This is a genomic window from Streptomyces sp. NPDC005262, from assembly GCF_042872425.1.
GTDB lineage: Bacteria > Actinomycetota > Actinomycetes > Streptomycetales > Streptomycetaceae > Streptomyces.
The window spans coordinates 914443-970744 of record NZ_JBIAKK010000001.1; the positions used below are offsets into that span (position 1 = coordinate 914443).

55 protein-coding genes, 3 tRNA genes and 1 pseudogene (2 of these 59 running past the window's edge) are annotated in these 56302 nt (G+C 70.2%); 25 read left to right on the top strand and 34 right to left on the bottom strand.

From position 1 onward, the window contains the following. On the top strand, nt 1-209 hold the 3' portion of the coding sequence (locus ACFYP5_RS04085) for an adenosine deaminase (protein WP_389030147.1). The gene continues 814 nt to the left of window position 1, outside the view; the window shows 209 of its 1023 coding nt (coding positions 815-1023); its start codon lies beyond the left edge, outside the window; its stop codon occupies nt 207-209. A gap of 55 nt (nt 210-264) precedes the next feature. Here the strand turns inward: ACFYP5_RS04085 and ACFYP5_RS04090 are convergent, their stop codons facing one another. Further along, nucleotides 265-876 carry a TetR/AcrR family transcriptional regulator gene (locus ACFYP5_RS04090; protein ID WP_389030149.1) on the bottom strand — a complete coding sequence of 204 codons (612 nt, stop codon included), beginning with the start codon at nt 874-876 and terminating at the stop codon, nt 265-267. 86 nt (nt 877-962) lie between these two features. Between ACFYP5_RS04090 and ACFYP5_RS04095 the strand changes: the two genes are divergently transcribed. After that, nucleotides 963-1598 carry an NAD(P)-dependent oxidoreductase gene (locus ACFYP5_RS04095; protein WP_389030151.1) on the top strand — a complete coding sequence of 212 codons (636 nt, stop codon included), beginning with the start codon at nt 963-965 and terminating at the stop codon, nt 1596-1598. Between the two features lie 53 nt (nt 1599-1651). On the opposite strand, the gene ACFYP5_RS04100 is transcribed toward ACFYP5_RS04095, so the two are convergent. From ACFYP5_RS04100 to ACFYP5_RS04135, 8 genes are all read right to left on the bottom strand, one after another. Beyond that, entirely contained in the window at nt 1652-2707 is a 1056-nt protein-coding gene (locus tag ACFYP5_RS04100; protein WP_389030154.1) for a UDP-N-acetylmuramate dehydrogenase, read from the bottom strand. 72 nt (nt 2708-2779) lie between these two features. Then, nucleotides 2780-4240: an MFS transporter gene (locus tag ACFYP5_RS04105; protein ID WP_389030156.1), complete on the bottom strand. Its 1461-nt coding sequence runs from the start codon at nt 4238-4240 to the stop codon at nt 2780-2782. Between the two features lie 75 nt (nt 4241-4315). Continuing rightward, entirely contained in the window at nt 4316-4864 is a 549-nt protein-coding gene (locus ACFYP5_RS04110; protein WP_389030760.1) for a TetR/AcrR family transcriptional regulator, read from the bottom strand. A gap of 142 nt (nt 4865-5006) precedes the next feature. Then, nucleotides 5007-5435, bottom strand: a complete 429-nt coding sequence (locus ACFYP5_RS04115; protein WP_389030159.1) for a MaoC family dehydratase — start codon at nt 5433-5435, stop codon at nt 5007-5009. Next, entirely contained in the window at nt 5435-5887 is a 453-nt protein-coding gene (locus ACFYP5_RS04120) for a MaoC family dehydratase N-terminal domain-containing protein (protein WP_389030162.1), read from the bottom strand. Before ACFYP5_RS04120 ends, ACFYP5_RS04115 begins: the two co-directional genes overlap by 1 nt. A gap of 118 nt (nt 5888-6005) precedes the next feature. Continuing rightward, nucleotides 6006-6170 (bottom strand): 50S ribosomal protein L33, encoded by a 165-nt coding sequence (gene rpmG, locus ACFYP5_RS04125; protein WP_003956487.1) that lies wholly within the window; start codon nt 6168-6170, stop codon nt 6006-6008. 89 nt (nt 6171-6259) lie between these two features. Further along, a tRNA-Met gene (locus tag ACFYP5_RS04130) sits at nt 6260-6332 on the bottom strand. A gap of 47 nt (nt 6333-6379) precedes the next feature. Further along, nucleotides 6380-6452 (bottom strand) — tRNA-Thr (locus tag ACFYP5_RS04135). Nucleotides 6453-6785: 333 nt separating this feature from the next. Here ACFYP5_RS04135 and ACFYP5_RS04140 point away from each other — a divergent pair. The 3 genes from ACFYP5_RS04140 to ACFYP5_RS04150 all read left to right on the top strand — a co-directional run bounded on the left by ACFYP5_RS04140 (nt 6786) and on the right by ACFYP5_RS04150 (nt 9390). Further along, on the top strand, nt 6786-8063 hold the full coding sequence (locus tag ACFYP5_RS04140) for an amidohydrolase family protein (RefSeq protein WP_389030165.1): 1278 nt from the start codon (nt 6786-6788) through the stop codon (nt 8061-8063). Nucleotides 8064-8097: 34 nt separating this feature from the next. Beyond that, the gene (locus ACFYP5_RS04145) at nt 8098-8754 is read left to right on the top strand and encodes an SDR family oxidoreductase (RefSeq protein ID WP_389030167.1); all 657 of its coding nucleotides are present in this window, start codon (nt 8098-8100) and stop codon (nt 8752-8754) included. Between the two features lie 363 nt (nt 8755-9117). After that, complete coding sequence (locus ACFYP5_RS04150) at nt 9118-9390, top strand: aldo/keto reductase (protein ID WP_389030763.1); 273 nt, start codon at nt 9118-9120, stop codon at nt 9388-9390. Nucleotides 9391-10623: 1233 nt separating this feature from the next. On the opposite strand, the gene ACFYP5_RS04155 is transcribed toward ACFYP5_RS04150, so the two are convergent. Then, a complete protein-coding gene (locus ACFYP5_RS04155; RefSeq protein ID WP_389030170.1) occupies nt 10624-11019 on the bottom strand; it encodes a hypothetical protein in 396 nt (131 codons plus the stop codon). Nucleotides 11020-12911: 1892 nt separating this feature from the next. On the opposite strand from ACFYP5_RS04155, the gene ACFYP5_RS04160 reads away from it, so the two are divergent. Together ACFYP5_RS04160 and ACFYP5_RS04165 are read left to right on the top strand one after the other, a co-directional pair. Then, nucleotides 12912-13511, top strand: a complete 600-nt coding sequence (locus ACFYP5_RS04160; protein WP_389030173.1) for a hypothetical protein — start codon at nt 12912-12914, stop codon at nt 13509-13511. Between the two features lie 72 nt (nt 13512-13583). Then, nucleotides 13584-14276: pseudogene (locus ACFYP5_RS04165) on the top strand (site-specific integrase); the annotation flags it as partial. Between the two features lie 180 nt (nt 14277-14456). Here the strand turns inward: ACFYP5_RS04165 and ACFYP5_RS04170 are convergent. After that, nucleotides 14457-14538 (bottom strand) — tRNA-Tyr (locus ACFYP5_RS04170). Nucleotides 14539-14706: 168 nt separating this feature from the next. Between ACFYP5_RS04170 and ACFYP5_RS04175 the strand changes: the two genes are divergently transcribed. The 3 genes from ACFYP5_RS04175 (at nt 14707) to ACFYP5_RS04185 (ending at nt 16700) form a co-directional block, all read left to right on the top strand. Then, the gene (locus tag ACFYP5_RS04175) at nt 14707-15195 is read left to right on the top strand and encodes a YajQ family cyclic di-GMP-binding protein (RefSeq protein WP_030926258.1); all 489 of its coding nucleotides are present in this window, start codon (nt 14707-14709) and stop codon (nt 15193-15195) included. 263 nt (nt 15196-15458) lie between these two features. Next, nucleotides 15459-15968 (top strand): methylated-DNA--[protein]-cysteine S-methyltransferase, encoded by a 510-nt coding sequence (locus tag ACFYP5_RS04180; protein ID WP_389030175.1) that lies wholly within the window; start codon nt 15459-15461, stop codon nt 15966-15968. Nucleotides 15969-16043: 75 nt separating this feature from the next. Next, nucleotides 16044-16700: an alpha-ketoglutarate-dependent dioxygenase AlkB family protein gene (locus ACFYP5_RS04185; protein WP_389030178.1), complete on the top strand. Its 657-nt coding sequence runs from the start codon at nt 16044-16046 to the stop codon at nt 16698-16700. Nucleotides 16701-16717: 17 nt separating this feature from the next. Here ACFYP5_RS04185 and ACFYP5_RS04190 read toward each other — a convergent pair whose 3' ends face one another. From ACFYP5_RS04190 to ACFYP5_RS04260, 15 genes are all read right to left on the bottom strand, one after another. Next, nucleotides 16718-16990 (bottom strand): GlsB/YeaQ/YmgE family stress response membrane protein, encoded by a 273-nt coding sequence (locus ACFYP5_RS04190; protein WP_389030181.1) that lies wholly within the window; start codon nt 16988-16990, stop codon nt 16718-16720. Nucleotides 16991-17089: 99 nt separating this feature from the next. Beyond that, nucleotides 17090-17428 carry a hypothetical protein gene (locus tag ACFYP5_RS04195; RefSeq protein WP_389030184.1) on the bottom strand — a complete coding sequence of 113 codons (339 nt, stop codon included), beginning with the start codon at nt 17426-17428 and terminating at the stop codon, nt 17090-17092. Nucleotides 17429-17529: 101 nt separating this feature from the next. Beyond that, on the bottom strand, nt 17530-17922 hold the full coding sequence (locus tag ACFYP5_RS04200) for a YccF domain-containing protein (RefSeq protein WP_389030187.1): 393 nt from the start codon (nt 17920-17922) through the stop codon (nt 17530-17532). Then, the gene (gene htpX / locus ACFYP5_RS04205) at nt 17919-18782 is read right to left on the bottom strand and encodes a zinc metalloprotease HtpX (protein WP_389030190.1); all 864 of its coding nucleotides are present in this window, start codon (nt 18780-18782) and stop codon (nt 17919-17921) included. The genes ACFYP5_RS04200 and htpX overlap by 4 nt, the downstream gene beginning before the upstream one ends. Nucleotides 18783-19004: 222 nt before the next feature. Then, nucleotides 19005-19466: an MscL family protein gene (locus ACFYP5_RS04210; protein WP_389030194.1), complete on the bottom strand. Its 462-nt coding sequence runs from the start codon at nt 19464-19466 to the stop codon at nt 19005-19007. 115 nt (nt 19467-19581) lie between these two features. Next, nucleotides 19582-21156, bottom strand: coding sequence for an NADH-quinone oxidoreductase subunit N (locus ACFYP5_RS04215; RefSeq protein WP_389030197.1), 1575 nt, complete (start codon nt 21154-21156; stop codon nt 19582-19584). Further along, a complete protein-coding gene (locus ACFYP5_RS04220) occupies nt 21153-22703 on the bottom strand; it encodes a NuoM family protein (protein WP_389030199.1) in 1551 nt (516 codons plus the stop codon). Before ACFYP5_RS04220 ends, ACFYP5_RS04215 begins: the two co-directional genes overlap by 4 nt. Before the next feature lie 27 nt (nt 22704-22730). Next, a complete protein-coding gene (locus tag ACFYP5_RS04225; RefSeq protein ID WP_389030202.1) occupies nt 22731-24731 on the bottom strand; it encodes an NADH-quinone oxidoreductase subunit L in 2001 nt (666 codons plus the stop codon). After that, entirely contained in the window at nt 24728-25123 is a 396-nt protein-coding gene (nuoK, locus tag ACFYP5_RS04230; RefSeq protein ID WP_389030204.1) for an NADH-quinone oxidoreductase subunit NuoK, read from the bottom strand. Before nuoK ends, ACFYP5_RS04225 begins: the two co-directional genes overlap by 4 nt. Continuing rightward, nucleotides 25123-25683, bottom strand: a complete 561-nt coding sequence (locus ACFYP5_RS04235) for an NADH-quinone oxidoreductase subunit J (RefSeq protein ID WP_389030207.1) — start codon at nt 25681-25683, stop codon at nt 25123-25125. Before ACFYP5_RS04235 ends, nuoK begins: the two co-directional genes overlap by 1 nt. Continuing rightward, nucleotides 25680-26282, bottom strand: a complete 603-nt coding sequence (locus ACFYP5_RS04240; protein ID WP_389030210.1) for a NuoI/complex I 23 kDa subunit family protein — start codon at nt 26280-26282, stop codon at nt 25680-25682. The genes ACFYP5_RS04235 and ACFYP5_RS04240 overlap by 4 nt, the downstream gene beginning before the upstream one ends. After that, the gene (locus ACFYP5_RS04245; RefSeq protein ID WP_313938693.1) at nt 26282-27250 is read right to left on the bottom strand and encodes a complex I subunit 1 family protein; all 969 of its coding nucleotides are present in this window, start codon (nt 27248-27250) and stop codon (nt 26282-26284) included. Before ACFYP5_RS04245 ends, ACFYP5_RS04240 begins: the two co-directional genes overlap by 1 nt. Then, nucleotides 27247-28482: an NADH-quinone oxidoreductase subunit C gene (locus ACFYP5_RS04250; RefSeq protein WP_389030212.1), complete on the bottom strand. Its 1236-nt coding sequence runs from the start codon at nt 28480-28482 to the stop codon at nt 27247-27249. The genes ACFYP5_RS04245 and ACFYP5_RS04250 overlap by 4 nt, the downstream gene beginning before the upstream one ends. Next, entirely contained in the window at nt 28479-29111 is a 633-nt protein-coding gene (locus tag ACFYP5_RS04255; protein WP_389030215.1) for an NADH-quinone oxidoreductase subunit B, read from the bottom strand. The genes ACFYP5_RS04250 and ACFYP5_RS04255 overlap by 4 nt, the downstream gene beginning before the upstream one ends. Next, the gene (locus ACFYP5_RS04260) at nt 29102-29503 is read right to left on the bottom strand and encodes an NADH-quinone oxidoreductase subunit A (RefSeq protein ID WP_267008001.1); all 402 of its coding nucleotides are present in this window, start codon (nt 29501-29503) and stop codon (nt 29102-29104) included. Before ACFYP5_RS04260 ends, ACFYP5_RS04255 begins: the two co-directional genes overlap by 10 nt. 179 nt (nt 29504-29682) lie before the next feature. On the opposite strand from ACFYP5_RS04260, the gene ACFYP5_RS04265 reads away from it, so the two are divergent. The 6 genes from ACFYP5_RS04265 (at nt 29683) to ACFYP5_RS04290 (ending at nt 38742) form a co-directional block, all read left to right on the top strand. Beyond that, nucleotides 29683-30906: a sensor histidine kinase gene (locus ACFYP5_RS04265; RefSeq protein ID WP_389030218.1), complete on the top strand. Its 1224-nt coding sequence runs from the start codon at nt 29683-29685 to the stop codon at nt 30904-30906. A gap of 157 nt (nt 30907-31063) precedes the next feature. Then, nucleotides 31064-32419: a sensor histidine kinase gene (locus ACFYP5_RS04270; protein WP_389030220.1), complete on the top strand. Its 1356-nt coding sequence runs from the start codon at nt 31064-31066 to the stop codon at nt 32417-32419. A 270-nt stretch (nt 32420-32689) separates the two neighbouring features. After that, the gene (locus tag ACFYP5_RS04275) at nt 32690-33349 is read left to right on the top strand and encodes a LuxR C-terminal-related transcriptional regulator (RefSeq protein WP_389030223.1); all 660 of its coding nucleotides are present in this window, start codon (nt 32690-32692) and stop codon (nt 33347-33349) included. Between the two features lie 256 nt (nt 33350-33605). Further along, nucleotides 33606-35579: a 2-oxoacid:acceptor oxidoreductase subunit alpha gene (locus ACFYP5_RS04280; RefSeq protein WP_389030225.1), complete on the top strand. Its 1974-nt coding sequence runs from the start codon at nt 33606-33608 to the stop codon at nt 35577-35579. Further along, nucleotides 35572-36651, top strand: coding sequence for a 2-oxoacid:ferredoxin oxidoreductase subunit beta (locus ACFYP5_RS04285; protein WP_389030228.1), 1080 nt, complete (start codon nt 35572-35574; stop codon nt 36649-36651). The genes ACFYP5_RS04280 and ACFYP5_RS04285 overlap by 8 nt, the downstream gene beginning before the upstream one ends. 135 nt (nt 36652-36786) lie before the next feature. After that, complete coding sequence (locus tag ACFYP5_RS04290) at nt 36787-38742, top strand: APC family permease (protein ID WP_389030231.1); 1956 nt, start codon at nt 36787-36789, stop codon at nt 38740-38742. Nucleotides 38743-38781: 39 nt separating this feature from the next. Here ACFYP5_RS04290 and ACFYP5_RS04295 read toward each other — a convergent pair whose 3' ends face one another. Continuing rightward, nucleotides 38782-39171, bottom strand: coding sequence for a winged helix-turn-helix transcriptional regulator (locus ACFYP5_RS04295; protein ID WP_389030234.1), 390 nt, complete (start codon nt 39169-39171; stop codon nt 38782-38784). Between the two features lie 110 nt (nt 39172-39281). Here ACFYP5_RS04295 and ACFYP5_RS04300 point away from each other — a divergent pair, with 110 nt between their 5' ends. The 3 genes from ACFYP5_RS04300 (at nt 39282) to ACFYP5_RS04310 (ending at nt 42994) form a co-directional block, all read left to right on the top strand. Then, nucleotides 39282-40142 carry an SDR family oxidoreductase gene (locus ACFYP5_RS04300; protein WP_389030237.1) on the top strand — a complete coding sequence of 287 codons (861 nt, stop codon included), beginning with the start codon at nt 39282-39284 and terminating at the stop codon, nt 40140-40142. Between the two features lie 136 nt (nt 40143-40278). Further along, the gene (gene rarD, locus ACFYP5_RS04305; RefSeq protein WP_389030240.1) at nt 40279-41280 is read left to right on the top strand and encodes an EamA family transporter RarD; all 1002 of its coding nucleotides are present in this window, start codon (nt 40279-40281) and stop codon (nt 41278-41280) included. Nucleotides 41281-41437: 157 nt separating this feature from the next. Further along, nucleotides 41438-42994 (top strand): FAD-dependent monooxygenase, encoded by a 1557-nt coding sequence (locus tag ACFYP5_RS04310; RefSeq protein ID WP_389030243.1) that lies wholly within the window; start codon nt 41438-41440, stop codon nt 42992-42994. 1 nt (nt 42995) lies between these two features. Here ACFYP5_RS04310 and ACFYP5_RS04315 read toward each other — a convergent pair whose 3' ends face one another. Further along, on the bottom strand, nt 42996-43598 hold the full coding sequence (locus tag ACFYP5_RS04315; RefSeq protein WP_389030245.1) for a hypothetical protein: 603 nt from the start codon (nt 43596-43598) through the stop codon (nt 42996-42998). Nucleotides 43599-44036: 438 nt separating this feature from the next. On the opposite strand from ACFYP5_RS04315, the gene ACFYP5_RS04320 reads away from it, so the two are divergent. The 3 genes from ACFYP5_RS04320 to ACFYP5_RS04330 all read left to right on the top strand — a co-directional run bounded on the left by ACFYP5_RS04320 (nt 44037) and on the right by ACFYP5_RS04330 (nt 46130). Continuing rightward, on the top strand, nt 44037-44486 hold the full coding sequence (locus ACFYP5_RS04320) for a VOC family protein (protein WP_389030248.1): 450 nt from the start codon (nt 44037-44039) through the stop codon (nt 44484-44486). A gap of 138 nt (nt 44487-44624) precedes the next feature. Then, a complete protein-coding gene (locus ACFYP5_RS04325; RefSeq protein WP_389030251.1) occupies nt 44625-45431 on the top strand; it encodes an HAD family hydrolase in 807 nt (268 codons plus the stop codon). Between the two features lie 150 nt (nt 45432-45581). Beyond that, the gene (locus ACFYP5_RS04330) at nt 45582-46130 is read left to right on the top strand and encodes a flavodoxin family protein (protein ID WP_389030766.1); all 549 of its coding nucleotides are present in this window, start codon (nt 45582-45584) and stop codon (nt 46128-46130) included. Nucleotides 46131-46142: 12 nt separating this feature from the next. Here ACFYP5_RS04330 and ACFYP5_RS04335 read toward each other — a convergent pair whose 3' ends face one another. From ACFYP5_RS04335 to ACFYP5_RS04355, 5 genes are all read right to left on the bottom strand, one after another. Then, entirely contained in the window at nt 46143-46733 is a 591-nt protein-coding gene (locus tag ACFYP5_RS04335; RefSeq protein ID WP_389030254.1) for a TetR/AcrR family transcriptional regulator, read from the bottom strand. A gap of 197 nt (nt 46734-46930) precedes the next feature. Continuing rightward, nucleotides 46931-47818 carry an ABC transporter permease gene (locus ACFYP5_RS04340; protein ID WP_389030257.1) on the bottom strand — a complete coding sequence of 296 codons (888 nt, stop codon included), beginning with the start codon at nt 47816-47818 and terminating at the stop codon, nt 46931-46933. Beyond that, a complete protein-coding gene (locus ACFYP5_RS04345) occupies nt 47805-48791 on the bottom strand; it encodes an ATP-binding cassette domain-containing protein (protein WP_389030260.1) in 987 nt (328 codons plus the stop codon). The genes ACFYP5_RS04340 and ACFYP5_RS04345 overlap by 14 nt, the downstream gene beginning before the upstream one ends. Before the next feature lie 116 nt (nt 48792-48907). Then, nucleotides 48908-50173, bottom strand: a complete 1266-nt coding sequence (locus ACFYP5_RS04350) for an outer membrane lipoprotein carrier protein LolA (protein WP_389030262.1) — start codon at nt 50171-50173, stop codon at nt 48908-48910. A 229-nt stretch (nt 50174-50402) separates the two neighbouring features. Next, nucleotides 50403-51413 carry a polyprenyl synthetase family protein gene (locus ACFYP5_RS04355; protein WP_389030264.1) on the bottom strand — a complete coding sequence of 337 codons (1011 nt, stop codon included), beginning with the start codon at nt 51411-51413 and terminating at the stop codon, nt 50403-50405. A gap of 434 nt (nt 51414-51847) precedes the next feature. On the opposite strand from ACFYP5_RS04355, the gene ACFYP5_RS04360 reads away from it, so the two are divergent. The 3 genes from ACFYP5_RS04360 to ACFYP5_RS04370 all read left to right on the top strand — a co-directional run bounded on the left by ACFYP5_RS04360 (nt 51848) and on the right by ACFYP5_RS04370 (nt 55894). Further along, nucleotides 51848-53842: a CocE/NonD family hydrolase gene (locus ACFYP5_RS04360; RefSeq protein ID WP_389030267.1), complete on the top strand. Its 1995-nt coding sequence runs from the start codon at nt 51848-51850 to the stop codon at nt 53840-53842. 136 nt (nt 53843-53978) lie between these two features. Beyond that, the gene (fahA, locus tag ACFYP5_RS04365) at nt 53979-55208 is read left to right on the top strand and encodes a fumarylacetoacetase (RefSeq protein WP_389030270.1); all 1230 of its coding nucleotides are present in this window, start codon (nt 53979-53981) and stop codon (nt 55206-55208) included. Next, complete coding sequence (locus ACFYP5_RS04370) at nt 55205-55894, top strand: GPP34 family phosphoprotein (RefSeq protein WP_389030273.1); 690 nt, start codon at nt 55205-55207, stop codon at nt 55892-55894. The genes fahA and ACFYP5_RS04370 overlap by 4 nt, the downstream gene beginning before the upstream one ends. Before the next feature lie 114 nt (nt 55895-56008). On the opposite strand, the gene recQ is transcribed toward ACFYP5_RS04370, so the two are convergent. Then, nucleotides 56009-56302 carry the end of a DNA helicase RecQ gene (recQ, locus tag ACFYP5_RS04375; protein ID WP_389030276.1) on the bottom strand. It continues 1716 nt past the right edge of the window, so 294 of the gene's 2010 nt are visible here — the last part of the coding sequence; its start codon lies beyond the right edge, outside the window — the gene reads right to left on this strand; it ends in the stop codon at nt 56009-56011.

Here is a 56302-nt window from a genome sequence, read left to right on the forward strand (position 1 = left end):
TGCCGATGGCGCTCGGCGCGGACGATCCGCTGCTCTTCGGGTCCCGCCTCGCCGCGCAGTACGAGCTCGTACGGCGCCACCACGCGTTCACCGACGAGGAGCTGGCGGAGCTGGCACGGCAGTCGGTGCGGGGGTCGGCGGCGCCCCCCGACGTGCGGGCACGGCTGCTGGCGGGGGTCGACGACTGGCTGGCCAAGCCGGCCGACTAGCCGCCTCTTCCTGCGGGCGCCCCCGTGGGTGCCCGGGCCGGCCCGGTGCGTGGGCTCAGGCCTGTGTGCCGATCCCGTGCAGCACTGTCCGCGCGACGGACGCCGCGAACTCGTCCAGAGACTGCGGCGGCCGGCCCTCCTCCGTCGCGTCGTACGCGAACGCGCGCTGGGCACAGGCGCCGAGCAGCAGCGACGCCGCCGCGTAGGTGTCGGCGCCGGACCGCACGCGGCCGGCCGCCTGTTCGCTGCGGAGATAGCCGGCGACGCCCCGGATGGGCACGTGCGGGCCGGTGCCGAGCTCGCGCATGGCCGCGTCGTGGCGACTCTTGAGCCGCGGCTCGGCATAGAGCGAGGCGGCGATCGGGAAGCTCTGGGCGTAGAAGAGCGCTGCCTCGCGGGCGATGTCGGTGAGATTCTGCTCGACGGTCCGCTCCCCCGCCCCCGGGTCGGCGGTCAGCCGCCGCAGCAGCGGGTTGAGCTTGGGCAGCCGTTCCTTGAGCACGGCCACGAACAGTTCTTCCTTGCTGGGGAAGTGCTTGTAGAGCGCCGCCTCCGAGCAGCCCGCGGCCCGGGCGATCTCCTTGGTGGTGGCCCGGGCCAGGCCGATGGTGAGCATCAGCTGGTGGGCGGCGTCGACGATGCGGACGCGGGCCGGCTTCTGCTCCATGGGCACTCCAATGAGGCTTGACGCGTGGTGAGTATCCGCTCACTCTAGGGGTGAGTGAATACTTACCCACCCGGGGAGGGTGCGCAATGAGACTCACGGTGTTCGGCGCGACAGGCGGCATCGGCCAGGAGATCGTCCGCCAGGCCGTGGCAGCGGGCCACGACGTCACGGCGGTGGTCCGCGATCCGGCGCGGCTGCCGGTTCCGCTCTCCGACGTCACGGTCCACACCGCGGCGCGGCTCGACGATCCGGAAGGGCTGCGCGAGGCGGTCGCCGGGCGGGACGCGGTGCTCTCGGGGCTCGGCTCACGCGGCCGGAAGGCCGACGGGATCGCCGAACGGCTCACCGGCTCGGTGATCCGGGCGATGGAGGCCGAGGGGACGCGGCGGCTGCTCGTGGTGAGCGCGGCCCCGGTCGCGCCGAAGCCCGCGGACGACCCGCTGCTGGACCGGATGATGCTGAAGGCGATCGGCGCGATCCTCAAGGAGGTCTACGCCGACCTGACGCTGATGGAGGATGCGCTGGCCCGCAGCGTCACGGCCTGGACGTCGGTACGGCCGCCGAAGCTCACCAACGGTCCGCTGACGGGAACGTACCGGACGGTCTACGGCAGCAACCCGCGCAGCGGCAGGTCCATCTCGCGGGCCGATGTGGCACACGCGATGCTGGCGCTGATCGACGATCCGGCGGCGGTCGAGCAGGGCGTGGGCGTGGCGTACTGACGCCCCTGTCCCGAACACCTCAGCGGCCCTCGAAAGGCCCGGAAGACGGGGACTCAGAGGCTGACGCCGACCGTCACCGGCTCATTGACGAGCGTGACGCCGAAGACGTCCTGGACCCCCGCCACCACCTCGCGGGCCAGCGCGAGCAGATCCTCGGTGGTCGCCCCGCCGCGGTTGGTGAGGGCGAGCGTGTGCTTGGTGGAGATACGGGCCGGGCCGGCGCCGTACCCCTTGGTGAAGCCGGCCCTGTCGATGAGCCAGGCCGCCGACGTCTTGGTGTGTCCCCCGTCCGCGGGGAAGGCGGGGGGCGTCACCTCGGGGCCGAGCCGGTCCTTCGCGCGGGCGAGGAACGCCGCGTACTGCGCGGCGTCCAGGATCGGGTTGGTGAAGAAGGAGCCCGCCGACCAGGTGTCGTGGTCCTCGGGGTCGAGCACCATGCCCTTGCCGGCGCGGAGCCGCAGGACGGTCTCGCGGGCAGCCGCCGCAGGCACCCGTTCGCCCTGCTCCACGCCCATGGCGCGGGCCGTCTCGGGGTACTTCAGGGGCGCGGAGAGGCCACCCGCGTCTTCCAGCTCGAACCGGACACGCAGCACCACGAAGCGGTCGGGTTCGGCCTTGAAGCGACTGTGCCGGTACGAGAATGCGCACTCGCCGTTCGGGATCGTGACCGTCTCGCGTGTGTACCGGTCGTAGGCGACGACCTCCGTGATGGTCGACGCCACCTCCTGACCGTACGCACCGACGTTCTGGATCGGCGTCGCGCCCGCGGAGCCGGGGATGCCGGCCAGGCATTCGATACCGGCCAGACCGGCCTCGACGGTCCGGGCGACGGCGTCCGTCCAGACCTCTCCGGCGGCCAGCTCCAGCGCCGTGCCGACCAGCTCGAACCCCTTGGTCGCGATGCGCAGGGCGGTGCCGTCGAAGCCCTTGTCGCCGATGACCAGGTTGCTGCCGCCGCCGATGACGAGGAGCGGCGTGCCGCTGTCATCGGCCTCGCGCACGGCTGCGACCACCTCGGCGTCGGTAGTCGCCGTGAGGAGGCGGGCCGCGGGGCCGCCGAGCCGGAAGGTGGTCAGGGGGGCGAGGGGGGCGTCATGGAGTTCCTGCACGGGGACAAGAGTACGGTCCGTGGCCCCGCCGCTCGGGCGGGGCCACGGACCGCGTAGGTACCGGGCCATGGATCAGGCGGCGACCGGAGCCCGCCCCTCGGCCGACTCCGCACCGGCCTTCGGAGCCGGCTCCGGGTCCGCCCCGGGGGCCGTTGCGGTGCGGCGGCCCGGGATCAGCAGGGCGGCGGCCGCGGCGAGCGCCACCACCCCGGCGCCGATCCAGACCGCCGGAACAGTCCCGTCCGTGAAGGACTGCGCGGAGCCGTAACCGCCCTGCGCCGAGAAGACCGAGCCCAGCACCGCGACACCGAGGGCGCCACCGACCTCACGCAGCGAGTTGTTGGCGCCGGAGGCGATGCCCTGCTCGGCGGGGCGGACGCTGGACATCACCAGGCTGGCGGCCGGCGCGAAGTAGAGCGCCATTCCGATACCGCCGATCATCAGGGCGGGCAGCTGCGCGGTGTACGGGGCGTCGGGGGCGATGATCACGGCGAAGAGGGCCAGTCCGACGGCCTGGAGCGCGAGACCTGTGACGACGACCGGACGGCCGCCGAACCGGTCGGAGAGATATCCGGCGATCGGGGCGACCAGCATCGGCATGCCCGTCCAGGGCAGCATGCGCAGCCCGGCCTCGCTCGGCGAGTAGCCCAGTACGCCCTGGAAGTACTGGCTGAGCAGGAAGATCGAGCCGAACATCCCGAGGAACATCAGCAGGCCGGCCATGTTGATCCCGAAGAAGCCGCGGTTGCGGAAGAGCCGCATGGGCAGCATCGGGTTCTTCGCGTGAAAGCCGTGGTGGATGAATCCGCCGATCAGCGCGGTACCGGCGATCAGCCCGGTGAGAACCGTGGCGCTGGTCCAGCCGTCGGCGTTGGCGTTGACCAGCCCGTAGACGATGCCGAAGAGGCCGCCGCTGACCAGGAGGGTGCCGGGAACGTCGAGCCGGGCGTTCGGGGCGTACGACTCCGCCAGACGCAGCCGGGCCAGCGGCAGGAGAACCAGGCCGATCGGCACGTTCAGCCAGAAGATCCACTGCCAGGAGAGGTGCTCGGTGAGGCTGCCGCCGATCAGCGGCCCGCTGGCGACGGCCAGTCCGGTGACGGCGCTGAAGATGCCGAGCGCCATGCCGCGGCGGGCGGCCGGCACGGCGGCCGTGAGCAGGGTGAGCGTCAGCGGCATCATGATCGCCGCACCGACCCCCTGGACGGCCCGGAAGGCGATCAGCTCGTTGATCCCGGACGACAGGGCCGCGGCGGCGGAGGCGCCGGTGAAGACGGTGAGCCCGGCGAGGAAGAGCCGTCGCCGGCCGAACCGGTCACCGAGGGCCGCACCGAACATCAGCAGAACGGCGAAGGTCAGGGTGTACGCGTTCACCGTCCATTCGAGCTCCGCCAGTTCGCCGCCGAGGCTCTCGCGGATGGAGGGCAGGGCGGTGGTGACGACGAGATTGTCGAGCGCCGCCATGAAGCCGGCGACGCTTGTGATGACGAGGGCCCAGACCGCTCCTGAGCGGCCTGCGGTGTGCTGGTTCACTGCTCCCCCTGAGGGTTAGTTATTGATGACTAACTTTGATGGGCAGAAAACCGGGCCGAACCCGGGTCGCACTGTTCAGGCGGTCGGCCGAGCCGAGGGATAGAAGCCGGCCCAGACCCGGTGGTCGGGCGGGAAGCCGAGCGAGGCCAGGGTGTTGACGAGCATGCCGTAAGCGAGGAACGTCGTGGTCCCGCCGATATCGGCGCCGAGCGCGAGGTGGACCTCGTCCCACATCCGCAGCCAGCCGGCCCGCGCCGACTCGCCGAACTCGTGATCCCCGGCGGCCTCGGCCGCGGCGATCGCCGCGTACATCTGCATCTGCATCAGTAGCTTGTCGGGGTCGTCGACGATGAGGCGCTGATACGCCGCCGCCATGGCCTGTAGCGCCTCCTCGCCCTCCAGGCCCTCCCCGGCCTCGGCGAAGACCTTCCGGGTGTCCGCCAGGCAGCGGTCGGAGGCGGCGAGGAACATGGCCTGCTTGCTCGGGAAGAGGCGGAAGAGATACGGCTGCGAGACACCGACCCGCTTGGCGATCACCTCCGTGGAGGTGCCGTCGTACCCGCCGCGGGCGAACTCGGTGATCGCCGCGAGGATGACGCTCTCGCGCCGCTCGTCTGCACTCATCCTGGCCATGCAGCTAAGTTAGTACTCAATCACTAACTTGGTCAAGCGGTAGGTGTGAGACCAGGAAAGCCGCACAGGAGCCCACGCGTAAGGGGCACCCACCATGGGCGGGTGCCCCTTACGCACGGATCGGCTCAGCGGCTCAGGCGAGCCGCACAACGGCGCGGGACATGCCCAGCACCTTCTTGTCCTCACTCATCGCAGTCAGGTCCACCCGCACCTGGTTGTCGTCCAGCAGGGCCGCCACCTTGGCACCGACCTCGACCAGCGCACCCTTGTCGTCGTTCGGCACGACGACCGGCTTGGTGAACCGCACCCCGTACTCCACGACCGCACCCGGGTCCCCGACCCAGTCCGTGACCACCCGGATCGCCTCGGCCATGGTGAACATGCCGTGCGCGATCACATCCGGCAGCCCGACCTCACGCGCGAACTTCTCGTTCCAGTGGATCGGGTTGAAGTCACCGGAGGCACCCGCGTACTGCACCAGCATCGCGCGGGTCACCGGGAACGACTGCGCGGGCAGCTCCGTACCGACCTCGACCGACTTGTACGCAACCTTCGCCGTCATCACGCCTCCTCGGCGGCGCGCGCCACCAGCTTCGTCCACGCGGTCACGACAGGCTCGCCGGCCTCGTCGTGGACCTCACCACGGATGTCGAGGATGTCGTTGCCCGCCAGGGACTTGATGCCCTCGATCGTCGAGGTGACCGTCAGCCGGTCCCCCGCCCGCACCGGACGCACATACGCGAACTTCTGGTCACCGTGCACGACCCGGCTGTAGTCCAGGCCCAGCTGCGGGTCCTGCACCACCTGCCCCGCAGCCTTGAAAGTGATCGAGAAGACAAAGGTGGGCGGCGCGATCACATCGGAATGCCCGAGCGCACGAGCAGCGTCAGGATCCAGATACGCCGGATTGGAGTCGCCCACCGCCTCGGCGAACTCACGGATCTTCTCCCGGCCGACCTCGTACGGCGCGGTGGGCGGATAGGTCCGCCCCACGAAGGACTGGTCGAGCGCCATGGGCTCGCTACCTCCTGGTGGAAAGACGAATGGGCCGAAGAGCGGCCCCGCACGGAACAGCCCTGTACAACGACACGAGGCCGCCCCCAGTGGGGACGGCCTCGTGTACGAGCCTGATTCAGCGGGTTTCGCGGTGCGCAGTGTGCGAGTTGCAGCGCGGGCAGTGCTTCTTCATCTCAAGACGGTCCGGGTTGTTACGCCGGTTCTTCTTGGTGATGTAGTTCCGCTCCTTGCACTCCACGCAGGCCAGCGTGATCTTCGGGCGGACGTCGGTGGCAGCCACGTGAGTGCTCCTTGGACGGACGGATGGACGGATGAACGCAAAAAAGAGTAGCCGATCGAAGGACCGACCCCACAATCGGCTACCGTAAGTAGCGGTGACCGGACTTGAACCGGTGACACAGCGATTATGAGCCGCTTGCTCTACCGACTGAGCTACACCGCTTTGATGCCGGGTCCCCCCGCCGTGAGGCGGGGTTCCCCGATCACCAGAGCCCCAATACGGAATCGAACCGTAGACCTTCTCCTTACCATGGAGACGCTCTACCGACTGAGCTATTGGGGCGAGCGATGAAGACATTACACGGTCCCTCGCCGATCGCCCAAATCCGTTTCGGAGCCCCCCACCGAGACGTAGATCGCCACCGCCCCGATCCCTTTGATCGGCCACTCGTCCCCAGCCGGTCGAACCCCGGACCGGCCACCTGATCAGCGACTTGATCCATCCCCGGCCACCCCCGGTCCGGCCACCGCACCGACCGTCCCGGCCCCCCACACCTGCCCCGTACGCCGCACCAGGCCACACCGGTACGACTATTTCGCCCCTGCTCGAACCGGGACGAACACGCCCCTAGGCTCGACTCACTCTGCGTGATCTTGCCACCCATTCAGGAGCACGATGCCCGACAGCCAGCCACGGCAGCCGGACGACCCCGCCGCCGACTCGGCCAGCACCACCGAAACCACTCCGCTGGTGCTGTGCGGCGCCCGTCTCATCGACGGCCGCATCGTGGACGTACGGCTCGGCGGCGGCCGCATCGAAGCCGTCGGCACCACAGGCAGCCTGACCGCACCCGGCGCCCGCGTGGACCTCCGCGGCTACCTGCTGCTCCCCGCCCCCGCCGAGCCCCACGCCCACAGCGACACCGCCCTCACCGCCGACAGCGCGGGCCCCCACAGCCCCGGACCCGCCTCGCACCACCCCGAGGACATCCAGCGCCGCGCCACCGAAGCCGCCCTCCTGCAACTCGGCCACGGCGCCACCGCACTGCGCTCGCACGTACGGATCGGCGACGCAACCGGGCTCGCCCCGCTCGAAGCGATGCTGCAGGCCCGCCACTCACTGCGCGGACTCACCGACCTCACCCCGGTCGCCGTACCCCGCCTGCTCACCGGAACCGCGGGCGCCGACAGCCTCGCGATGCTCCGGGACGCGGTGAAGATGGGCGCAGGCGTGGTCGGCGGCTGCCCCGACCTCGACCCCGACCCGGCCGGATACGCCGAAGCCGTCCTGGACATCGCCGCCGAACACGGCTGCCCCGTCGACCTGCATACGGACGGTGACGATCCCGCCCGCCTCACCCGCCTCGCCGCCATGGCAGCCGGACTGCGGCCCGGAGTCTCGATCGGCCCGTGCGCCGGCCTCTCCCACCTCCCCCCGCAGACCACGATCCGCGCCGCCGATCAGCTCGCCGCCGCCGGAGTGACCGTCATCTGCCTCCCTCAGGGCGGCTGCTGCGGGGCGGAACGCCGAGGCACGGCACCGGTACGGCTCCTGCGCGCGGCCGGGGTACACGTCGCGGCCGGCAGCGGGGCACTGCGCGACGTCGCCAATCCGGTCGGCCGAGGTGACCCGCTGGAGGCCGCCTACCTGCTCGCCTCACAGAGCGGACTACGGGCCGAGGACGCGTACGGCATGGTGTCCGCCGCCGCCAGAAGGGCCATGGGGCTGCCCGAAGTCCGCGTCGAAGCGGGCTTCCCCGCCGAACTCCTGGCCGTACGCGGCGAACAACTCCCGGGCGTGCTCTCCCTCGCGTACAGCCGGATCGTCGTGCACCGCGGACGAGTAGTGGCACGTACGAGCGCAGTACGCGAGTACTGCGACTCGGAGACCGTCGTGGCCCTCGACCTGCCACGCCAAGGACGACCGGATTCCGGACCGGGCGGCGGGCCTTGAGCGAGGCGGCGCGCTGCGGCGTACGGTCGTGACCATGCGCATTGTCATCGCAGGTGGACATGGTCAGATCGCGCTGCGGCTGGAGCGGCTGCTCGCTGCGCGCGGAGATGAAGCGGCAGGCATCATCCGCAATCCGGAACAGAGCGGGGACCTCCGGGCGGCCGGCGCCGAACCGGTGGTCCTGGACCTCGAATCGGCCACCGTGGACCGGACGGCGGAGGTCCTGCGCGGCGCCGACGCAGCGGTCTTCGCAGCCGGCGCCGGCCCCAACAGCGGTACGGAACGCAAGGACACGGTGGACCGCGGCGCGGCGGTGCTCTTCGCGGACGCCGCGGAACGGGCCGGCGTACGGCGCTACATCGTGGTGTCGGCCATGGGTGCCGATCCGGACCACCCGGGCAACGAGGTCTTCGACGCATACCTGAGAGCCAAGGGCGCCGCCGACGCGTATGTACGTTCCAGGACAGCGCTCGACTGGACGATCCTGCGCCCCGGAATGCTGACGAACGACGCCGGTACCGGCCAGGTTCAGCTGTCCGTCTCGACGGGACGCGCACCGGTGCCGCGCGACGACGTGGCGGCGGCGCTGCTGGAGCTGCTCGACACCCCGGCGACGGCCGGCCTGACACTGGAACTGGTCTCGGGGAGTGTGCCGGTGACGGTGGCGGTGAAGGACGTCGCGGGGAACTGAGCGACCGGCTGCGCAGCTCCGGGTTCCCGGAATCCGTTCGACGGTGAACACGCGGTCACCGTCGAACGCCCTCCGTCCTCCCCTCGCCAACTCTTGATCGCGCGGGTGTTCTCGGGCGACGCGGCCGGACGGTCGGAGTCGTGCAGCGACCCTGTTCCGTACGGCCACCTGACGCGTCGTGTGACCTCCATGAAGCCACCGGCCAACAGCTGACCGCACGCCGACCGGCGCAACGCACGGGTCGGCTGAGCAGTCCCGTCGCCCAGGCCGGGCAGACGACGAACGGTGCCGCCCACTCGGCCCGGGCGGCGGTAGCAGCCCTCACCGCGGACACCACTCCCACCGGCGCCGAACCGCCAGCGCCTGGCCTGGTGGCAGCCGGAGAACTTCGACACGAACCTCGCCATCGTCGACGAGCTCACCACGTTCGCCGACAGCAAGGGCGCTCTCCTGTCGCAACTGGCGCTGGCGTGGCTACTCGCGAAGAAGGACTACCTCGTCCCCATCCCGGGCTCGCGCAACCCCGGCCACGTCGCGCAGAACATCGCCGCGGCCGGCCTGACGCTGACCACCGAGGACCTCGCCCGCATCGCCGAAATCGTCCCCGAAGGCGGCCTCGGCGGACGATTGAGCTGACACCAGCACGTGCCCGTTGCCTGCCCACGCCTCTGGTACGGGCAGACAACTCCCGCGATAGAAGCCAACGCCGTGGATCGTCCAGATCCGCCGGGCAGCGTCCAGCGACAGCAGCTTTGCAGTCCGGGCCCGGCGTGCCCGCGGACCGGGCGCCCGGGCCCCATCGCCGTTCGCGGCAGGCCCTAGGCACCCAGACCGAAGATGGGCAGACCACACGGGCCGCGGCAGGCAGGGCAGCTGAACGGGAGCAATCCGCACGCGCTCTGCGCCCCCTTACCCGAAGGGGCATACAGCACCGTCACCAACCGGTCGCATGCAGGGATCTGTCGACCCGTCCACCGATCACGGACATGCCACCGTACCGACGGAATGCGCGCGGCAGGCGTGCCACGCCATCGCGGTTCTGTTCCGGGCGTACGCGAAGGTGCTCGCTGGAACCTGACCCACGGCCATCTCGATGCCGCCCGGGTCCACCTGACCGGCCTGCCGAACATCGGCCATTCGGCGGCGCTTGTCCCGTCCGGTCAAGGAAGGATTGATCTCCTCCGGTCGGTCTCGGCCGGCGACGGCTCGGCGGCAGCGTTTACCCGTTCTGGCCGTCCCTCCCCCTCCTGCCCTGATGACCAGGCCTACCGTTATGGCCGTCTTCCCCGTATCGCCCGGGCTTGCCGTCCCTGCCTGGCGGGCCGGACGGGCCGCGCGGACCGGGGGGGCCGGACGGACCGGAGGCACTGGGCTCGACCAGGTGCGCCTGGAGGTCCATGTGCTCTGTCTGCAGATCGTCGATCTGCATTTGGTGGGCGACGAGTGCAGCCGACTGCGCGACAAGCACGAAGATCAGTACGGCGCCGAGCACAAGGGGCCGCCACGATCTACCTGGCGCTTCGTTTACGCTACTCACAGCATCCCTCGCAGTGCGTGACGGTGAAAGTGAAAATGCCGAAGATCCGGCGGAGGCGGACCTCCTCATCAAGTACCTGCCGCGGCGACCTCACAGGCCCAGTTCGTCCGCCCCTGCACGGAGCCGCTGAAGCACGCCATTGAGGCGAAGCGCGACCTCACGGTTCACCGGCACAAGACAAAAGCCACGGAGTCGAACGCAGGGCGGCGCGCCAGCCTTTTGCCAACCACCGGATCGACTACCTCACCAGCGCCCCGGTGCCACAGCTCGTCGTGTATTGCCGTCCGCAACTGCGAGTACCCCCGTCCGGTGACGGCAGGGTCGAACATCTTCTAGTGCCTGACGGAGGAACCGCCCGGGAGGGCTCTGTCGTCGGCCTCCCCACGGCGCCCCTGGGACTCAGTCGGCGCTGGCTCGGCTGCGGCGGCTTGACCGTCCGTCCCGTCCTTGCCCGGCGAGCCGTCCCGCCCCTCCCTCCCGTCCCGCCCGTCCCGCCCGTCCTGCCCGTCCTTCCCGTCCTTGCCTGGTGGGCCGGCGGGGCCGGAGGGACCAGGAGGGCCGGACGGACCGGAGGCACTGGGCTCGACGAGGTGTTCCTGGAGGTCGATGTGCTGCACTTGCAGATCATCGATCTGCCCTTGCTGGGCGACGATCACAGCCGACTCCGCGACGAGTACGACGATCAGGGCCGCCCCGAGCACATGGGGGCGCCACGGTTTACGCAGCATTTCAGTTACCCTGCTCACGTGATGCCTCACTATGCGTGACGGCGAAAGTGTAAACGACGAAGATCTGGAGGAGGCGGACCCCCTCATCGAGTGTCTGCCCCGTGGCGGCCTCGAAGGCCCACACACACTGGTCAAGGCCGGGACCGCGCGAATCAGGGTGAGCCAAGGTGAACGCGCAAGGGGTGCCCCTTACCGACAGACACCCTTCCGGCCAGCACGCACATACGCTGAACCGCTGCGGTGGTTGCGGGATTTGAACCCACGGTGACTCACCACGACGGCTTGCTTCACAGTCCGCGCCCAGGTGCCGTGCCCGCAGACCAAGCACTTCCTCAGTCGCTGGATGTAGCACCCCACTCCCACCCCACAGAGCCCGACCGGGAGTTGCGGAGCGCTGCCTCAGGACGCGCTCGACCGTGGCCGGTGTCATTCGTGCCAGGAACGAGCCCGCCGCCGTCATGAGTGGGCGGGACACCGTCGCCCAGGCATGCAGAAACCCCCGCCGATCTGCTGTGTTAGCAGGTCAGCGGGGGATTCTCGTTCTGTAGCGGCGCCAGGGTTCGAACCTGGGTAGGCTGAGCCGGCAGATTTACAGAGGGCTCCCCTTGACCCATTTCACCTGCAGCTTCTCCGTCGCGAGACACCCCTGGGGCACACCTGGGGGAGGGCCCCAAGAACACCGCGGGAGACCCTCGCCCGTTTCGAGCGCTGGTCGGCCGTTCGACCAAGGCCGCTCACATTTCACTTGGCGACTAACTTGGTTGGCGACGCTTTGCTGACACGCCACCTTCCGCCCACCCCTCGGGTCGGCTGCGTCGAGCGCGCCAGCTCCACACTGTGTGCCCGACGAGAGCGACAGCGGAAATGATCGCAGCAACGCGAATCGTGTTCCAGGTTATGGAGAACGTCATCCCTTGCGAGTCAGCCTCTGTACTCAAGCGCTGAGTGGCCTCGAAGAAGGCGATCAATGGAACGAGCAGGCGGAAGAGAAGGCCACCAACTCCGGGCGTTCGCGCTACGTTGCCCACGAGTCCCACAGGCGCACCGAACACGAAAGCCGCTATACCCCACACGAGAATTTGCCCCTGGCTGGAGGCGCCGGGTTCCATTCCGGCCGGAACGGAGGCGACAGGTTCCATTCCGGCCGGAATGGTGGGGTTCATATCCTTAAAAAGGTAGTACGTGACTACGCCGATAGCCAACCCCAAAGACGACAGCGACGCCGACTCGATCTTGGATCGGCGGAAATAGCCCACCGAGAATGCGAAACAGGCCCACGGCCAACCACTAGAAAAAACAGTGCTCACGGCGACGCAAACGGGATCATCCCATTTCCCAGCCACGGGGCCCACTAGGCCAAGTAGCAAACCCGCCCCGAGAGACAAGGCGACCGGCGCAACGCGAGTGCGCAGGAAGCGCATGTCCTCTCCTCCCCGTTCAGTGGGTAATCAGAGTTGGAGATGGCGCCACTCTGAGGCTGCGCGGGCAACCGAACGGCCCCCGAGCGGTGCACCAACCTACCGCAACTTCCGGGGAGCTACCGCTTGGTGTGGGGATCAGAACCTGCAGCCTCCAACCGTGGTCGGTGGCTGATACTTAACGCTCGACTCAGGGCACGTCGTTCCTATGGCAGTGGACTTAGGCTTTTAGGTTAGCTCCGAAGACCCCGCCGAAGCAGTGAGCCACCTCTTGGACCTCACCGCATTTCCCTACGGGGGCTATATTTCGCTCACGATGCGAGAGGATTTGCCAGGCTGTTCCGTCGGAAGAAACCACTCGGAGGGTTGACTGCACAATCGCGGGAGCGAAGGTGCACGTAAAGGGATTCACTGTTCGTTTTCATGGTATAGTCCTAATGAATTTACAGGACGCCGCAAAAAAAGGGGAATGGCGTGAATACCGAGAAGGTTACGGCTCGACGTCTTACGGCCGACGAGGTTTTCGAATTGGGCCTCCAGGACGGCATCTTCGTCTCGGCGGAGATGGATGGCCTTCCTCTCGACTCCTACGCCCCGGCTTTCCTTACGAGGCCGGGTAAGAATTTCGAGGGAGGGTCCTTCACCGCGAGGACGATCTTCGGTGAGGAAATTCATATTCTCCCGGACAACGTCGAAGAGCGCGGGATCTGGATTGCCGACAAGGCAGGGGAACAAATCGAGGTTCTCCAGAGTGCGGGCGTCCTCCTGAACCTCGCCCTCTTCGTGCCCGACGGGAACAAGGAATCACTGGAGTCGCTCTACTCCGCCGCACGGGAAGCATTCGGCGCGGGGATCGTTCAGCGCTGGAGCGAGGAGACCGTCGCGGTGCCGGACGTCAAGGTCGACCTGTACGAGGAGCCGGCCCGGGGGCGGAAGAACACGAACAGCCAAAACCGCGACCGCCGTGCCCTGGACATCTACCCGACCCGAGTGCGGTTCCTGGAGCCCAGCGAGGGCTGGAGGTTCATTGTCGAACCGCACAAGGAGATCGTCGATGACACACCGACGATCTGACCTGATGGCCGGTTAGCCTCGATCTTTCGCGGGAGCCCGTCAGCTTGCTGACGGGCTCTTCTTCGCTTGTTGTCTGCCGAGGAAGTCGACCCCGAGAGCGTCGCCAACCCCCGCCAGGCGCGCTCACTGCTCAAGGGTATTCGGGAACAGGGGCCGCGTGGCGCGCACTTGGAGGTGTTCTTCGGGTGCCTGTACTACGCGGCCATGCGGCCGGCCGAGGCAACAGCCCTTCGTCGCGAGCAATGCCACCTGCCGGAAACGGGATGGGGCACGCTGACGCTGCGCCAGGGGGCCACTCGAGCTGGGCGGAACTGGACTGACGACGGGCAGGCGCACGAGATGCGTCACCTCAAGGCTCGGGCGGTCAAGGACTCTCGGCCCGTACCGATCCCGCCACATTTCGTACGGCTGCTGCGCCAGCACATCGCCACTCACGGAGTCGCTCCGGACGGTCGGCTGTTCCGGACGAGTCGTGGGGGGCTGCTCCAGGGGACTGGATACGGCGAGGTCTGGGCGCGAGCCCGCAAGGACGTGCTGACCGAGCAGGAGGCCGCGTCTCTGCTCGCGCGCCGCCCTTATGGTCTGCGCCATGCCGGGGTCTCGTTCTGGCTCAGTTCCGAAGTGGATCCGATGGAGTGCGCGCGGCGGGTGTGGCACACCATCGCCGTTCTGTTCCGGGTGTACGCGAAGGTGCTGGCGCAGACGCAGGAGCGTGCCAACCATCGGATCGATGCGGCACTGCGTGAGTGGAATGAACCGGAGTGAGGGCCGTCTGTTCCCCCGAGGGGACAGGTGGGGGGACACGGCCGGTTCAGAGGCGGGATACCGGCGGTATGAGGTGAGACAAGTCGCCCATTTCAGGCCCCTCCCCCAGCCGTGTCCCAAGCATGCAGAAACCCCCGCTGATCTGCTGTGTTAGCAGGTCAGCGGGGGCTTCCCGCTCTGTGGCGGCGCCAGGGTTCGAACCTGGGTAGGCTGAGCCGGCAGATTTACAGTCTGCTCCCTTTGGCCACTCGGGCACACCGCCTCGAACGACGCATCAGAACTCCGTTTGACTGGGGCTCCTTGGCGACGACGTAAACGATACCTGATGACCGGGGGTGCTCCGCCACCTGATTGATCAGTGCTCGCGGCGGTCGGCGATGGCTAGGCTTTGCCCTGTACCCACCGCATACGACGCAAGGAGCCACACGTCATGGCCGACTCCAGTTTCGACATCGTCTCGAAGGTCGAGCGGCAGGAGGTCGACAACGCCCTCAACCAGGCCGCCAAGGAGATCTCGCAGCGCTACGACTTCAAGGGCACGGGCGCCTCGATCTCCTGGTCCGGCGAGAAGATCCTGATGGAGGCGAACGGCGAGGAGCGCGTGAAGGCGATCCTCGACATCTTCCAGTCCAAGCTGATCAAGCGGGGCATCTCACTGAAGTCGCTGGACGCGGGCGAGCCGCAGCTGTCCGGCAAGGAATACAAGATCTTCGCCACGATCGAGGAAGGCATCTCCCAGGAGAACGCCAAGAAGGTGGCGAAGATCATTCGCGATGAGGGCCCGAAGGGCGTCAAGGCGCAGGTCCAGGGCGACGAGCTGCGGGTCAGCTCGAAGAGCCGGGACGACCTGCAAGCCGTGCAGGCGCTTTTGAAGGGGCAGGACTTCGACTTCGCCGTGCAGTTCGTGAACTACCGGTAGGTCTTTCGGCCGCCCGCCCGGTCGGGCGCGGCGCGGCGCGGGGTCGGGGCATGGTCAGGCCGGGGTGGCAGGTGCCGGCCGGCCTCGCACCTCCGGGTGCGATGACCGAATACCGCCGGTCGTAGGGGGCGGGCGGGCGCAGACTTGTCCGTGCGGAACGGTGAATCGGGCGATTCACGCGATTCGGGTGGCTCGGCAATTCGCCGCACTGTACGGAGTCGCTCTGTCGGAGTCGCCCGGTACGGATGAAGAGAGGGACCGGCATGACCATGTACGCGACCGTCGACAGCCCGCTGGGCGAACTGCTGCTGGTCGGCGAGGAAGCAGCTGCCGAGGCGGGCGGTGTGGCGCTCGCGTCGCTCTCCATGCCCGGCCAGAAGGGTGCCGTGGTCCTCCAGGGCGGCTGGATCCACGCGCCGGAGGCCTTCGCCGGGATCGCAGCTCAGCTGCGGGCGTACTTCGAGGGCCGGCTGACTCACTTCGACATCGCGTATGTGGAGGGGCAGGGCACGGAGTTCCAGCGCCGGGTCTGGAGTGCGCTGGACACCGTCCCGTACGGGGAGACGGTGTCGTACGGACAGATTGCCGAGCGGGTCGGCACTCCCGGGGCGGGCGTGCGGGCCGTGGGGACGGCGATCGGGCGCAATCCTCTGCTGGTCGTACGCCCGTGTCATCGGGTGATCGGTGCGGACGGGGCACTGCGGGGTTACGCAGGCGGTCTGGAGCGCAAGGAGCGGCTGCTGGGACTGGAAGGTGCCCTGGTGGTGCGCTGAGGGGGCGTGCTGCATGGGTGTGCGCTGGGCGGCTGAATGCCGAACGGCGCTGAGTACCGGATGGCGGTGTGCTGAATGGCGGGTCTCTTCCCCAGGCCGCGGACCGTTGTGGCGCCGGGGGCGGTGCATGTGCCGGAGTGGCTGTCGGTGGAGCGGCAGCGGGAGCTGGTCGAGGCGTGCCGGGGGTGGGCGCGGGGGCCTGTGCCGCTGCGGCACACGGTGTTGCCGGGCGGCGGGGTGATGTCCGTGCAGTCGGTCTGCGTGGGCTGGCACTGGCAGCCGTACCGCTATTCGCGTACCGCGGATGATGTGAACGGCGCCCAGGTGGCCGAATTCCCGGACTGGTTGGCAGAGTTGGGGCGGGCAGCGCTGGTCGAGGCGTACGGGCAGGAGTACTCGGCCGAGGTGTACGCACCGGATACCGCACTGATCAACTTCTATGACGGTGCGGCAAGGATGGGCATGCACCAGGACAAGGAGGAGCGGTCGGTCGCTCCGGTCGTCTCGCTCAGCATCGGCGATACGTGCGTCTTCCGATTCGGCAACACGGGGGACCGTGGACGGCCTTACACGGATGTGGAATTGGCTTCCGGTGACCTGTTCGTCTTCGGCGGACCGTCACGCTTCGCGTTTCACGGCGTGCCGAAGGTCCGCCCCGGAACGGCTGATCCTGCGACGGGTATGAGCGGTGGCCGGCTCAATGTGACCTTGCGCGAGACCGGGTTGGGCTGACCGGGCGCGGGCGGGCGTCAGTGACGCTCTCGTGAGTTCCCGAAGAGCAGCCGGTAGACGATGAGCAGCACCAGTGAGCCGCCGATGGCGGAGACCCACGTCGTGGTGTCGTAGAAGTCGTTGGATATCGGGCGGTCGAGGAAGTGCGACGATATCCAGCCGCCGATGAAGGCGCCGATGATTCCGATGATGGTGGTGCCGATCAGCCCGCCGGGGTCGCGGCCGGGGAGCAGGAACTTGGCAATGGCTCCGGCCAGCAGTCCGAGAATGATCCAACCGATGATGCTCATGTTGCCGAACCTACCCTTCGCCTGGTTGTGAAACCCAAGACGTTTCACGGGCCTGCGTGGTTGCCGGTCGAGCAGAAAGAGCGGCAGGTCACAGCGGGCTCAGGTGCGGGCGTTGTAGTCCGGCCAGGGTTGCGGTTCCGGTGCGTCGTCGTCGGTCTCCTCTCCGTACCAGCCGGTTCCGTCCAGCAGGGCGACGAGGAACTGCTGCCCGGAGAGGGCGGGTCCACCGATGAGCCGCGGCAGCCCGTGGCCCGGGCCGCCGGCGGCGATGCGGTTGCGGAGGGCGGAGGGCAGTGGCGTCGGGGAGAAGCCGGAGGCCGCTGCCGCACCGGCGACGCCTTCGGTGGCGGGGACTGCGGGGAGCGGGCGCTTCTCCCGTCGCGGGGCGGTGTGCGCCGGCTTCTCGCCGGCTGTCGGCAACTGCTCGGTGGCGTTCATGGGTTCATGGTGGACGACGGCACTGACAGTGGGCCGTCGACGGGTCGACGAGGTGGTCCTCGGCGGCTGAGCCGCCTCGCTGTCCGGTTGTCCGGCCTGCGTCAGCGTCCGGCGAACGGCTGGTCGGTGCGGACGATTTCCTTGCCGAAGGGCATGAGGGAGACCGGGATCAGCTTGAAGTTGGCGATGCCGAGTGGGATGCCGATGATCGTGAGGCAGAGCAGGATGCCGGTGGTGATGTGGCCGAGGGCGAGCCACCAGCCGGCGAGGATCAGCCAGAGGACGTTGCCCACGCAGGAGGGCGCGCCGGCGTCGCGGCGGTCGACGACCGTGTAGCCGAAGGGCCAGAGGGCGTAGACGCCGATGCGGAAGGCGGCCAGGCCGAACGGGATGCCGATGATGGTGATGCAGAGGAGGACGCCGGCGGCTATGTAGGCGAGGAACATCCAGAAGCCGCACAGGACCAGCCATATGACGTTCAGGATTGTCTTCACGGGCGATGACCTGCCATCTGCTCGAGTCGGGCGATGCGCTCGGCCATCGGCGGATGTGTCGAGAACATCTTGGACATCCCCTGGCCGGGGCGGAACGGGTTCGCGATCATCATGTGGCTCGCGGTCTCGATCTTCGGCTCGGGGGGCAGGGGGAGCTGTTTCGTTCCGGCGTCCAGTTTGCGCAGGGCGCTGGCGAGGGCCAGGGGATCGCCGGTCAGCCGGGCCCCCGAGGCATCTGCTTCGTACTCGCGGGAGCGGCTGACGGCGAGCTGGATGACGGAGGCGGCGAGGGGGCCCAGGATCATGATCAGCAGCATGCCGAGGATGCCGGGGCCTTCGTCGTCGTTGGATCGGCCCACGGGGATCAGCCAGGCGAAGTTCACCAGGAACATGACGACGGAGGCGAGTGCTCCGGCGACGGATGAGATCAGGATGTCGCGGTTGTAGACATGGCTGAGCTCGTGGCCGAGGACACCGCGCAGTTCGCGTTCGTCCAGGATCTGGAGGATGCCTTCGGTGCAGCAGACCGCCGCGTTGCGCGGGTTGCGTCCGGTGGCGAATGCGTTGGGTGCCTGGGTCGGGGAGATGTAGAGCCGTGGCATGGGCTGCCGCGCTGCGGTGGAGAGTTCACGGACGATGCGGTACAGCTGTGGTGCTTCGAACTCGCTGACCGGGCGGGCCCGCATGGCTCTGAGTGCGAGTTTGTCGCTGTTCCAGTAGGCGTAGGCGTTGGTGCCTATTGCTACGACGAGCGCGACGACGAGGCCTGTACGTCCGAAGAAGCTGCCGATGACGATGATGAGTGCTGACAGGCCCCCGAGGAGTACGGCGGTTCTCAGCCCGTTGTGCCGGCGGTGCACGGTACGCCCTCCAAGTGGTGCAGCAGGGGAACCCTTTGCTGGTGGTGCTCCACTCCCCAGTGGAGCCTCCTGTACTGGTCAACGCCAGGCGAGGAAAGCTAGTTCCCTTGTGCGCGCGGCCGGAGGGCGGGCCGTGTCCGGCGGCTTGTCCGGCTGTTGGGGCCGGAGCAGGCATTGGGCCGTACGGGTGTCGGGGGGCGGTGCGGGGCGGCGGCGGGTGGGTCAGCGCTGGGCGGGGAGCTTGGCGAGCGCGAGGGCCTCGGGGTCGGGCTCGACCTCGCTGGTGCAGTGGGCGCAGCGGGAGGCGATGGCGGGGATCTCGGTGTAGCAGCGGGGGCAGTCGCGCAGGGCGGCCTTGATGTCGACCTTCTGGTCCTTGCTGGACGCGAAGCGGCTCTGGACCTTGGTCATCGGGACGACGACGCAGAAGTAGAGCACCGCGGCGGTGATCAGGAAGGCGATGGCGGCGGCGAGGAACTTGCCGTACGGGAAGATGGCGCCCTCGACCGAGAACTCGGCCGTGCTGAAGTCGCCGACGGAGCCGGTGGCGAGGCCGATCAGAGGGGTGATGAAGGCGGTGCTGAAGCCGGTGACGACTGCGGTGAACGCGGCTCCGACGGCGAGTCCGATCGCCATGGAGATGACGTTTCCGCGCAGGATGAAGTCCTTGAACCCGTTCAGCACTGCTCTCGCTCCTCTTCGCCGTATGCGTGTGTGTCGTACGTCTGTGTCGTTGTGCGGGCATGACCATGCCCTGTTCGGTCCGCCCGGGGCAAACCGATCTTGGGCGGGGCGTGCGTCAGAAGAGGTTGACCGCGGCGAACCGGAATACGAGCTGCGGGGCGCCGGAGAGCACGATGCCGACTGCGGCGGTGAGGGCGATCGCGGTGGTGAGGGAGACGGGCACCGCTACGGGTGTGCCCAGGGGCTGGACCGCCGTCGCCGGCCCGTCGGCCAGGGCGGCGACCGGGGCCGGAGCGGCCGGCTCGGTCTCTTCCGGGGCGCGGAACAGCGCCGCCGTCCACTGCAGGTAGTAGTAGAGCGCGATCACGACGTTCACGGCCATGACGACGGCGAGCCAGCCGAGTCCCGCGTCCACGGCCGAGGAGAAGACCGTGACCTTGGCGAAGAGACCGACGATGCCAGGCGGGAGGCCGGCCAGGCAGAGCAGGAAGAAGCCCATCGCTAGGGCGGTGAGGGGGCGGGTGGCGTACAGGCCCCGGTAGTCGGAGAGGCGGTTGTCCGGCTTCGTGCGCGCGACAAGTGCGGCCACGGCGAAGGCGCCGAGGTTCACGACGGCGTACATGAGGGCGTACGCGACGGTCGAGCCGATCTGTTCGTCGCTGGAGTAGGCGGCGGAGGCGATCGGCACCAGGAGGTAGCCGGCCTGGGCGATGGACGACCAGGCGAGCAGGCGTACGGCGCTGCGGGCGCGGGTGGCGGTCTGGCGCAGGGCCGCGACGTTGCCGACGGTCATGGTGAGGGCCGCGACGACGGCGAGGGCCGGTCCCCAGACGTCGGCGTACGACGGGAACGCGATCACGGTGACGAGGATCAGCCCGGAGAAGCCGACGGCCTTGCCGACGACCGACAGGTAGGCGGCGACCGGCAGCGGGGCGCCGACGTACGTGTCGGGGACCCAGAAGTGGAACGGTGCGGCTGCCGTCTTGAAGGCGAAGCCGACGAGGGTGAGGGCGACGCCCGCCTCGGCGAGGGTGGAGAACTGGTCGGGGACGTCGTGGAGGCGGGTGGCGAGTTCCGTGAGGTGGAGGGTGCCGGTCGTGGCGTACACGAAGCTGACGCCGAGGAGCATCACCGCGGTCGCGACGACGGAGGAGAGGAAGAACTTGAGGGCCGCCTCGGAGGAGCGCCGGTCGTCGCGCTTGATGCCGACGAGGGCGAAGGCGGGCAGGGACGCGACTTCGAGGGCGACGACGAGGGTGGCGAGGTCGCGGGCGGCGGGCAGGAGTGCGGCGCCTGCCGCGGAGGACAGCAGCAGGAACCAGAATTCGCCGGCGGGGAGTCTGCGCGTGTCACCGAAGGAGAGCAGCGCGGTGAGCAGGGCGCCGCCGAGGACGAGGACCTGGATGATCAGCGCGAAGTGGTCGGCGGTGTAGCTGCAGGCTTCGGTGCCGGTTCCCGTGGTGAGGCAGAAGGTGGAGTGGTTGCCGTCGCGCAGCGGGATGAGGAGGGCGAGGGCGGCGACGAGTCCGGCGACGCTCGCCAGGCCGAGGAGGGGTTTGCGTTCCTCGGGAAGGAAGAGGTCGGCGACCAGGACGATCAGGGCGACCGTCGCGACGACGACGGGGGGCGCGATGGCCAGCCAGTCGACGGACTGGACGAGGCTGGTGGTGCTGTCGGCCGCTGTGGTCACGACTTGCCTCCTGCGAGGAGCTTCTGCACGGCCGGGTCGGTGAGGCCGAGGAGGACGGCGGGCCACAGGCCGGCGAGGACGGTGAGGGCGGCGAGCGGGGTCCAGGCGGCGAACTCGTACGTCTGGATGTCTGCGATCCGGTGCGCCTCCTCGTGCCTCTTGCCCATGCAGACGCGGCGCACCACGATGAGCATGTATGCGGCGGTGAGCAGGGTGCCGAACGCGCCGATCGACATGAAGGTGAGGAAGGCCGGGCGGCTGAGGCCCGGGGCCGGGTCGAAGGCGCCGAACAGGGTGAGCATCTCGCCCCAGAATCCGGCGAGCCCGGGCAGGCCGAGCGAGGCTACGGCGGCGAAGGCGAGGAGGCCGCCGAGGCGGGGGGCACGGCCGTAGAGGGCGGCTCCGCTGGCTCCGGAGAGGGTGTCGAGGTCGGCGGTGCCGTACCGGTCCTTGACGGCGCCGACCAGGAAGAACAGCAGGCCGGTGATGAGGCCGTGGGCGATGTTGGCGAAGAGCGCGCCGTTGACGCCGGTGGGGGTCATGGTCGCGATGCCGAGGAGTACGAAGCCCATGTGGCCGACGGAGGAGTACGCGATCAGGCGCTTCAGGTCGCCCTTGGAGCCGGGGCGGGCGAGAGCCAGGCAGGCGAGCGACCCGTAGACGATGCCGACGACTGCGAACGCGGCGAGGTACGGCGCGAACGTGTGCATTCCGTCGGGGGTGATGGGCAGCAGGATGCGGACGAACCCGTACGTGCCCATTTTCAGCAGGACGCCCGCGAGGAGCACCGAGCCGACGGTCGGGGCGGCGGTGTGGGCGTCCGGCAGCCAGCTGTGCAGCGGCCACATCGGGGTCTTCACGGCGAGCCCGATGCCGATCGCGAGTACGGCGATGACCTGCACGGACGAGGTGAGCCCACGGCCGTTGTCGGTGGCGAGTGCCACCATGTCGAAGGTGCCGCTCTTCAGCCCGATGAGGAGCAGGCCCAGCAGCATGATCACGGAGCCGAGCAGCGTGTAGAGGATGAATTTCCAGGCGGCGGCCTGCCGCTGTGCGCCGCCCCAGCGGGCGATGAGGAAGTACATCGGGATGAGGACCATCTCGAACGCCAGGAAGAACAGCAGCAGGTCGAGGACGGCGAAGGCCGCAAGGGTGCCGGACTCGAGGACGAGCACGAGTGCGACGAAGGCCTTCGGGGAGGGCCCGTCGGGCATTTTGAAGTAGCTGTAGAGCGCGCAGAGGAAGGTCAGCAGCGCGGTCAGCACGAGAAGGGGGAGCGAGATGCCGTCGATGCCGAGGTGGATCCGGACGTCGAGCGCCGGGATCCAGCTGATGTCGGTGGTGGCCTGCATCTTCGACGGGTGGTCGTGGTCGAACCCGAGGGCCAGCACGATCGCGGCGATGAGGATCGCACCGGTGACGGTCACGCCGTGGCGGAGCACGGCCTGGTCGGAGTTCTTTCCCCGCAGCCCGGGCGGGGCCGGCAGGAGGGCGGCGACGGCACCGATGAGAGGGCCCACGACGATGAACGCGAGAAGGAACTGCATCACGGATTCGCTGATATCGATCACGGCTCACGACCCGGCGTTGACGGTGGCAAAAACGACGGCGGCGATCGCCAGGACAAGGGAACCCGCGAGCAGTGCGCTGAGGTAGGTCTGCACATTGCCGGTCTGGGCGCGGCGGACGGCGATGCCGAGCAGGCGTGCGCCGGTGCCGGAGCCGCGCACGTACGTGTCGACGACCTCGCGGTCCAGGAAGCGGACGAGGCTCGCCGCTGCCTGGACGGGGCGGACGAACAGCTTGGTGTAGAGGGCGTCCAGGTGGAAGCCGGTGGCGGCGTGGCGGTGCAGGGGGCCGAGCAGCAGACGGCCGGGGTCGGCCGGGTCGGGGGCGCCCGGGGTGTCGCCGTAGCCGGCGGTGTGGTGGGTCATGGCCTCGGCCTCGACGAGTGCGGGTTCGGCGTCGGGGTGGGCGGCGACGGCACCGACGGGGATGCGGGCGGCGAGGGCCGTGGTGTGGCGCCAGGCGGCGTAGGTGACGAGGCCGCCGACGAGGGCGACGCCTGTGGAGAGGACGGCGGTGGTCACGGTCGGGGTGAGGCTGTGGCCGTCGAACCAGTCGGTGATCACGCCGACGGTCAGCCCGAAGGCGATGGTGGGGACGGCCAGGACCCAGAGGACGGCGGTCATCGCGACGGGCTGCCTGCCGTGGTCGGGGACCTCGGCGCCGCGGCCGCGGAAGGCGAGGAGCCAGAGGCGGGTGGCGTATGCGGCGGTGAGGACGGCGGCGAGCAGTCCGGCGACGAGGACGGTCCACCCGGCGGCGGCCGGGGCGACGTGCCGGTCGCCGAGCGCGGTGTGTTCGGCGGCGACGAGGACGGCTTCCTTGGAGAAGAAGCCGGCGAACGGCGGGATGGCGGCGAGCGCGAGGAGGGCGACGGTCATCGTCCAGTAGGCGTCCGGAATGCGCTTGGCCAGTCCGCCCATGCGGGACATGGCGGCCAGCGAGTTGGTCCCGGCGGCGTGGATGACGACGCCCGCCGCGAGGAAGAGGACGGCCTTGAACGCGCCGTGCGAGAGGAGGTGGAAGACGGCGGCTCCGCGGTCGCCGACAGCCAGTGCACCGGACATGTAGCCGAGCTGGCCGATCGTCGAGTACGCGAGGACGCGTTTGATGTCGTCCTGGGCGAGCGCTGCGAGCCCTGATCCGATCATCGTGACCGCCGCCATCACGGCGAGGACGACGAGGGCGGCGCCGGATTCGGCGAAGACGGGGAGGAGCCGGGCCACGAAGTAGATGCCGGCGGCGACCATCGTCGCGGCGTGGATCAGCGCGGAGACGGGGGTCGGGCCCGCCATCGCGTCGGGCAGCCAGGTGTGCAGCGGGAACTGCGCCGACTTGCCGGCGACCCCTGCGAGGAGCAGCAGTGCGATGACGGTGGGGTGGTCCAGGCCGCCGTTGGCGACGGCGCCGAGGATGCCGGTGATCCGGAAGGTGCCGGTGTCGGCGGCGAGCGCGAACAGGCCGATCAGGAAGGGGACGTCGCCGAGCTTGGTGACCAGGAAGGCCTTGAAGGAGGCGGCGCGCGCTTCGGGTGTCTCCCAGTAGTGGCCGACGAGGAAGTACGAGCAGATGCCCATGATCTCCCAGCCGACCATCAGCACCATCAGGTCGCCGGAGTAGACGACGAGCAGCATCGCGGCGGTGAAGAGGGAGACGAGGGCCGCGTACGAGGGGTAGCGGGGGTCGTCGCGCAGGTAGCCGGTCGAGTAGATCTGGACGCAGGTCGCGACGAGCCCGACCAGGACGGCGACGAGGACCGCGAAGCCGTCGAGGTGGAGGGCGAGGTCGATGGGGACCGAGCCGGTGGGGGTGAGCCGGGTCGCGGCGTCGATGGCCGGGCCGCCGCCCTGGCGTGCGGCGACGACTACGGCGAGTACGGCCGCGACGAGGGTGGGGAGGACGGCGAGGGGGCGCACGTAGCCGGGGGCGGTGCGGCCGAGGAGCAGGCCGGCTGCGGCGCCGAGGAACGGGAGGAGGGGGACGAGGACGGCGAGGGTCGTGGTGGTCACGCGGGGGCCTCTGCCTTCTTTGCCTTCCCTGCCGGAGCAGTGGCCTGGTCTTCGGTGCTGTCGCCGGGGAGGGCTTCGGCGGCGTCGGTCTCGGCGGTGTCACGGAGGCGGTCGACGTCCGAGCTGCCTCGGTTGCGGTAGACGGCGAGGACGATCGCCAGGCCGATGCCGATCTCCGCCGCCGCGATGGCGATGGTGAAGAGGGTGAGGGCCTGGCCGGAGTGCAGGGCGTCGCGGAGCCAGACGTCGAAGGCGACCAGGTTGAGGTTGACGGCGTTGAGCATCAGCTCGACGGACATCAGGACCAGGATCGCGTTGCGGCGTGCGAGGACTCCGTACAGCCCGGTGCAGAAGAGGAGGGCGGCGAGCACGGCGGGATAGGCGAGGTGCATCAGCTCTGCTCCTTACTGCGCTTGCGGGACAGGACGATCGCGCCGACGAGGGCGGCGAGCAGCAGGACCGACAGCGCTTCGAAGGGCAGGACCCAGTGCCGGAAGAGGAAGGCGCCGGTCGCCTCGGTGGACCCGTGGGCCGGTCCGTCCAGGTCGATCCAGGTGGTGCGGAAGGCGTCGACGACGACCCAGACGAGGGCCGCCGCGGCGGCGACCGCCACGCCGAGGGCCGCCCAGCGGTTGCCGGAGTCGGCGTCCGGGGAGCGGCCGATCGGAGCCTTGGTAAGCATCAGCCCGAAGAGAAGGAGGACGACGACGGAACCGACGTAGATCAGCACCTGCACCCAGGCGATGAACTCTGCGGTGAGCAGGAGGTACTCGACGGCGAGACCGCCGAGCGCGACGACCAGCCACAGGGCGGCATGGACCAGCTGCTTGGTCGTGACGGTGATGAGGGCCGCTCCGAGGGTGGCGATGCCGACCAGGAGGAAGGCGATCTCGATGCCGGTCGGGGAGAGGAAGCCGGGGTGGGCCGTGGCCGCGGTGGCTGCGAGTGTCACTCCTCTCCCTCTTCCTCTTCGTGGGCCTGCTGGGACGGCTGGGCTGCTTCCTTGGCCTGCTCGGCCTCCTGGGCGCGCTGGGCTTCGAGTTTCTCCGCCGTCTTGCGGGCGGCGGCGATCTCCTTGGGGTCCTCCGCGCCCGGGTCGAGCGCGGGCGGTTCGGGCACCGTCCACATCCATTCGCGGAGCTTGTCGCGCTCGTGGGTGAGGTCGTGGATGTCCGTCTCCGCGTACTCGAACTCCGGCGACCAGAACAACGCGTCGAAGGGACAGACCTCGATGCAGATACCGCAGTACATGCAGAGCGAGAAGTCGATCGCGAAGCGGTCGAGGACGTTGCGGCTGCGCTCGCGGCCGCCCGGGGCGGCGGCGGGCACCGTCTCCTTGTGGGAGTCGATGTAGATGCACCAGTCCGGGCACTCACGGGCACACAGCATGCAGACCGTGCAGTTCTCCTCGAACAGCCCGATGACACCGCGGGAGCGGGGCGGGAGTTCGGGCTGGACGTCCGGGTACTGCGCGGTGACCGTCTTCTTCGTCATCGTCCGCAGGGTGACGGCCAGGCCCTTGGCCAGGCCTGAGCCGGGGATCGGAGACATCAGCTGATCGCCACCTTCACGATGCCGGTGAGCGCGATCTGCGCGAGGGCGAGCGGGATGAGTGTGGTCCAGGCGAGCTTCTGCAGCTGGTCCTCGCGGAGGCGGGGGTAGCTCACCCGCAGCCAGATGACGACGAAGGCGAGGACCGCGGTCTTGAGGAGCGTCCAGACCCAGCCGAGTCCGTCGGCGCCGAGCGGGCCGTGCCAGCCGCCGAGGAAGAGGACGGTGGTCAGTCCGCAGAGGACGACGATGCCCGCGTACTCGGCGAGCAGGAACAGTGCGAACCGCAGGCCGGTGTACTCGGTGTACGCCCCGAAGATGATCTCCGAGTCGGCGACCGGCATGTCGAACGGCGGTCGCTGCAGTTCGGCGAGTCCGGCCACGAAGAAGACCAGGGCGCCGACGATCTGCCAGGGCAGCCACCACCACTCGAAGGCATTGACGATGCCGGGGAGGGACACGGTGCCGGCCGCCATCGCGACGGATGCCGCGGCGAGCAGCATCGGCAGTTCGTAGGCGAGGAGCTGCGCGGCGGTGCGCAGGCCGCCGAGGAGGGAGAACTTGTTCGCCGATGCCCAGCCGGCCATCAGCGAGCCGAGCACTCCTACGCCCATGACGGCGAGCACGAAGAAGATGCCCGCGTCGACCACCTGGCCGACCGCGCCCTCGCTCGGACCGATCGGGATGGCGACGAGCACCAGGAGGTACGGGAGGAGGGCGACGGCCGGCGCGAGCTGGAAGATCCGGCGGTCGGCGTCGGCCGGGACGATGTCTTCCTTCTGGGCGAACTTCACGCCGTCGGCGACGAGTTGGGCCCAGCCGTGGAAGCCACCCGCGTACATGGGGCCGAGGCGGCCCTGCATGTGGGCCATCACCTTGTGCTCGGTCTGGCCCACGACGAGTGGGACGACCATGAACACCCCGAAGACGATGACGAGCCGGAGGGCGACGTCGAGTACGTCGTTCACGCGGTATCGCCTCCGGCGGGGGGGTTGGGGGTCGGCTCGGGTGCGGGGTCAGGGTTCGGGGTGTCGGGCTCGTCCGAGGTGTCGGACTGTTCCGAGGTGTCGGCGGCGGGGCCGCTGGGCGGGGCCTCTCCCCTGCCCGCCCCTTCCCGGAGCGGGGGTTCCGCCCCGGCTCCCTCGCTCCTCGGGCGCCGGAGGGGCTGCGAGGTGCCCGGATCCTGCGAGGTGCCCGGTTCCTGGGAGGTGCCGAGGGGCTGGGAGGCACTCGGCTCCTCGGTCTTGCCGACGGTCCGGGAGGTGTCCTCTTCCGAGGTCTCGTCGAAGGCCGGGCGGGCCTTGTGCCAGGGCGCGTCCGTGCTGCGGGGCGCCGGTGCCGGTTCCGCCGGTGCCGGTGTCGATGCCGTCGCTCCCGGTTCCGTCGCTGCCGGCTCGGGCGCCGCCGCCGGCTGGCTCGCCGAGCCCTGGGACGCACTGCGGGTGCGGCGCGGGGTCGCGGTCAAAGGTGCGGTCTCCGTGCTCGCGGCCGGCGCTGCCGCCTCCGGCTGCTGGCTCGCCGAGCCGTCGCTCACACTGCGGGCGCGGCGCACCGGGCGGTCGCCTGCGGTCCTGGCGGTGCGGGCCGGGCGGGTCGGGGCCGGCGGAAGCTGCCCCTTGAGGGGGCCCCACTCGTTCGGATCGGGGACGCCGGGCGGCAGCATCGTGCGTCGCTTCGGTCCGCCGTGTTCGGACTCGCCCGGCTCCTTGGCGCCCGGCCAGGCCTTGGCGACCCGGGCCGCCAGCACGAAGTCCTTGCGCAGCGGGTGGCCCTCGAAGCCCTCGGGCAGCAGCAGCGGCACCAGATGCGGGTGGCCTTCGAAGCCGATGCCGAACATCTCGTGCGTCTCGCGCTCGTGCCAGGCGGCGCCCGAGTAGACACCGACGGCCGTGGGAAGGACGGCAGCGTCGTGCGGGACGGTCGTACGGATGAGGAGTCGGCGGACCTTGCCGTGTGCCGGAGCGGCGACGTGGGCGCAGACGCGGAAGCCGGTGCCCGGTTCGTCGACGGCGCTCAGCCAGTCGAAATAGGTGCAGCCCAGCCGGTCGCGGGCCGTTTCGAGGGCGGCGATCCAGGCGCTGGCCGGCACGTCGACGGTCAGCAGGTCGTACGCGTGCTCCGCTGTGGCGTCCTCGCCGAAGAGTTCGGTGACGGCGTCCGGCAGGCTGTCGTACGCGTCGGTGGCGGGAGTGCTGGTCACGTCCGGTCCTCCCCCGGTGCGGGCGGGGCGGCGACCAGCCCGCTGCGCAGTGCGGCGGTGGAGGGCCGGCTGCCGCCGCCCGTCCCGTACCGCTCGCCCAGCGACTCGCGGGCGATCTTCTCCTGCAGCTTGAGGATGCCCTGGAGCAGGGCCTCCGGCCGGGGTGGGCAGCCCGGTACGTAGACGTCGACGGGGATGATCTGGTCGACGCCCTTCGTCACGGAGTACGAGTCCCAGTACGGGCCGCCGCAGTTCGAGCAGGCGCCGAAGGAGATGACGTACTTGGGCTCGGGCATCTGCTCGTACAGCCGTTTCACGGCCGGGGCCATCTTGTCCGTCACCGTGCCGGAAACGATCATGAGGTCGGCCTGGCGGGGGCCCGGGGCGAACGGGATCACGCCGAGCCGGATGAAGTCGTGCCGGGCCATGGACGCGGCGATGAATTCGATGGCGCAGCAGGCGAGGCCGAAGTTGAAGACCCAGAGGCTGTAGCGGCGCCCCCAGTTGAGGACCACCTTCATCGGCTCCGGCGCGAGCCGGGACAGCACGCCGAGCCGCTTCGGCTCCGGCAGCAGGGTCGTTTCGGGCCGGGGCTGCGGCTCGGGGGTCTGCGGGCTCGTCACGTCCATTCGAGGACGCCCTTCTTCCATGCGTAGAGCAGTCCCACGGCCAGGAAACCGAGGAAGATGAACATTTCCACCAGCGTCGTCGCGCCGTATCCGGGCGCGGCGAATACGGTCGCCCATGGAAACAGGAAGATCGAGTCGACGGCGAAGATCACGTACAGGAAGGCATAGACGTAATAACGGACCTGTGTATGTGCCCATCCTTCACCCACGGGGTCCACGCCGCACTCGTACGTGAGGAGCTTTTCCGGTGTCGGGACCACGGGGCGCAGCAGTCGTCCGGCTCCGAAGGCCACGGCCACGAACAACACGCCGATCAGCGCGAGCAGTCCGACCACCGAGTAGCTGTCGAAGTAGTCCGACGCGAGAACGGTCGATTCCGGCAGGTCCGCCACGTAGGCCACGTCCGCCCCTCCGCTCCCTCATACCTGTTCGACGATCTGTACGCACGGGAGTCTAGGCCCTGCTAAAGAGACGTTAAGCAGCCGCGTCTGGCAAGAGGTGGGGTTATCCCTACTTCACCCCACCCATGAACCCCATGGCGTGCGCAGGTCCGGCCCGGCAGGCTGGGCGTATGACCATGAGCCCCCCGGTGCCCGACGGCGACCGGCTGCCGCCCGCCCGCTTCGCCCTCGATCCGTGGACGTGGAAGGAGATCTCCTATCTCCTTTCCAACCTGCCGATGGCGCTCGCCGGGTTTGTTTACACAGTGTTCATGATCGGTGTCGGCGTGGGGCTTTCGGTCACGGTGATCGGTCTGCCACTGCTGGCCGCCGGGCTGCAGGGGGCGCGGCTGCTCGGCCGGGCGGAGCGGGGCCGGGCCCGAGGGTTGCTCGGGATACGGATCGACGAGCCGAGTTCGGTGGCGCTGGCCCGTCACGACCAGGGCTTCTTTCCGTGGCTGTGGACGAGTCTCAAGGATCCGGTGGGCTGGCGAGCGGTGCTGTACTCGTTCATCCGGCTGCCCTGGGGCGTGCTCACGTTCACGGTGACGCTGGTGAGTCTGTTCGTCCTGTGGCCCGTGCTGCCCTTCACCGCGCGTCTGCTCACCAATGCGGACCGGGCGATGGCGCGCGGGCTGCTCTCGCCGTCGGACGAGCTGGAGCGCCGGATCGCCGAGCTGGAGTCGGACCGCGGGGTGGTCGTGGACACGGCCGCCGCGGACCTGCGGCGCATCGAGCGCGACCTGCACGACGGCGCCCAGGCCCGCCTCGTCGCCCTGGCCATGGATCTGGGCCTGGCGAAGGAGAAGCTCACCGACGACCCCGAGGCGGCCGCCCGCATGGTCGACGAGGCCCACGGCGAAGTGAAGGTCGCCCTGCAGGAGCTCCGGGATCTCGCCCGCGGCATCCACCCCGCCGTCCTCACCGACCGCGGCCTGGACGCTGCGCTCTCCGCCATCGCCTCCCGCTGCACCGTCCCCGTGCGGGTCGAGGTGGACCTGCCGGGGCGCCCGGCGGAGGCGATCGAGGGCATCGCCTACTTCACCGTCTCCGAGCTGCTGCAGAACGTGAGCAAGCACAGCGGCGCGCGCTCGGCGTCCGTCGAGGTCTGGCGGTCGGCGGAGCGGCTGCTGATCCGGGTCAGCGACGACGGCCGGGGCGGGGCGCGGATGGACGGCGGTACGGGGATGTCGGGGCTGGCGGAGCGGCTGGGAGCGGTCGACGGGCTGTTCGTCCTCGACTCGCCGGCCGGCGGGCCGACGACGGTCACCGCGGAGCTGCCCTGGCGGGACCGGGACCAGGGGCGGCGGCCGGACCGGGACCGGGACGGCGCGGGCGCCGCGGAGCGCCATTAGCCGCAGCCCGGAGGCCGGGGGTGGGGAAAACCCCCGGTCGAAGAGGGATACCGGCCTCATGGTGCCTCCTCCCGCAGAACAGCACCCTTGATGTATCAGCCGCTGTACGGGCTGTACCGGACAAGACCACCGCCGAAAGAAGAAACGGACGGCACCCATGGCCACGGCATACGGACCGGACACTCGGGACCATCAGCGGTCCGGTGTCGGCCCCGGGGACAACCCCCCGGTGAAGCACTTCTTCCCGGCGGTGCTGCGCGCGCCGCTGGAGGCGAGGACCTGGCGCGAGTTCGGATATCTGCTGCTGAGTCTGCCGATCAGCGTGGTGCTCTTCAGCTTCGCGATCACCATGACGTCGCTGGGCGCGGGCCTGCTGATCACCTTTCTCGGCATCCCGGTCCTCGCCCTCGGTCTGGCGATGTGCCGAGGCTTCGGCGTGATGGAGCGGGCCCGGGCACGGGGGCTGCTGAAGCTGGAGGTGGCGGAGCCGGCTCCGGTGCGCGGCAGGACGGGCGGCCTGATGTCATGGGTGGGGGCGGTCCTGAAGAGCGGGGTGTCCTGGCGGCATCTGCTCTACGCGCTGCTGCACTTCCCTTGGGCGGTCTTCGCCTTCACCGTGTCGTTGACGTTCTGGACGTACGGGTGGGCGGCGTTCAGCTACCCGCTGTGGCAGTGGGTGTTCCCTGCGTACGTGGGGGCCGACGGCATTCAGCTGTACGGCGACGCCACGCACGACGTCTACCTCGACTCGACGTTCGATCTGGCCGCGACCAGCGCGTGCGGCCTGGTGCTCGTCCTGCTCACCCCGTGGATCATCCGCGGTCTGGCGTCCGTGGACCGGGTGATGGTGCACGGGCTGCTCGGGCCGTCGCGCCTGGCGTCGCGCGTCGTCGAGCTGGAGTCGGACCGCGGGGTGGTCGTGGACACGGCCGCCGCGGACCTGCGGCGCATCGAGCGCGACCTGCACGACGGCGCCCAGGCCCGCCTCGTCGCCCTGGCCATGGATCTGGGCCTGGCGAAGGAGAAGCTCACCGACGACCCCGAGGCGGCCGCCCGCATGGTCGACGAGGCCCACGGCGAAGTGAAGGTCGCCCTGCAGGAGCTCCGGGATCTCGCCCGCGGCATCCACCCCGCCGTCCTCACCGACCGCGGCCTGGACGCTGCGCTCTCCGCCATCGCCTCCCGCTGCACCGTGCCGGTGACGGTCGAGGTGGACCTGGCATCCCGGCCTGCACAGGCGATCGAGGGCATCGCCTACTTCACCGTGTCCGAGCTGCTGCAGAACGTCAGCAAGCACGCGCAGGCGACGCGCGCGACGGTCGACGTGTGGCGTACGGCCGGCCGGCTGCTGCTCCAGGTCACCGACAACGGGCGGGGCTGCGCCAATCTGTCGGCGGGCAGCGGTCTCGCCGGTCTGGCCGAGCGGCTGGACGCGGTCGACGGTGTCCTTGTCGTCGATTCCCCGGTGGGCGGCCCGACGAGGGTCACGGCCGAGCTCCCCTGGCGTGGCTGAGGCGTCGCGCCTCGCGGAGAACGCGTCACGCAGAAACATTGTCGCGCAGCACATCTCGCACCGCACATCCATACGCAGGTACGAATCGTCGTGCGGCGCCCGGATCTCGTCCGGGCGCCTCCGTCGCGTCCCCCGCCCGCACACAAGCATCCGTCACAGCCCCCGCTCGCGGACCGATGCTGGGATGCTGGGGGCACGAGGGACGGATCGGGTCGGCGGTGGAGCCGACGGACAGCAACAGGGGGACAGGGCGTCGTGGTGGAGGACAGGGTGCGAGTGGTCATTGCCGAGGATTCGGTACTGCTCCGGGAGGGGCTCACCCGATTGCTGACCGATCTCGGGCACGACGTCGTCGCGGGGGTGGGGGACGCCGAGGCTCTGATCAAGACGGTGGGCGATCTTGCCGGGCAGGGCGAGCTGCCCGATGTGGTCGTCGCCGATGTGCGGATGCCGCCGACCCACACCGACGAGGGCGTACGGGCGGCGGTGCGGCTGCGCAAGGAGTACCCGGGCATCGGGGTCCTGGTCCTTTCGCAGTACGTCGAGGAGCAGTACGCCACCGAGTTGCTGGCCGGCAGCAGCCGTGGTGTGGGCTATCTGCTGAAGGACCGGGTGGCGGAGGTCCGTGAGTTCGTGGACGCCGTGGTCCGGGTGGCGCAGGGTGGCACGGCGCTGGACCCTGAAGTTGTGGCTCAGCTGCTGGGCCGGAGCCGTAAGCAGGACGTCCTGGCCGGGCTGACGCCGCGCGAGCGCGAGGTGCTCGGTCTGATGGCGGAGGGGCGGACCAACTCGGCGGTCGCGAAGCAGCTGGTGGTGAGCGACGGCGCGGTGGAGAAGCACGTCAGCAACATCTTCCTGAAGCTCGGCCTGTCGCCCAGTGAGGGGGATCACCGACGGGTCCTGGCCGTACTGACCTACCTCAACTCCTGATTAGCTGACACTCTGTCAGGTAATGGCCCGTGGCCGTGCCCGGTCGCGGAATGAGCGCCCGCGAGCGCCCGGACACGCCGCCTGACGACCCAGGGGGTTCGTGAAATATGGCAGAACGGCACGAAAAGGCGTCTCATAGTGGCGTCCACCATGTGACCGGTCCGGGGAAGGCGACCCTTACCGACGTAGGGTGGGCCTTGGGACCGCCGGCGGGCCGGAGGGTCCCGAGCCGCCGCCCCGAGGGAGGTCCAGTTCAGTGACCAGCCAGGTCAGTAGCCCAGCCGACCAGGCCGATGAGGCCAACGACGCCGATCAGGCCAGTGAGGCTGTTCTCGGGGAGCAGCGAGCCCCCCGGTCCGCAGCACCGGGCGCCGACGGGAAAGAGATCCGCCGCCTGGACCGGGTGATCATTCGCTTCGCGGGTGACTCCGGAGACGGCATGCAGCTCACAGGTGACCGGTTCACCTCCGAGACGGCGTCGTTCGGGAACGACCTGTCGACGCTGCCGAACTTCCCGGCCGAGATCCGGGCCCCCGCAGGCACCCTGCCGGGCGTCTCGTCGTTCCAGTTGCACTTCGCCGACCATGACATCCTCACGCCGGGCGACGCACCGAACGTGCTGGTCGCGATGAACCCCGCGGCGCTGAAGGCGAACATCGCCGATGTGCCGCGCGGCGCCGAAATCATCGTCAACACGGATGAGTTCACCAAGCGCCCGATGGCGAAGGTGGGCTACGAGACCAGCCCCCTGGAGGACGGCTCGCTGCAGGCGTACAACGTCCATCCGGTGCCACTGACGACGCTGACGATCGAGGCGCTCAAGGAGTTCGGGCTCTCCCGCAAGGAGGCCGAGCGTTCGAAGAACATGTTCGCGCTCGGGCTGCTCTCCTGGATGTACCACCGGCCGACCGACGGCACCGAGGCGTTCCTGCGGGCGAAGTTCGCCAAGAAACCGCAGATCGCCGAGGCGAACGTGGCCGCGTTCCGGGCGGGCTGGAATTTCGGTGAGACGACCGAGGACTTCGCGGTCAGCTACGAGGTGGCGCCCGCGTCGCACACCTTCCCCACCGGTACGTACCGGAACATCTCCGGGAACCTCGCCCTGTCGTACGGGCTGATCGCCGCGAGCCGGCAGGCGGATCTGCCGCTCTACCTGGGCTCGTACCCGATCACCCCGGCCTCCGACATCCTGCACGAGCTCAGCAAGCACAAGAACTTCGGCGTCCGCACCTTCCAGGCGGAGGACGAGATCGCGGGCATCGGCGCCGCGCTCGGCGCGGCGTTCGGCGGCTCGCTCGCCGTGACGACGACGTCCGGGCCCGGTGTGGCCCTGAAGTCGGAGACCATCGGTCTCGCCGTCTCGCTCGAACTGCCGCTGCTCGTCATCGACATCCAGCGCGGTGGCCCGTCCACCGGTCTGCCCACCAAGACCGAGCAGGCGGACCTGCTCCAGGCGATGTACGGGCGCAACGGCGAGGCCCCGGTGCCGATCGTGGCACCGAGGACCCCGGCCGACTGCTTCGACGCCGCGATCGACGCGGCCCGGATCGCACTGACGTACCGCACACCGGTCTTCCTGCTCTCGGACGGCTATCTGGCCAACGGCTCCGAGCCGTGGCGGATCCCGGACATCGACGAACTTCCGGACCTGCGCGTGCAGTTCGCCACCGGGCCCAACCATGAGCTGGCCGACGGCACCGAGGTGTTCTGGCCGTACAAGCGCGACCCGCACACCCTGGCCCGCCCGTGGGCCGTTCCCGGCACTCCCGGTCTCGAACACCGCATCGGCGGCATCGAGAAGCAGGACGGCACCGGCAACATCTCGTACGACCCGGCGAACCACGATTTCATGGTCCGCACCCGCCAGGCGAAGGTCGACGGCATCGAGGTCCCCGACCTGGAGGTCGACGACCCGGCCGGCGCCCGGACCCTGGTCCTGGGCTGGGGCTCCACGTACGGCCCGATCACCGCCGCCGTCCGCCGGCTGCGCGCGGGCGGGCATCCGATCGCCCAGGCCCATCTGCGCCACCTCAACCCGTTCCCGAGGAATCTCGGCGAGGTGTTGAAGCGTTACGACAAGGTGGTCGTCCCGGAGATGAACCTCGGCCAGCTGGCTACGCTCGTCCGGGCGAAGTATCTGGTCGACGCGCACAGTTACAACCAGGTCAACGGCATGCCGTTCAAGGCCGAGCAGCTCGCGACAGCTCTCAAGGAGGCCATCGATGCCTAACACCGACCAGGCACTGCCTACGGGGCTCCCCGCCCTGCAGTTGGTGCCCAAGGCCGAGGCCAGGCAGTCCATGAAGGACTTCAAGTCCGACCAGGAAGTGCGCTGGTGCCCCGGTTGCGGTGACTACGCGGTCCTCGCCGCCGTGCAGGGCTTCATGCCCGAGCTCGGCCTGGCGAAGGAGAACATCGTCTTCGTCTCCGGCATCGGCTGCTCCTCCCGGTTCCCGTACTACATGAACACGTACGGGATGCACTCGATCCACGGCCGCGCCCCGGCCATCGCCACCGGCTTGGCCTCCTCGCGGCGCGACCTGTCCGTCTGGGTCGTCACGGGTGACGGCGACGCGCTGTCCATCGGCGGCAACCACCTGATCCATGCGCTGCGCCGCAATGTGAACCTGAAGATCCTGCTGTTCAACAACCGGATCTACGGGCTCACCAAGGGCCAGTACTCACCGACGAGCGAGGTCGGCAAGATCACCAAGTCGACGCCGATGGGCTCGCTCGACGCCCCCTTCAACCCGGTGTCGCTGGCCCTCGGCGCGGAGGCGTCGTTCGTCGCCCGCACCGTGGACTCCGACCGCAAGCACCTCACGAGCGTGCTGCGCGAGGCGGCGGCCCACCCCGGTACGGCGCTGGTGGAGATCTACCAGAACTGCAACATCTTCAACGATGGCGCGTTCGAGGTCCTCAAGGACAAGGACCAGGCCGAGAACGCGGTGATCCGGCTGGAGCACGGGCAGCCGATCCGCTTCGGCACCGGGCAGTCCAAGGGTGTCGTACGCGACCCGGCCACCGGTGACCTCAAGGTCGTCGAGGTCACCGCGGAGAACGAGTCGCAGGTCCTGATCCACGACGCGCACGCCGCCAGCCCCACCACGGCGTTCGCGCTGTCCCGGCTCGCCGACCCCGACACCCTGCACCAGACCCCGATCGGGGTGCTGCGCAGCGTGGAGCGTCCGGTCTACGACACGCAGATGGCCGAGCAGCTCGACACCGCGATCGAGCAGAACGGCAAGGGCGACCTGGCCGCGCTGCTCGCCGGTAACGACAACTGGACGGTCATCGGGTAGCGCCCTGCCCTCGGATCGGCGCACGAGCCGGCAGGACCCGGATGAAAGGCGCCGGGACGCGGACGGGCACACCGTACGGGTGCCGGACCGGGGAGTCTTCACCGCTCCCGGTCCGGCACCCGTTCTCATGTGCCCATGGCCCTGGACCGTCCCGCGTACCGCGTCAAACGGCATCTGCTCGGCAAGCCCCTCACCACCGAGCGCATCAGCGACGAGAAACTGAGCAACCGGACGGCGCTCGGGGTACTCGCCTCCGACTGCATCAGTTCGTCCGCGTACGGCTCCGAGGAGATGCTGCGGGTCCTCGTGCCCGTCGTCGGCGCGGCGGCCTTCACCCTGCTCATGCCGGTGACCGGCGCGATCCTGTTCGTCCTGCTGCTCCTGACGCTCTGTTACAGCGATGTCGTCATGATCTACACCCGGGCGGGCGGTTCGTACGTCGTCGCACGGGAGAACTTCGGGCCGAACATCGCGCAGATCGCCTCCGTGGCCCTGCTCGTCGACTACATCGTGACCGTCGCCGTCCAGGTCTCGGCCGGCACGAACGCCCTCATCTCGCTGGCCCATCTGATCGGCGGCGGCTGGACCGGCCTGGACCATCTGCAGCTGCCGGTCTCCGTAGCGGTGATCGTGCTGCTCGCGTACGGGAATCTGCGTGGCATCCGCGAGGCCGGCCGGACCTTCGCACTGCCCGCCTATCTCTTCATGGCCGCGGTCGGTCTGGTGCTGGTCGTCGCCGGGGCGCGCGGGCTGACGGGCGGGCTGCCGCACGCCGATCTGCACGCGCCGGGGGTGGTGCCGCTGGGCACGCCGGGCAACGGCTGGCTCTACGGCGCCTCGCTCTTCATCGTGCTGCGGTCCTTCGCCAACGGCGGCTCGTCGCTCACCGGACTCGAAGCGATCTCCAACGGCATCTCCGCGTTCCGCGAGCCGCAGGGCCGCAACGCCCGCCGCACGCTCATCACCATGAGCTGTGTACTCGGCGTCCTCGTCCTCGGCGTCTCCACCCTGGCGCATTTCACGCACGCCGTCCCGTACACCGACGGCACGCCGACCGTCATCGCACAGGAGGCCCATCTCGCCTTCGGCAGCGGACCGTTGGGGATGGTCGGGCTGACCTTCGTGCAGCTGGCGACCGCCCTGGTCCTCTATACGGGTGCCAACACGCCCTTCACCGGCTTCCCGTTCCTCGCCAGCTTCGTGGCCGCGGACCGGTTCCTGCCGCGGGTGCTGACCCGGCGCGGGCACCGGCTGGCGTTCTCCAACGGAATCATCGCGCTGACCGTCGTCTCGCTGGCGCTGCTGCTGGTCACCGGCGCCAGCGTGGACAAGCTCGTGGCGCTGTACGCGATCGGTGTGTTCACCGCGTTCACCATGGCCGGGTCCGGCCTCACCGCGTACCACCTGCGCCGCCGCGAGCCCTACCGCCGGGTGAAGATCGCGGTCAACGCGCTGGCCGCGGTCATCTCGGCCGCCGTGGTGCTGATCTTCGCCATCACCAAATTCACCGAGGGCGCCTGGCTGGTCGTGGTGGTCTTTCCGCTCGGCGTCTGGGCGCTGACGCGGATCAACCGCGAGTACCGGCGCGAGGCCGCCGCGCTCCAGAGCATCCAGGCTCCGGGCGCCGACCGGCCACGGGTCCGGCGCCATCTGGTCTTCGTCCTCGTCGACACACTCGACCTGGCGACGCTGAAGGCGCTGCGGTACGCCCATGAGCTGCGGCCGGACGAGATCCGGGCGGTGCACTTCTCGATCGACGAGGCACACGGCAGACGGCTGGCATCCCGCTGGGAGGCGACGGCCGCGACGTCCGTGTCGCTGGAGCTGGTGGCGTGCCCGGACCGGCGGCTGCGTCACGCGATGAAGGAGCTCGCGACCCGGACCACGGCCGACGGGCAGACCTCGCTGACGGTGCTCGTACCGCGGCGGCTGTATTCCAACGCGCTCGGGAAGATCCTTCACCGGGGCACCGGCGAGGCGATGGCCATCGCGCTGGAGCAGCTGCCGCACGTGGCGGTGACGATCCTGCCGTTCGACGTCTCGCGCGCGCTGCGGGCGCTGGCGGAGGGGCGGGCCCCTCAACCCGACTGAGCGCCACCTGCCCCTGGAACCGACCGCCCGCGAGCCGCCTCAGCCCGGCTGGTCGGGCGTCGCCTTCCGCGCGTCGTACGACTCACGGGCCGCGTGTACGGCGTCGAGGCGCCGCTCGGTCCAGCGCGCCAGCCCCCACACCTGCTCGGCGGCCTCCTTGCCCAGCTCGGTGAGCGTGTAGTCCACCCGTGGCGGGATCACCGGCTTGGCGTCCCGGTGCACGAATCCGTCCCGCTCCAGTGTCTGGAGGGTCTGGGCCAGCATCTTCTCGCTGACGCCGCCGACCTCGCGGCGCAGTTCGCTGAACCGGTACGAGCGCTCCAGCAGCGCCGCGAGGACGAGGACGCCCCAGCGGCTGGTGACGTGTTCGAGCACCAGCCGGGAGGGGCACATCTGCCGGTTCACATTCGGCATCCTGCTTACGCTCATACCAGTACCTTACTTCAGAGTGGGTACTTTCCCTCAGTTAGTGCTGCCCATAAGGTGAGCGACAGAGAACCCGAACGAGGACCAGAGCGCCCAAAGAGGAGAAACCCCCCATGAGCATCGTCGTCACCGGAGCCACCGGAGAGCTCGGCCGTCTCGTCATCGACGAGCTGCTGGCCACCGTGCCCGCGAGCGGGATCGCCGCCGTCGTCCGCAACAAGGAGAAGGCCGCCGGCCTGGCCGCCCGCGGCGTCGAGCTGCGGATCGCCGACTACGACCGGCCCGAGACCCTCAGCGACGCCTTCAAGGCCGGGGACCGGGTCCTGCTCATCTCCGGCAACGAGGTCGGCAGGCGCGTGCCGCAGCACACCGCCGTCATCGGAGCGGCCAAGGCGGCGGGCGTCGCACAGCTCGCGTACACCGGCGTGCTGGGCGGCCCCGACGCCGACTTCCGGCTGGCCGCCGAGCACAAGGTCACCGAGCGGCTGATCCTCGACTCGGGCCTGCCCCACACCTTCCTGCGCAACGGCTGGTACACCGAGAACTACACGGCGAACCTCGCCCCCGCCCTGGCACACGGCGCCGTCGTCTCCAACGCGGGCGAGGGCCGGGTCGCCTCCGCCACGCGCGCCGACTACGCGGCCGCGGCAGCCGCCGCGCTGACCGGCGAGGGCCACCTCGGCAAGGCCTACGAGCTGAGCGGCGATGTCGCCTGGTCGCTCGCCGAGTACGCGGCCGAGGTGTCGGAGGCCACCGGCAAGGAGATCGCGTACAACGACGTCCCCGCCGCCGTGCACCAGGAGATCCTGGTCGGCGCCGGCCTGCCCGAGGACTTCGCGGCGATCCTGGTCGACGTCGACGAGGCGATCGCGCGCGGGCTGCTCGCCGGGACCAACGGCGACCTGGCCCGCCTGATCGGCCGCCCGACGACGCCGCTCGCCGAGACGGTGGCCGCCGCGGTCGCCGCCGCGTAGGGCGTTCCTCGACCGGGCCCGGCCCGGCGTCATGACCGTATCGCAATACGGGTATGACACCGGGCCCTCGTGGCGTTACCGTCGTGCAGTTGGCGGTGCAGCCGAATGGCTGACGCGGAGGATGCCGGGAGGGCCCGTGGCGGGGACAAATGAACAGCGGGCGGGCTTGCTGTCCGGCTTCGGCGCGTACGGCCTGTGGGGCCTGGTCCCCCTCTTCTGGCCGCTGCTGAAGCCGTCCGGGGCGATCGAGATCCTCGCCCACCGCATGGTCTGGTCGCTCGCCGTCGTCGGCCTCGCGCTGCTCGCGCTGCGCCGCTGGGCATGGATCGGCGAGCTGGTACGGCAGCCGAAGAAGCTGGGACTGATCGCGATCGCCGCGGCCGTCATCACCGTCAACTGGGGTCTGTACATCTGGTCGGTGAACAACGGCCATGTCGTCGAGGCGTCACTCGGCTACTTCATCAACCCTCTGGTGACCATCGCCATGGGCGTCCTGCTTCTCGGCGAACGGCTGCGCCCGGTGCAGTGGGTGGCGGTCGGCACCGGCGTCGCGGCGGTGCTGGTGCTGGCGATCGGATACGGGCGTCCGCCGTGGATCTCGTTGACCCTGGCGTTCTCCTTCGCGACGTACGGCCTGGTGAAGAAGAAGGTCAACATGGGCGGCCTGGAGTCGCTCAGCGCGGAGACCGCCGTGCTGTTCGTGCCAGCGCTCGGGTATCTGCTGTGGCTCGGGGCGCAGGGCGACGCGACGTTCGTGTCCGCGGGTGCGGGCCATGCGGCGCTGCTCGCCGCGACGGGTGTCGTGACGGCCGCACCCCTGGTCCTGTTCGGGGCCGCGGCGATCCGCGTACCGCTCTCCACACTGGGCCTGCTCCAGTATCTGGCTCCGGTCTTCCAGTTCGGCCTCGGCATCCTGTACTTCCACGAGGCGATGCCGCCGGAGCGGTGGGCCGGGTTCGCGCTGGTGTGGCTGGCGCTCACGCTGCTGACGTGGGACGCGTTCCGGACTGCGCGGCGGACGAGGACGCAGGCGGCGCAGCTCGCCGCGTCGTCGCGGCCGCAGCCCCCGTCGCAGCGCCTTCCGCAGGAGCTTCCGGCGGACGGGGACCCTTCCCCGTACGCAGCCCAAGGGCAGTGATCGGCGCACCGGGCGTCACCGGTGGGCCGGATCGTGGTTGCGCGCGCCGCCCGCGAAGCCGGGGTGACCACGGCCGACAATCAAATGTGACTCGGTTGCTTTTTTAACTCCGTTGCGTTTTCCTGGATGTCCACGGAAACGCAATCGAGGAGTGCCCATGACCGCATCCCCGCCCCCGGCCGCCGTCCTGATCGTGGGGGCCGGACCGACGGGACTCACCCTGGCTTGCGACCTCGCCCGCCGCTCGGTCCCCGTACGGATCATCGACAAGTCCCCCGAGTTCCCGCGCAGCTCGCGGGCCAAGGGACCCAACCCCCGCTCCCTGGAGGTCCTGGCCGATCTCGGTGTCGTCGAGGCGATCATGGCCGCCGGCTCGGCGCCGCTGCCCATGCGCAAGTACCGGGACGGGGTGCCGGTCGCCGACGCCGACCCGTTCGCCGCATCGCGCCCGGCACCCGACGCCCCGTACGACCGGCCATGGATGATCGCCCAGTGGAAGCTGGAGGAGATCCTGCGGTCCCGCCTCGCGGAGTACGGCGTGCAGGTGGAGCTGTCCGCCGAGGTGACGGGGCTGAGGGAGGGACCGGACTCGGTGACCGCGTCGGTCGCCGACGGCAGGGACATCGAGGCGCGTTACGTGGTGGGCTGCGACGGCGGCCACAGTGCGGTACGGAAACTCCTCGGCATCCCGTTCGAAGGGCGGACGAACGAGGAGCAGATGATGGTCTGCGGCGACGTCGAGGCGGACGGCCTCGACCGCGGCTACTGGCATCAGTGGTTCGACGAGGACGGCGCCGTGATGCTGTGCCCGATCCCGGGTACGCCGTCGGGCTGGTGGTTCCAGGCGGGACCCGAGACCGATGCCTCGGGAGCACCCGTCCCCCCGTCGCTGGAGAGCTTCCGCCGGCTCTTCGCCCGGCACACCGGACTGCCGGCCACCCACCTGTCGAACGCCACCTTGCTGTCCACGTACCGGGTCAATGTCCGCATGGTCGACCGCTACCGGGTGGGCCGCGCGTTCCTGGCCGGCGACGCCGCGCACGTGCACTCGGTGGCGGGCGGCCTGGGCATGAACACCGGGATCCAGGACGCGTTCAACCTGGGCTGGAAACTCGCGCTGGTCATCGGCGGACAGGCAGGACCGGCCCTGCTCGACACCTACGAGGAGGAGCGGCTGCCGGTCGCCTCCTGGACGCTGGACATCACCTCCGAGCGGCTGCGGGCGACACTCGAAGCGATCAAGGAGCCGGGCGGCGGGCTGGACGCGGCGGCCACCCCGGAGACCACCGGCCTGAGCCGCGGCTACCGCTGGAGCTCCCTCTCCGACGACGGCACGGGCAAGAACTCCACCGGTCCGCTTCGGGCTGGAGACCGCGCTCCTGACGCCCCCTGCCGCAAGAACGCGACCGGCGCACCGATCCGCCTGTTCGACGCATTCGCCGGACCGCACTTCACCCTGCTGGGCTTCGGCGCGGGCACGGCCGGGGCGCTGCGGGAGGCGACCGCGAAGTACGGCGACGCGTTGCGGGCGTACGCGCTGGACCCGGCGAACACGGACGGCCTGGCCGACGACGAGGGCCATGCCCACTCGGCGTACGGGATCGTGCCGGGTGAGGACACCCTCGTCCTGGTCCGGCCCGACAACCACGTGGGTCTGATCGCTCCGGCCACGGACGGCCGGGCCGTGGTGGACTACCTCGACCGGCCGGCGTGAGTCAGCAGCCCCTGCGCAGCGGAGTGAAGGACAGCTTGGCGCCCTCCTTGAGCTCGGTGGCCTTGCGGTAGACGTCCGACTCGACCTCGTACCAGACGTCGTCCTTGGCGGCGTTGCCGCCGACGTTGTCGAGTTCGACGCACCAGCGCGCCCGGCGCACGACACGGGTGTAGCGCGTGGTGCCCTGCTGGACCTTCTTGCAGTCCTTGTACGAGTCGTCGGTGTACCAGGTCCGGGTCCTCTTCCGGCGGCCTGTGCCGCTGGTGGAGGTGTGCTTGACCTTCCTGACACGGGTCGTGCAGCGCTTGACCATCCGCGGCCGGGTGCCCGTGGTGGTCCTCCGCGTGACGTGGCGGGTGTCGTCGCGCAGTCCCGAGACGGTCCGGTCGGCCGGGCTCGGCACGGCGCCGTCGACCACCCCCGAGCCGACGGAACCCGTGGGCACAGCGTGGCCGCCGGGACTGCCGTGCTCGTCGGGGCTGCTGCCGCAGGCGGTGAGCACGGCGGCCAGGAGGACGGCGGCGAGGACCGGGCGCATACGGATCCGGGCCGTCGAGGTCCTGACGGACCGTATGGACTGGCTGCTGTCGGGCGGGTTGGTCACGTGGCGCCTGTTCTGGACGGCGGGGCAGTGGGGACTGTTGTCACCACTGGCTGACCTGCGCGAAGGTACCTCACGGCCGACGGCGTGGGGCGTCGCGGGTAACGGTCCGGGCCGCCGGCCGGGGCGCAGGCGTCCCGAGCGCCGGGCAGTGGCCAACCTCCGGAGAGAGGAGCGCAGTTCACGGGCGCACGCCGGTGCACCGCCGCTCACCGTGAGATCCGTCCGAGCCGGGGCCGGCTCTCCCCCGCCATCCGCACCGGACCGGCGGGGGCGTGCAGCACGTCGTACCGCGGATATCTGCCGTGACAGCCGGCAGGGAGCGGCTCCAGGCACAGAAGGCCGGGGCCGGAGCGATCCGGCCGCCCTTCGGAGGCGTGAAGTACCGTTCCCGGCGCGCCGGTTGCCGACTCTCTCAGGTAACCACTACGAACGGTTTCCATGACCCTGCACTGGAAGCTAGTCATCGATGCCACGGACCCGCACGCCCAGGCCGACTTCTGGGCCCTGACACTCGACTATCCGGTCGAGGACCACAGCGCGCTGATCGAGCGGCTGCTCACCCTCGGAGTCGTATCGGAGGAGGCCACCGTGGAGTCGCACGGCCGCCGGGCCTGGCGGGACCTCGCGGCGGTACGGCACCCGGACGATCCGTACGAGGAGGAGAGCGGCACGGGCCTCGGGCGCCGGCTGCTGTTCCAGCGCGTTCCGGAAACGAAGTCGGGGAAGAACCGGCTCCATCTGGACGTGCACGCCGGCCCGGGACGACGTGACGCCGAGGCAGCGCGGCTGGAGGGTCTGGGGGCGACACGACTGCACAAGGTGGAGGAGCCGGGGGGCACCTGGTGGGTGATGGCCGATCCGGAGGGCAACGAGTTCTGCGTGCAGTGACGCGGCGGGTCCGGGCCTCCCGCTCTGCGCGGTTCCTCCGGCTATGCCCCTGCCGGGTCGCCGCCGCGCGCCGAAACCCGGACCGTCCGCGCAGGTCAGGGCCGTACGGCAGGAAGCGGATCTCCCTAGGCTTGGCACATGCCCATCCCACCCGCATATGCCCTCGTCGCGACGGACCTGGACGGCACCCTGCTGCGCCACGACGACACCGTCAGCCCCCGCTCCCGTGCCGCGCTCGCCCTGGCCGCGGCGGCGGGGGCGCCCCATCTCGTGGTCACAGGGCGGCCGGTGCCGGGAATACGGAACCTGCTCGCGGAGCTGGACTACCGGGGTCTCGCGGTCTGCGGCCAGGGCACACAGCTGTACGACGCCGGAACCGGGCGCATGGTGCACGCGGCCACGCTGGACCGGGACCTGGCCGACACCGCGCTCGGCAAGATCGAGGCCCAGGTGGGTCCGGTCTTCGCCGCCGTGGACCAGGACGGGCCCGAGGGCCGGACACTGATCGAGCCGGGCTATCTGATGCCGCATCCGGCTCTCCCCGCCCAGCGGACAGGCCACCGGGGCGAGTTGTGGGCCACCCCGATCGTCAAGGTCCTCGTCCGCCACCCCGAGCTCACGGACGACGCGCTGGCCGCCGCGGCCCGCGCCGTCGTCGGCGACCTGGCCACCGTCACACTGTCCGGCCCCGGCACGGTCGAACTCCAGCCGTACGGCATCGACAAGGGCACCGGGCTCGCGCTGGCCGCGGAGGCCCTGGGCGTGGATCCGGCCGCCACGATCGCGTTCGGCGACATGCCCAACGATCTGCCGATGTTCCGCCGGTCCGGGTACGGGGTCGCGATGGCCGACGCCCATCCGGACCTGCGTGCGGCGGCGGACGAGGTGACGGCGTCGAACGGGGACGACGGGGTCGCGGTCGTGCTGGAGCGCGTGTTCGGCTGAGCCGCAACCCGGAGCGGCAACCGTGCGGCGCCGGAACGACGTCGGCCGGCGGAGGCGGGGCGCGAACCCGTTCCCAAAACTATATGCACACGCATATAGTGCAGGCGCACACAGTCACAGCACGCAACCGTTCACGGGGGACCAGCCATGATCGCTCGCACGTTCCTGTTCCTGCTCGGCAGCAGCCGCACCGACGGCAACACCGAGGAGCTCGCACGGCTCGCCGCCGAACAGCTGCCGCCCGAGGCCGAGCAGCGCTGGCTGAACCTGAACGAACTGACGCTCCCCGACTTCGAGGACCTGCGGCACGACGGTGACGGCCGCTACCCCGCCCCCACCGGGAACGCCGCCACCCTGCTGGACGCGACGCTCGGCGCGACCGATCTGGTGCTCGCGTCACCGCTGTACTGGTACGCCATGTCCACCTCCACCAAGCGGTATCTGGACCACTGGTCGGGGTGGATGCGGGTGCCCGGCCTCGACTTCAAGCAGCGGATGGGCGGGCGGACCCTGTGGGGCGTGACGGCGCTGGCGACGTCCGACCGCAGCGTCGCCGAGCCGGCGACGGGGACGCTGCGGACCATCGCCTCGTACATGCGGATGGAGTGGGGCGGGATGCTGCTGGGAGTCGGCACCCGGCCCGGTGACGTACTGGGCGACACGGCAGCCGTCACCCGCGCCAAGACCTTCTTCGGCTGACGGCTCCTCACCTCACGGTTCCGGAGCACCCACCGCCCGGAGCACGTGCGTGACCAGTGCCGCGACCGTCGCCTCGTCCTGGCTCGGTTTGCGCAGTACATGGCGGTAGTAGACCGGTCCGTAGAGCATCTCCACGGCCAGCGGCAGATCCGCGCCCGGCGGGATCTGGCCCTGCTCCTGGGCCCGGCGCAGCCGGGCCACCGCCGCGGCGAAGCGGGGTTCGATCAGCTGGGTCCGTACCGTTTCGGCGAGTTGGTCGTCGTGGTGGAGTTCGGAGAGTATCCCGGCGTAAGCCGGGCCGAACGGCGGCGTGGAGAGCAGTCTCACCGCGCCTGTCACATGGGTACGGATGTCGGCGGCGATGTCGCCCGTGTCGACGAACGGCGTGGCGTCGACCAGCGCCTCCGTGAACGCCTCCAGCAGCACCGCGCTCTTCGACGGCCACCAGCGGTAGATCGTCTTCTTGCTGACGCCCGCCCGGGACGCGATCGCCTCGATGGTGACGCGGCCGTACCCCTTCTCCGTGCACAGTGCGAGGGCTGCGTCCAGGGTCGCCCGTCGTGATCGCTCGCTACGGCGCAGTGAACTCGGCGATGTGATCATTCCGTGAGCATAGGGGTGTCGAGTCCAATCCTTGTTGACAGGGCGTCGTCAGAAGTCGAACAATACAGAGGCGGAAACGGAACGTAGCGTGTCGTTCCTGCTGTTCGCACCGTTCGTGCCGTTCGTGCCGCGACGAGCCGATCGGGGGACGGCTCGCCCGGCCGACGGCACGGGCGGAACCGCGAACCCCCCGTCGCTCAGGCCGTGATGTCCTTCGCTGTGAAGCGCGCCCAGGCGGCCGAGCCGAACACCGCCGCGTACAGCCCCTGCAGCCCCAGGTTCTTGACCACGTCGTCCCAGTAGACGGGGTCGCGCAGCAGGTCCGCGAAGGACAGCCAGTAGTGCGGGAACAGATACGGGTGCATACCGCTCAGCTGCGGGATCGAGTCCAGGATCTGCACCGTGATCAGCACCCCGACCGTCGTGGCCATCGCCGCGATCCCGCTGCCGGTCAGCGTCGAGATGAACAGCCCGAGCGCCGCGAACCCGATGAGCGACGCCGCCACCGCCACCGCGATCAGCCCGGCCCGCAGCAGCCCCTCACCGAAGCCGATCTGCGTCCCGGAGATCGTCGTGACCTCGCCGACCGGGAACAGCAACGCCCCGACGGCCAGTGCCGACGCCGCCACGACCACCGTCGCGACCAGGCAGAACACCAGCGTGGAGGCGTACTTGGCGAGCAGCAGCCGGGTCCGGCCCGCGGGCGCGACCAGCAGATAGCGCAGGGTGCCCGCACCGGCCTCGCCCGCGATCGAGTCCCCCGCGACCACGCCGACGGCCATCGGGAGGAAGACCGGCAGGGTCACCGAGAGGGCGGCGAAGACCAGGAACAGGCCGTTGTTGGTCACCTGGGAGAGGAACGCCGGACCGCCGCCCCCGCCCGGGCCGGCCGACGAGCCGTCGCCCGTCTCGATCCTCACCGCGATCCCGATCAGTACGGGGACGGCGGCCAGCACCCCGAGAAGCGCGAGCGTGCGCCAGCGGCGCAGCGTCGTGGTCAGTTCGGAGCGGAGGATCCCGAAGGTCCACAGCGGGTTGCGGGACCGGACCGCCCCCACCGGTCCGACCGTTTCAGCCTGCGACATCGAAACCCTCTCCGGTGAGTGCGACAAAGGCGTCCTCGAGCGAGGCCCGCTCGACGCCGAACGACCGTACGCGCACCCCGCCGCGGACCAGCGCCCCGTTCAGGTCCGCCAGTTCGACGTCGGCCGGCGGGGCCTCGGCGCTCACCCGGTCACCGTCGGCGGTGATGCCGGTGACGCCGAGCTCCTTGAGGATGCGGGCGGCGTCGCCCGCATCGGGGGTGGTGACCGTGAGCCGGCCACGGGTGCCCGCCGCGAGGTCGGCCACCGGGCCCTGGGTGATCAGCCGGCCCCGGGCCATCACCGCGGCGTGCGTACAGACCTGCTCGATCTCGTCGAGGAGGTGAGAGGAGAGGAAGACGGTGGTGCCGTCCGCCGCCAGTTCCCGGACCAGGGCGCGGATCTCGCGCATCCCCTGCGGGTCCAGTCCGTTGGTCGGCTCGTCCAGGACGAGGAGGCGGCGCGGCTGGAGCAGGGCGGCGGCCAGGCCGAGGCGCTGCTTCATGCCCAGCGAGTACGCCTTCGCCTTCTTGCCTGCCGCCGCGCCGAGCCCGACCCGGTCCAGCGCGGTCGCGACCCGGGCCCGGCGGGTGCGCGGATCGGCGGTCGGGTCGGCGGAGTCGTACCGTACGAGATTGTCCCGGCCGGTCAGGAACCCGTACAGCGCGGGCCCTTCGATCAGCGCTCCGACCTGCGGGAGTACGGTGCGGGCAGCGCGCGGCATGGGGTGGCCGAGGACCCGGGCGGTGCCGGACGTCGGGTCGATGAGGCCCATCAGCATCCGGATCGTGGTGGTCTTCCCGGAGCCGTTGGGCCCGAGGAAGCCGAAGACGCTGCCGGCCGGGACGCTGAGGTCGAGGCCGTCGACGGCGAGCTGGCCGCCGCGGTACCGCTTGGTGAGACCGCGGGTCTCGATCACGGCCGATCCGGTCCGGGGCACCACCTCGGACTCGATCATGGCGCCGGTCTCTGTCATGCGTGACTCCCCATGGGTCGGATGACCGACCGCCCCGCCGTACGGTGCGTACGGCGGGGCGGTCGCGCGGTGCGGGATGTGCGGACCGCCCGGGCAGTACGGGTGGTGCCGGGGCGTCAGTTGGCGCTGTCGGCCGCCCTGACGAGCGCGTCCTTGGTGACCAGCCCGACGTAGACCTTGCCGTCGTCCGTCATCAGTGCGTTGACCAGGCGGGTCTTGAAGACCGTGCCCGAGCCGAACTTTCCGGTGACCTTGTCGCCGAACGAGTCCAGGAACTGCTGTGCCGCAGGCGGCACATCGCCGGACTTCGGCGACGTCGGGACCGGCCGGCCGCCCGGCGCCTCGATCTCCGCGACCGCGCTCCAGCCCTCACCGATCACCTTCACCCCCTTGCCGCCGGCCAGGCCGTCCAGCCCGGCCGGTCCACCCGGCCCCTTGAACTCCGGTGCCTGCTTACCGGCTTGCCGCTGCGCCTTCGCGTCGTCGGCCTCGGTCACCTTGGCGCCCTTCGGCGGGGTGAACGTGAACGAGGAGGCGGCGGGCTTCGCGAAGTCGACGCCGGTGAACCCGGCGTCGATCACGGCCTTGCCGCCGCTGCTCGGGGAGAGTGTGAACTTCAGCGGTACGCCGTTCTTCGCGTCGACCGCGACCGTGATCGCGCCGATCGTCGAGCCGCTCTGCTTGGGCTTGATGACCAGCTTGTACGCGTCACGTCCGGCGACCTGAGCCGTGCCGTCGACCGTCACCGACGTGGTGGGGCCGGCCATCTTCAGCGCCTCTTCGGCGAACGCCTTCGGCGTGGCCGGCACGCCGTCCGGGACCGTGGCCTCGCCGCGCTTCCCCGCGTGGCCCGAAGCCTTGTCGCCGGTCGCGTGGTACGCCTCGTTGGACTTGCTGTCGTACGCCCAGACCTGGTCCCCGTTGCGGATCACGCTGTACTCGGCGGCGCTGTCCAGTATCGAGACGCGCTGCTTGTCGGGGCCGTCGGTGGCCACCCGCAGCGTGTGCGTGCCGGAGGCGAGCTCCGTCATCTTCTCCTGCGGGTCGGCGCTCGAACCGCCGTGCGCTCCGTCGCCCTGCGCCAGCGAGCCGGCGAGCCCGCCCAGCGAGGGGATGCCGAGGTCCGTGCTGATCTTCACCGTGCCGGAGAGCTGCTCGGTGTCCGAGGCGGCGATCTTCTCGATGAGCTGCTGCGCGGTGATCTTCGGCAGATCGGGGTCACCGGAGTCCGCGAGCGCCGGGACCAGCCCGATCGTCGCGGCCGCCACCCCCGCCACCGCGACCGGGACCACGTAGCGCGCCGCCCTGCGGCGGCCGGCCATGGTGCCGCCGGCCTCGTCCGCGGCGTTGCCGGTGGTCTCTGCGCTGTCGTTCGGTGCCATGTGTGCCCTACCTCCGTGGTCGGCGGCTTCCGTCCGGATGCACTCGTCCACTCCGTGCCGCCATTCTCACCCGTTTTGGTCAGGAGTGGTTGTTCTCCATCTGACCAAATTCGAGGTGTCGAAGCGTCAGCCCGCGGGAGCAACTCCGCATACCTCTGCGGTATGACACCACCCGGCCGGGCCTTCCCCGACCCGTAGGGGTCGGGGTGCACAGCACGCCTGCCGGGGGTCAGCCCGCGCGGTGCACCACCGCGTCGCACAGCTCTTCCAGCGCGGCCTTCGCATAGCACTCGGGCAGCGGCGCCAGCGTCGCCCGCGCCTCCTCGGTCCACCGGATGGTGTCCCGCCGGGCCTGCTCCAGCGCCGGGTGCGCGCGCAGCCGGCAGAGCGCCTCGGCGAGCCGGTCGTCGTCGCTGAGGTCGCCGTCCAGCAGCTCCAGCAGCTCCAGGTCCTCCGGCTTACCGTCGGCCGCCGCCTGCGCCCGCAGGTGCAGCACGGGGAGCGTCGGGATGCCTTCACGCAGGTCCGTGCCGGGGGTCTTGCCGGACTCGTGGGAGTCGGAGGCGATGTCGAGTACGTCGTCGGCGAGCTGGAAGGCGACGCCGAGCCGCTCCCCGTACTGGGTGAGGATGTCGACGGCCGACTCGTCGGCGCCGGCCATCATCGCGCCGAACCGGCAGGCCACGGCGATCAGCGAGCCGGTCTTGCCGCGCATCACGTCCAGGTAGTGCTCGACCGGGTCGCGGCCGTCGCGCGGCCCCGCGGTCTCCAGGATCTGGCCGGTGACCAGGCGCTCGAACGCCTCCGCCTGGATGCGCACGGCCTCCGGACCGAGGTCGGCCAGTATGTGCGAGGCGCGGGCGAAGAGGAAGTCGCCGGTCAGCACGGCCACCGAGTTGCCCCAGCGGGTGTTGGCGCTGTCGACGCCGCGGCGTACGTTCGCCTCGTCCATGACGTCGTCGTGGTAGAGCGTGGCGAGGTGCGTCAGCTCGACGACCACGGCGGACGGCACGACACCTGGCGCGTCCGCGTCACCGAACTGGGCGGACAGCATCGCCAGCAGCGGCCGGAAACGCTTGCCTCCGGCCCGTACGAGATGCTGCGCAGCCTCTGTGATGAAGGGGACGTCGCTCTTGGTGGCATCGAGCAGCCCCGCCTCGACAGCTGCCAAACCGGTCTGGACATCGGCCTCAAGAGCCTGGTCCCGCACGCTCAGTCCGAACGGCCCGACGACGGTCACGAGGGGATCTCCTGTCTGCTGACGATCACACGGAATGTCGATGTGTCGCTGTCATCACTCAAGTCAGCGTATCCGGTCCCCTTTGGATCACCGTGGGCGCCTTCCCGCCACCGCCGGTATGTTCGGCTTGTCCAGGAGCCCCGCGCAGCCGAACGGGCCCGGCCGCCTCCCGGCGACGCCCGGGCCCTTTCCGGCCGTCCGGAGGCTAACGCCCCGGTCCGGCTGAGAACTCCGGGTGGCCGCCGCCGTCGGGATGACGCCCGGCCCGGTCCGGTACGTGCCGTCCGGCGTCACCTGGCCGGGCGCAGCCACGACGCCGGGTTCCCCGTCGCCCCGGAGTCGCGCCGTACGGCCGGTCGTCGGCGGTGCGGTCCAGGCCACCCGCCGGCGCCGCCGCCCGAACGCCCCATACCCCCCGCCCACCGAGGTACGCCATGCACATCCGCACCCGGTTCCCCTACGACACCGCCCACGAGGATGTCTGGATCCCGCTGCCGGACGGCACACGGCTGTACGCCCGGATCTGGCGGCCGGTCACCGGCGACCCCGTACCGGCGCTCCTGGAGTACCTGCCGTACCGGCTGAGCGACTGGACGGCGCCGCGCGACCGGCAGCGCCACCCCTGGTACGCGGGCCACGGCTACGCCTCCGTACGCGTCGATGCCCGTGGGCACGGCAACAGTGAGGGGCTGCCGGGGGACGCGTACGACGCGACCGGGCCGGCCGACGGGGTCGCCGTCGTCCACTGGCTGGCCGGGCAGGAGTGGTGCTCCGGCCGGATCGGCATGTTCGGCATCTCCTGGGGCGGCTCCGTCTCGCTGCGGATCGCCGCGCTCGCCCCCGAGCCGCTGAAGGCGATCGTCACGGTCTGCTCGACCGACGACCGCTACGACAACGACGCGCACTACATGGGCGGCTCGGTCCTCGCCGTCGGCATGCACGCCCGGGCGGCCACCACGCTGGCCTTCGCAGCCCGGCCACCGGACCCGGCGCACGTCGGCGACGGCTGGAAGGCCATGTGGCTCAAGCGGCTCGAAGCGGTCGGCCCGCCCGTCCACACCTGGCTGGCGCACCGGACCCGCGACGCCTACTGGGCCCACGGCAGCGTCTGCGAGGACTACTCCGCCATCGAGGCGCACGTGCTCGCCGTGGGCGGCTGGCACGACCCGTACCGCGACACCGTGCTGCGGCTCGTCGCACACCTCGACCCGGCGAAGGTGCGCGGACTGATCGGACCGTGGTCGCACCAGTACCCGGACCGCGGCCTGCCGCCGGGGCCGTCGATCGGCTTCCTCCAGGAGACGCTGCGCTGGTGGGACCAGCATCTGAAGGGTGAGGAGACCGGTGTCATGTCCGAGCCACTGCTGCGGTCCTGGATCAGTGAGTCGCACCGGCCCGCGACGGTGTACGAGACGCTTCCCGGCCGGTGGGCCGGCGACACCGGCTGGCCGTCGAAGAACGTCGCGACGGTCGTGTACGCCCTCCGGGGCGGCCCGCAGACCGTGCGCTCGCCGCAGCAGACCGGGCTGGACGCCGGGCGCTTCGTCCCGTTCGGCAATGACGCCGATCTGCCGCCCGACCAGCGGGACGAGGACGCCAAGTCGGTCTCGTTCGAGTTCCCGGTCGAGGACGCACCCCTCGAGATCCTGGGCCGCCCTCGGGTGAAGCTCCGGATCCGGATGGACGTACCGCGCGGCCAGGCGATCGTCCGGCTCTGCGACGTCGCACCCGACGGGGCCTCCACGCTCGTCACCCGCGGCGTCCTCAACCTGTCCGCGCGGCACGGCCGCGACCGGTCCGACGACTGGACGCCCGGCGCGACCGAGGACGTCACCTTCGAGCTGAACGGCATCGGGCACGCCTTCGCGCCCGGCCACCGGATCAGGCTCGCCGTCTCGTCCTCGTACTGGCCGTGGATCTGGCCGCAGGCCGGTTCGGCGGGGTTCACCCTGGACGCGGACGGCAGCCTCCTCGAACTTCCGGTGCGCCACCGCACCGAGGAACCCTCGATCACATTCGAGGAGGCGGAGCAGGCTGAGCCGCTCCTCGTCGTCCTCCCGGTGACGCTCGACGAGCCGCGCCCCGAGCGCCTGGTGGTCCGCGATGTCGCCAAGGGTGAATGGCGGCTGGAGGTCGACCCGCGCTACGGCGGCACACACGTTCACCCGGACGGCCTCGAATTCACCGAGGAGGGGGTGGATGTGTACACGATCCAGGAGAACGACCCGCTGTCGGCGCGCACCCGCTCCGACTGGACGATCAGGCTTCACCGGCCGGAGACGGCCTGGGACGTGAGGATCGAGACGCGGTCCGAGATCAGTGGGGACGAGCACGACTTCCTCACCTCCGACGAGATGGTGTGCAAGGACGGCGATGAGATCGTCTTCCACCGCACCTGGGTGAAGCGGATCCCCCGCACGGCGAGATGAACCACCGCCGCACCCCGTCCGACGTGGGGGTATGGCGGAACTTTCCGGGAATGCGGCGAAGTTGGGACACTGCCGCACGGTGGCCACACCGACGTAACGTGTCCCCCAAGCGACCTGGAAAGCGAGGCAGCACCACATGCCCGAGCAGAGCAGCCCGCTCGATCTGGCCGAGGGCGATCCCTTCGGTCCGCACAACCTTCCGTACGGCGTGTTCTCCACGACCGGCCACCCCGCCGAGCGCCGGGTAGGTGTCCGCATCGGCAACCACGTGCTGGACGCCGGAGCCGCGGCACATGCGCTCGGCTCGCCCTACGCGCAGCTCCTCGCCCAGCCGGACCTGACCGCGCTGCTGTCGGCCGGCCGCACCGCCTGGCGGGACGTCCGGCGGGCGCTGACCGCGTGGGTGACGGTCCCGGCACACCGTGCGGACATCGAGCCGCTGCTGCATCCCGTCGAGTCGGTGACGCTCCATCTGCCGTACCAGGTCGCGGACTACGTCGACTTCTACGCGAGCGAGAACCACGCCACCAACGTCGGAAGGATCTTCCGCCCGGACGGCGACCCGCTCACCCCCAACTGGAAGCACCTCCCGATCGGCTACCACGGCCGGTCCGGCACCGTCGTCGTCTCCGGTACCGATGTGGTGCGCCCCGCCGGCCAGCGCAAGGCACCCTCCGACCGCGCCCCGGTCTTCGGCCCCTCGGTCAAGCTGGACATCGAGGCCGAGGTCGGCTTCCTCGTCGGCGTGGGTTCCGAGCAGGGCCGGCCGGTCGAGCTCGGCGACTTCCGTGACCACGTGTTCGGGCTCTCACTGCTCAACGACTGGTCGGCGCGGGACATCCAGGCTTGGGAGTACGTCCCGCTGGGCCCGTTCCTCGGCAAGTCCTTCGCCACGTCCGTATCGGCGTGGGTGACCCCGCTCGAAGCCCTGGAATCGGCCCGGATCGCACCGCCCGCCCGGGACTTCCCGCTCCTCCCCTATCTGGAGGACGGAGGCGAGGAGGAGCCCGACGGCCTCGACCTGCGGATCGCCGTCGCGATCAACGGACAGCTGGTCGCCGAGCCGCCGTTCGCCACCATGTACTGGACGGCGGCGCAGATGCTGGCGCACATGACGGTGAACGGCGCGTCCCTGCGTACCGGCGACCTGTACGGTTCCGGCACGGTCAGCGGCCCCGAGGCGGGCCAGCGTGGCTCACTGCTCGAACTCACCTGGAACGGACGCGACCCGCTGGACCTCCCGGACGGCAAGCGGACGTTCCTGGAGGACGGCGACACGGTGACGCTGACGGCCTGGGCGCCCGGCCCGCACGGCACGCGGGTGGGTCTCGGCGAAGTGACGGGCCGAATCGTGCCGGCGCCATGACCCCCGCTCACCCGGGACTCACGCTCCCCGAGGAACTGCTGCTGCTCGCACTGGACCCACAGCGGGGCAAGCCGTACTGCCGCAACCGCTTCCTGGAGTACGGGGTGGCGGGCGCGGTCCTCGCGGAGCTGGAGTTCCAGGGCCGGATCACCGAGCAGCTCGGGCGGATACGGGTGATCAACCAGCTGCCTCCCCAGGACCCGCTCCTCGCTCAGGTCCTGGGGAGTCTGCCGCCCCCGGACAAGGGCGGCTTCGCGGGCGGCGTCAGCGCGAAACGGTGGATCCGGCGGACCGGCCGGCACGTCGAGGAGCTGTGCCTGGACCACCTGGTCGACCGCGCGGTGCTGCGCAGGGAGACCCACCGCTTCCTCGGTCTGCTGCCGTACCACCGCCACCCGGCAGTGGCCCCGGACCTGCCTGCCTCGGTCCGGGAACGTTTCACGGCCGCCCGGACGGCCGGCTTCCCGGACCGGCGCAGCCGCACGCTGGCCGCGCTGGTCTCGGCGATCGGCCTGTCCGGCGCGGTGGCGCGGGGCGGCTGGAGGGCCCGTTCGGAGATGCGTGGCTTCATACGCGAGGAGTGGGCCGCGCACGCGGTGCACCGGAACGTCCGCCAGGACAAGGCGAACCGGAGCGGCGGGCGCGCGGGCGGCAGCGGAGACGGAGGCGGAGGCGGTGACGACTGACCGGGCGCGGGGCCGGCCGCGGCGTGGGGCGGTCGGCCGCAGCCGGGGCCGACCGTCTCCGGCGCGCACTCCGTGGACGGCCGCGAGGCTGTCCGCCACCGCCCGGCCGCGGACTCACTCGTACTCGGGCGGCTCCTCGTCCCATCCGAACTCAGGGTCCGCATCCGGGAGCGCGGCTGCGGCCGGGCGTGGAGCCGCCGGCTGACGGGTGGCCTCCACCGGAGGCGCGGCCGGCTCCCCGTCGCCCGGCGCGGACGCCCCGGCCTCCCCGAACGACGCGAGCACCTCCAGCACCCCCTCGCCGTACGTCGCCAGCTTCTTCTCGCCGAGGCCGCTGATCGTGCCCAGCCCGGTGAGGGAGCCGGGGCGCACGGACGCGATCTCCCGCAGCGTCGCGTCGTGGAAGAT

Bases quoted from the DNA above. Each gene is read 5' to 3' on its own strand.
- ACFYP5_RS04090 (WP_389030149.1), bottom strand. From the start codon at position 876: ATGGAGCAGAAGCCGGCCCGCGTCCGCATCGTCGACGCCGCCCACCAG.
- ACFYP5_RS04095 (WP_389030151.1), top strand. From the start codon at position 963: ATGAGACTCACGGTGTTCGGCGCGACAGGCGGCATCGGCCAGGAGATC.
- ACFYP5_RS04110 (WP_389030760.1), bottom strand. From the start codon at position 4,864: ATGAGTGCAGACGAGCGGCGCGAGAGCGTCATCCTCGCGGCGATCACC.
- ACFYP5_RS04115 (WP_389030159.1), bottom strand. From the start codon at position 5,435: ATGACGGCGAAGGTTGCGTACAAGTCGGTCGAGGTCGGTACGGAGCTG.
- ACFYP5_RS04120 (WP_389030162.1), bottom strand. From the start codon at position 5,887: ATGGCGCTCGACCAGTCCTTCGTGGGGCGGACCTATCCGCCCACCGCG.
- ACFYP5_RS04140 (WP_389030165.1), top strand. From the start codon at position 6,786: ATGCCCGACAGCCAGCCACGGCAGCCGGACGACCCCGCCGCCGACTCG.
- ACFYP5_RS04145 (WP_389030167.1), top strand. From the start codon at position 8,098: ATGCGCATTGTCATCGCAGGTGGACATGGTCAGATCGCGCTGCGGCTG.
- ACFYP5_RS04155 (WP_389030170.1), bottom strand. From the start codon at position 11,019: ATGCTGCGTAAACCGTGGCGCCCCCATGTGCTCGGGGCGGCCCTGATC.
- ACFYP5_RS04175 (WP_030926258.1), top strand. From the start codon at position 14,707: ATGGCCGACTCCAGTTTCGACATCGTCTCGAAGGTCGAGCGGCAGGAG.
- ACFYP5_RS04180 (WP_389030175.1), top strand. From the start codon at position 15,459: ATGACCATGTACGCGACCGTCGACAGCCCGCTGGGCGAACTGCTGCTG.
- ACFYP5_RS04185 (WP_389030178.1), top strand. From the start codon at position 16,044: ATGGCGGGTCTCTTCCCCAGGCCGCGGACCGTTGTGGCGCCGGGGGCG.
- ACFYP5_RS04190 (WP_389030181.1), bottom strand. From the start codon at position 16,990: ATGAGCATCATCGGTTGGATCATTCTCGGACTGCTGGCCGGAGCCATT.
- ACFYP5_RS04195 (WP_389030184.1), bottom strand. From the start codon at position 17,428: ATGAACGCCACCGAGCAGTTGCCGACAGCCGGCGAGAAGCCGGCGCAC.
- ACFYP5_RS04220 (WP_389030199.1), bottom strand. From the start codon at position 22,703: ATGCAGTTCCTTCTCGCGTTCATCGTCGTGGGCCCTCTCATCGGTGCC.
- nuoK (WP_389030204.1), bottom strand. From the start codon at position 25,123: ATGCACCTCGCCTATCCCGCCGTGCTCGCCGCCCTCCTCTTCTGCACC.
- ACFYP5_RS04240 (WP_389030210.1), bottom strand. From the start codon at position 26,282: ATGTCTCCGATCCCCGGCTCAGGCCTGGCCAAGGGCCTGGCCGTCACC.
- ACFYP5_RS04255 (WP_389030215.1), bottom strand. From the start codon at position 29,111: ATGGACGTGACGAGCCCGCAGACCCCCGAGCCGCAGCCCCGGCCCGAA.
- ACFYP5_RS04265 (WP_389030218.1), top strand. From the start codon at position 29,683: ATGACCATGAGCCCCCCGGTGCCCGACGGCGACCGGCTGCCGCCCGCC.
- ACFYP5_RS04270 (WP_389030220.1), top strand. From the start codon at position 31,064: ATGGCCACGGCATACGGACCGGACACTCGGGACCATCAGCGGTCCGGT.
- ACFYP5_RS04285 (WP_389030228.1), top strand. From the start codon at position 35,572: ATGCCTAACACCGACCAGGCACTGCCTACGGGGCTCCCCGCCCTGCAG.
- ACFYP5_RS04290 (WP_389030231.1), top strand. From the start codon at position 36,787: ATGGCCCTGGACCGTCCCGCGTACCGCGTCAAACGGCATCTGCTCGGC.
- ACFYP5_RS04295 (WP_389030234.1), bottom strand. From the start codon at position 39,171: ATGAGCGTAAGCAGGATGCCGAATGTGAACCGGCAGATGTGCCCCTCC.
- ACFYP5_RS04300 (WP_389030237.1), top strand. From the start codon at position 39,282: ATGAGCATCGTCGTCACCGGAGCCACCGGAGAGCTCGGCCGTCTCGTC.
- ACFYP5_RS04310 (WP_389030243.1), top strand. From the start codon at position 41,438: ATGACCGCATCCCCGCCCCCGGCCGCCGTCCTGATCGTGGGGGCCGGA.
- ACFYP5_RS04320 (WP_389030248.1), top strand. From the start codon at position 44,037: ATGACCCTGCACTGGAAGCTAGTCATCGATGCCACGGACCCGCACGCC.
- ACFYP5_RS04325 (WP_389030251.1), top strand. From the start codon at position 44,625: ATGCCCATCCCACCCGCATATGCCCTCGTCGCGACGGACCTGGACGGC.
- ACFYP5_RS04335 (WP_389030254.1), bottom strand. From the start codon at position 46,733: ATGATCACATCGCCGAGTTCACTGCGCCGTAGCGAGCGATCACGACGG.
- ACFYP5_RS04340 (WP_389030257.1), bottom strand. From the start codon at position 47,818: ATGTCGCAGGCTGAAACGGTCGGACCGGTGGGGGCGGTCCGGTCCCGC.
- ACFYP5_RS04345 (WP_389030260.1), bottom strand. From the start codon at position 48,791: ATGACAGAGACCGGCGCCATGATCGAGTCCGAGGTGGTGCCCCGGACC.
- ACFYP5_RS04350 (WP_389030262.1), bottom strand. From the start codon at position 50,173: ATGGCACCGAACGACAGCGCAGAGACCACCGGCAACGCCGCGGACGAG.
- ACFYP5_RS04360 (WP_389030267.1), top strand. From the start codon at position 51,848: ATGCACATCCGCACCCGGTTCCCCTACGACACCGCCCACGAGGATGTC.
- fahA (WP_389030270.1), top strand. From the start codon at position 53,979: ATGCCCGAGCAGAGCAGCCCGCTCGATCTGGCCGAGGGCGATCCCTTC.
- ACFYP5_RS04370 (WP_389030273.1), top strand. From the start codon at position 55,205: ATGACCCCCGCTCACCCGGGACTCACGCTCCCCGAGGAACTGCTGCTG.